Genomic DNA, 57,671 nt, shown 5'->3' on the forward strand with positions numbered 1-57,671 from the left:
TTCCAGTAACAGGAGCAAGATTGAAGCTGTTCTTTATTGATCCTGAATCTACATGTCCTGAGATTCCTCCTATGTTATTTCCTGTAGATATTACATTTCCAGCTGAATAACATTGATCTATTGTTCCACCTAAACAACCTATTAATCCTCCTGTAAAATCTCCTTGAGAACTTACAGTATTTGTTGCATAACTTGTTGTCATATTTCCTCCTAAGACTCCTGCAAGACCTCCAGTATAGGCTCCACTCTTTGAAGTTATATTTCCTGTAGCATACGAATTAGTTATATTTCCTGTAATTTCTCCTACAAGTCCTCCTATTCTATTACCAGAACCTGTTATCACTACTGCTGAATTTGAATTACTCACGTTTAAACTTCCAGTAGCTTGTCCTACAAGTCCTCCAATATAGGAATCTGCTGTACCATTTATACTTGTGTTAATCACTCCATCAACTGAACAATTATCAATTTTACTTGTTCCTGTTACATTTCCAGAAATAGCTCCTATATGTTTTCCACCTATTATATTCACATTGCTTAAAGTTAAATTTTTTACAGTTGCATTACTCATACTGCCAAATAGTCCATTTAGCTCTAAACCAAGTCTATTCATTGAAAGATTTTTTATAGCATGTCCGTTTCCATCTAAAACTCCTACAAAAGGCACACTGTTGTTACCTATTGGTGTCCAATTTAATCCACTTAAGTCTATATCATTTTGAAGTTTATAATGAGCACTTAAATTGTAATTTATATTTTGAAGCTGCTGAACAGTGCTTATTATATAAGGATCTGCTTCAGTTCCACTTCCACTTGTCATCTCTCCTGAAGGAAGACCATCAGTTACTCCACTAGGCTTTTTTAAATCTTTTAAATATGGATAGGACTTTCCTTCATCTATTGCCCACGTGTTTATAAATTCCCAATCGTTAAATGTACTTTGCATTTTCATTGAAGTTGTGGATCTACTTTTGTCATTTGCAGTTTGAGGAATATAACCTGATGCATTTCCATCATAATAGCTACTTGTTACTGTGTTGTTTACACCTGTTATTCCTCCTGCACCAGTTCCAGATGCTGTTATCTTACCAGAAGAATAGCAGTAACTTATGCTGCCATTACCATTTCCTTGTATTCCTCCAACACCTGATGCTCCACTAACTGACGCTAAGTTAAAACTATTTTGTATTGTTCCTGAATATACATTCCCAATAATTCCTCCTATACCACTTCCAGAAGAAGTTACACTTCCTGTTGCATAACACTTATTAACATTTCCATTAATACATCCAGAAACTCCACCTGTATAATCTCCAGCCGAAATTACATTATTGGTTGTATAACTTTGTGTTATATCTCCAGTTATTGCTCCTACAAGTCCTCCTGTATAACTCCCACTTTTAGATACTACATCTGTTATGGCATATGAGGATTTTATATTTCCTACAAGTTGTCCTACAAGTCCACCCACATAATTTCCTTTTCCTGTTACATTTACAGCGGAGTACGAATTGCTTATATTAAGACTATTTGCATTTCCTACTAATCCACCTGTAGTTCCATCAGCTATTATCTTTCCATCAGCTGAGCAGTTGTCAATTGTACTTGTTCCTGTTACGTTAGCTGCTAAAGCTCCAGTATCATTTCCACCTATAATATTTACACTTTTCATATTTAAATTCTTTATAGTTGCAGAATTTATATATGCAAACAATCCATTTTGTCCCAAATCTAACTTGTTTATATAGAGATTTTTTATTGTATGTCCTTTTCCATCTAGTACTCCACTAAATTTAGCTGAACCTGTTCCAATTGGTGTCCATTCAGTTGATTCCAAATCAATATCGCAATTAAGTATATAATTTGCTGTTAAATTATTACTTATTTCTTGAAGTTCAGCTCTTGAAGTTATAACATAAGGATCACTTGTTGTTCCAGTTCCTGAACCTGAAAAAGCATAAACATTTTTAGAATGAGTTACTAACACTAAAGTTAATGCCAGTAAAAACATTAATAAAAAAGAAACTTTTTCACGTTTTCGCTTTAATTTAATTTTCACTATATTCCCCCCTTTTATTTAATTTTATTTTTTTCCTATACGTTTTAGACACCTCCTCATCCTTTATTGAATAAATTTACATATATATAAGTTTATTCAACTACTATTTTAGTTTGTTTAATCGCCTATGTAAACAATACTTTTCATAATATTACTATTTTTAATAAAATTTTATTTTTATATATTCTTTTTAAAAAATATGTAAAATATTATCAATAATATCATTATTCTCATAATATTAACTAAAATGGTGATATATCATATAATATTTTGATTTTGATTGGTAGAAAATATATAATAAAATCATATTTTGATTTTTTTACTTTATATTCATAAGAAAAACACTAAATTATAATTAGTTATTTAAAAATAATATTAGGGAGAGATTATTATGTTACATTATTTACAAGTTGGTAATAAAAACAATTCTAAAACATTGCTTTTTATACATGGAAGCGGTTGTAATTTAAAAGTTTTCGGAGAACTTCAAAAATATTTAGAAGATTATAATTGTATACTTATTGATTTAAATGGTCATGGTGAAAGTGAAGGTCAGTGTTCTTCTACTGTGTATGGTTATATTGATACTGTTACCGACTTTATTGAAAACAATGAAATAACAAAAAATCAAGAAGATATTACTTTGATAGGTTATAGTATGGGGAGTACTATAGCATTAGGTATATCATTAAAAAAATTACCCAATATAAAAAGAATTGTCTCTTTAAGTGGTGGTGCCAAATTCAAGTTAAATTCAGAATTCCTAAAAAAAATTTATCACAATCAAATTGATTTAGATTATCTAATACAATGTACTGGTGACATAACTGATCCGCTGTGTAAAAAATACCTAGGAACACTTGAATCAAACCAGGATATAATGATAAATGACTTAATAGCTTGCGAACTAATTAACTTAGTGCCTGAACTTAAAAATATTAATATTCCTGTATTAGCTATTGTAGCAAAAGATGATAGGGTTGCTTTAGTTGGATATTCAAAAATTATAAATAGAGAAATACCAAATTCAGAATTGAAAGTTTTTCAAAAAGGTAAGCATTTCCTATTAGTAGTAGAAGCTCAAAAAGTAGCAAATGAAATTAAAACATTTATACTTAATAAAAAATAATCAAATATTTTTTGTTGCATATTCTTTTTACCTAATGTACTACTAAATTTAATTAAACCGACTTCAATTAAATTCTATTCACTTGATGATAAATCAATATAATAATTAAACATGTAATTAGATATTAATTTTTGTCTTATCGTACTGGCCCTACGCTTTTGTATAAATTAACAAAAATATAACTTTAAGTAAATAGTATTTTAGTTAATTTACTTGCTGATGCAATCAAAGAACCTTATAATATGATTATTTCTGGTAAATTTTTATTTTTATATAAAATAATCAAAAAAATATACGAAATATTACCTATAAAGTAATTATTAATAATAATTACTTTAATATCAAATAAAATGATTAGTTACTAAATTTAACATTACATTAATACAACACTTTGATTTAGCTTGGCAAAAAGTGTATAATTGAAATATATTTTCATTAAATTACTATATTTATTTACATATCAAAAATATATCATTTTATTAGTCCTTTTTAAAAATATTTCTTTACGTACTTAACAAATAATATTAGGGAGTGAGTATTATGTTACATTATTTACAAGTTGGCAATAAAAATAGTTCTAAAACACTGCTTTTTATACATGGAAGCGGTTGTAATTTAAAAGTTTTTGGAGAACTTCAAAAATACTTAGAAGATTATAATTGTATACTTATTGATTTAAATGGTCATGGCGAAAGTACAGGCCAGTGTTCATCTACTGTATATGGTTATATTGATAATGTCGTTGATTTTATTCAGACCTGTGAAGCAACAAAAAATCAAGAAGATATTACTTTGATAGGTTATAGTATGGGGGGAGCCATAGTTTTAGGTGTAGCATTAAAAAAATTACCTAATGTTAAAAAAGTTATCTCATTAAGTGGTGGGGCTAGATTTAAATTAAATACAGACTTTTCACAAGAGATTTATCACAATCAAATTGACATGAATTACTTAATTAAATGTGTAGGTGGTATAGAAAATCCCCTATCCAAAAAGTACTTTGAAACATTTGAAACTAACAAAGAAATAATGATAAATGATTTAATTGCTTGCGAACTAATTAACTTAGTTCCAGAACTCAAAAATATTGATATACCAGTATTGGCTCTTGTTGCCAAAGATGAAATTCTTACTCTTGTAGAATATTCCGAAATCATAGACAAGGAAGTACCGAACTCTCAATTGAAAATCTTTGAAAGCGGAAAACATTTTTTATTAGTAGTACATGCCGAAGAAGTAGCTAAAGAAATTAAGAGTTTTCTTTAAATTTTAATAATGTCTTACCTTGTTAACAAAGGTATTATGAGGTGATTATAATGAATTCTAACTTATTAAATAAAACAGAAAAAAAAATGAACTTTTATTTGTTTGCAATAGACTTTTCAATGCCCTTTATAGCATTTGCTTTTATTGAATTATTTTTAAATGGTACATCAAAGGATGTTGTTTCTTTTGTTGGTTCTGCCTTTGCATTACTAATAAAAATCTTTGAAAAACCCCTTAATAAATATGCTAAATACCTATATATTTCTGTCGTACCTGTTATGGGTGCAATTGTTATCGCTTATTCAAATGATGGAAAATTTGGTGCTATGACACAAGCTTATTTTCTAACATTAATACTTGCAGTAGCTTACTATAGCAAAAAAGTGGTTATCGTTGAATGTATTGCAACCATAGTTTCAAATTCTATATTAGGATTTATTTTCAAAGATTCATTTTTAAAACTAAATAGTTTTGCTGTATGGATATTCTTACTTTTTGAATTTATAACTGCTGCTGCTATTGCTGCTCTTGTAGCTGATCAAACTTACAAATCATTTATTGATTTAGAAGAAAAAGAAGCTGAAACTAATAAATTATTGACTTATCAAACAAATTTAAGTAACAAAGTAAAAAGTATAGTTGATACCCTTAAAAAATCTTATACTTATATATTTGAATCAATAAATAATTTTAACATAGCTTCTAAACAAATTTCAGAATCTTCTCAGCAAATTGCTTCTGGTTCAATAAATCAAAACAACGAGGTTGAAATTACTTTTAAAATATTCAATGATTTAGCAAATAGTATATCAAACGCTGAAAATGAAATAAACCTAGCTATAAATAGTATGAACAATCTTAAGTCCAACAATAACTCAGGTATGAATGCAATAGATGAACTTTCAAACAAATTTAATGAAAATGTAAAATCTACAATTACTGTATTTGATGAAATCGAAAATTTATCACAAAAATCGACTTCAATAGGAAATATAATACAAACAATAAACGGAATTGCCGAACAAACTAACCTATTAGCTTTAAATGCCGCAATAGAAGCTGCTAGAGCTGGAGAGTCAGGCAAAGGCTTTGCTGTAGTAGCAGAAGAAATACGAACACTTGCCGAACAATCCTCTACATCTACGAAAGAGGTATCTGATATTCTTGGCGAAATAATAAGCATAGTTCACAATGCTCAAAAAACTATGAAATACAATAAAGATGTAATGGGTGAATCTGATAAAAAGTTATCTACAACTATTGATTGTTTTAAATCAATATTAACATCCTCTGATAATATTATTGAATTAATAAATAACTTTGATTTAGAACTTAAGAAAATAAAAGAACAAAAAAATAATTCTCTTAATTCTATGAAAAAATTATCTACAATTTGTGAAGAATCTACTGCAGCTACAGAAGAAGTAAGTGCATCAACTGAAGAACAAGCTGCTTCTATCGAAAGCGTTATGAATTCAATAAATGAGGTTAATTCAAACATTAACGATTTATCAGAAATTTTAAATAAAAAATAATAAGTATAAATTAATTAGTATATGTAAAATATAATAAAAAATTGACTTTTTATCATATATAATGTAAAATAAAGTATGTATTTCTTATATTGTTCATTTTTTCAATATAATATAAATACATACTTATTTTATATATTTACAAAAATTTAATTAATAGAGGTGTAATAAATTGTTAAGTAATAATGCTGTTATTAAAGACATCGCATACTATCACCCTGACAATTTAGTAGGAAATGACTATTTTATCAAACATTTTGATAAACAGGGAATAGACATAAGATCATTGTTGAGCGCTTTTGGCAGAAAATATAGATATATATCTAACGACATAAATGAAACAATTCTTACAATGGGAATTAAGGCTACTGAGAAACTTCTAGAAAAATCAAAAATCGATCCTAATGAAATAAATACAATAATATTCTCTACAAGCACACCCGAATATATTTCTCCATCCAATGCAATAGAGATTCATGAATCGATAAGAGCAAGCTCAAAATCAACAGTCTATGATTTAAACGCTAACTGTGCTGGTATGCTTGTAGCAATTGATCAAGCTAGTAGGTCTATGCGAAATAATCCAAATATAAAATATTCTCTTATTGTCGGTTCTGACCAATTAAACAGATATTCAAGATATGACCAAGCTATTACTTACGCAAATTTTGGAGATTCAGCTTGTGCGATACTCTTGGAAAACATCTCAAATACCGAAAATGGCTTTATAGATTCTGATTTTTATACAAATTCAAGCACTCATGATAAAGTTGTTCTACCTGCTAAGGGTCTATCTTCGGCAATACACGACAAAAGTTTACCTATAAAAGATAAATTGGTAGAGTGGAATGATTTTGACAATAGAGGTACTTTTCTTAGTGCAACAATATCAATAAATATACTATTAGAAAGAAATAACTTAAAAAAAAGTGATATAAAAAAATATTTTATTTCCCAATTTTCAAAGGGAGGTATAGAATATGTATGTGATTTACTAGAAGAAAACCAAAATAAATTCACATTCATAGGCGATAGATTTGGTTATACTGGTACTACAAGTCCATTATTAGCTTTGGCAAACGCAATAGAAAACAACGAATTGAATAAAGGCGATTATGTTATATTTTGGACTGTTGGTGCCGGAAGTACTTGTTCTTGTATACTTTATAGATATTAACAGTAAAAAGGTCTTGATATATTTTCAAGACCCTTTTCTTTTTACAATTCTTCAACCTCCTCAATACATTTCTTAATTAGACTTAAGATCTTATCCATACATTGTATATAAAGTTCACAAACAGCCTTATTTCTAAGTGCATATTTTATTCCTTTAATTTTTGGAGTATCATTTAAACTTTCGACAAACTCTTTATTATTTATAATTTTTTTAAGCGGAACAAGTGCAAGTATATTTATAAGACTATTTATATAAATTTTTCCTTCAGCTGCTTCATCTATTTTTGAGAATTCACTTACTACTTTTTTAATGTCAATTTTAATATTGCCATTATTATAAGCATATATTTCTTTGCATAATTCAACACCATTAATATATTGAGCTTTTATAAACATAATTTCTTCTTCAATTTTCATAATCTCATGAACAATTCTATACTTATCAAATTTTTCAGTTGTAGTATATGCTTTCTTTAATGCAATTTCAGCCATTATTTTATCTTCGCAAAACTTTTCTAGCATTTCTTTAAACCTTGCTACTTTAGTGCCCTTTATTTCTGCACCACCCTCAGTACAATTCACAAAATTAATATGTTTATTTTCAGCTATATACTTTTCTAACCATTCTTTAAAATTTTGAAAGGACATATTAGTTAAAACTTTTTCCTCATAGTTTCCTTTTACATAAAACAAATCACTTCTATTATCTATTTTATTATGTTCATACCTAGCCCCAGAAAAATCATCATGAAACTTATTATCTGTAAATGCAAGATCTTGTCCTATAAACATAATATTTTTACAACCAGAATATACGGCAATAAGACTACACAAATGGGCTACGGATGATATTCCTGGAAACTTATCATATTTATTTTTTGTTATCTTATTTATAAAGTCATTAAACAATACTGTAGCAAATATATTCTTCCCTTCTAACTTCTTTACTGTTTTTGCATTAGCATGTTCTGTACTAACAAAATAAAGCTCCTTATCGAAAGAATTTTTAGTAAAATCATATACTATGTCTAAACTATCCACTGTACATACTATATGTGGTATTATCCCTTCGCTTGCCATATAATCCAAATTCCTTGATCCCGTTATTATAACTACTTTATCATTATATTCCTTAAGGTAATGAATATTTTTACTTAAAGATGGTCCTGATGAAACTATTACAGCAGTCTTATCTTTAAATATATTTTTTAAATTTCTAATAGAATTACTTTTGATAATATATGGTATATTTTCAAAAACACATTCGAGTATATTCTCTGATATTATTGCAAGTGTATTTTTATTGACCACTGCATTATTAAATGCTTTTTTTATATTTTCTACACAGGTTTTCACAAAATCTACATCTATCTCGTTATACCCGGGGCAAATAACAACATTCACTTTGTCAGAAAAAAACATACTTCTTACATTATTTTGGAGCACAAAATCCACATTTTTGTTATTACAAAATTCAATAGTTACTCTTTCATCTTTCAATATGTACGAAACATCTTCTCTTCTTAGTGCAAAATTTAATATATCTTGATTATTTTCAAATATTATTAGTTTACTATTACCTATACAATTCAAAATTTTTTTTGCACATATTCCAATTCCAAAGCCAATTAGTATGTAAACCTTTTTCTCTTCTTCTATATTTTTGACGTATTCATCTATTCTTTTATCCTCATAGTCAAAATATATTCTTTTATCTTTTTCTATAAATACAATTCCATCATTAGTTTCCCCAACACCTTGTACTTCTTTTTTTATATCTATTTTATGTTTATCTCTTAATACTTTTATATTGTTTTCATAAAAATTCATGGTATCATTCCTTTATTAAAAAATATTAGATATAAAGAATTGACCTAATAAAAGGTCAATTCTTATAGCAGCTATTTTGTTTTAAAATAGAACTTATATTGATTTTTATTGCCTTCATCTGTGTTACTTATTAAATTTCCATTTTCATCTGTTATACCCTTTATCACTACATAATATGTTTTATCTTTATTGAGTTTATTTGCACTTGGTTTAATCACTATTTTCTTTTTATCTTGTGACAAGTCTACTGTATAGGAACTCTCATCTAAAGCCTTGTTATTATCCCCTTCATATACCTTAACTGAAGATTTTGATACATTTCTAAATTCCTTAACTCCTTTTTCTGCTTCTACTATAAAACCACTATAGCTTCCATCTGTATCTATATCTGGTATTAAATTTTCCATATTAATTGCTGAACTAGTAGTTATAATTTTAGATTCTTCTTTATTTATTTTGCGCATTGGTGCATCATTTTGTATAATTGATTTACTTTCTTGTACATCACCCTTTTTAGACAATTGAGCCCTACTTTTATTGTCTTTAAAAGTATTTTCTCCTATCTCTGTTTTAAAATAAAATTTATATTGGTTTTGAACATCACTATCTGTATTTAATATTGGATTTCCTGCAATATCTGTAACTCCATTTATTACAGCATAATATATTTTATTTTTCTCTAAACCATTAGCTTTAGGTTTTATTATTATGTCTTCATCATCCCAAGATTCATCAACTGTGTAAGCATCTTTAGAAACTTCAGTACCACTTTCATAATCACATATTTTCACAGTATCCTGCGAAACATTGGTAAGTCCCCCAGTATAGTAATTATTTTCTGCATTTATAACAAAGCCATTATAACTTCCATCTGTTTTTATGTCTGTTATTAAGCTTCCTACATTTATTGATGAACCTGTGTTTTGTAATTCAGAAGCACTTCTATCTAATTGAAGCATTGGTGCAGGTCCTGTTGTAAAGTTTATTGTTTGTGAATTAGTCATTAAATTTCCTGAATTATCTGTTATACTTCCTATGCTTAATTTATATACACTATTAGGCATAAATCCTATAATACCAGAAGCTGTTGTTGGATGTACTATTATTTTATCCTTACCAGTTTCATTATCTATTCTTGTTAACTTTATAAGCTTATTAGGTAGATTTCCTACTCCTGCATATACCGAACTTCCTGCTGAATTCTTCTTTACAACATCCTTATCTTTAAATTCTATAATAAGACTATTAGCATTATTATTTACATTCTTATCTCCATCATTAATTTTAGTTTCTCCATATAAATCTTGTCCATTATTGTAATCATATCCACAGTATACTTAATTCACTGTAGGACCAATTGTATCTTCGGTTGCAAAATAAAATTTATATTGATTGTTTACACCATTATCGGTATTCAATATTGGATTTCCTTCTATATCCGTGACTCCATTTATCACTACAGAATATATTTTGTTATTTTGTAATCTATTGGCTACTGGTTTTATTATTATTTTCTTCTTGTTCCAAGATGTACTTACTGTATAAGAATCAGCTGATACAGGTTTATTTCCATCATTTTCATATAATTTGACAGTACTACTTGATACATTCTTTAAGCCATCATTTTCATCACTACTCCCCGCATCTACAACAAATCCACTATAACTTCCATCTGTTTTTATGTCTGTTATTAAACTTCCTACATTTATTGATGAACCTGTACTATCAACATTTGAAGCTTGTTTATTTACACCAAGACGTGGAGCTGGTCCAGTTGTAAAGCTTAATTCTTGAGGATTACTTAAAATATTTCCCGAAGCATCTGTTATATTTCCTATACTTAAATTGTAAGTACTATTCATAGCAAATCTAACCAAACAAAACGAAGACATACAATTTATAACTATTTTATCCTTTCCATCTCCCATTTGATCCGTATCATCTATAAATTGTATTCCTTTTTCACCATTTACATTTCCTTGTGTTAAATCTACATAAGTTTCTACTCCTGTATTAGGATCCACTCTAGATAGTTTTATGATATTATTGGCAAGTATTCCACCCCCTGCATATACTGAACTTCCTGTTGCATTTTTCTTTACAACATCTTTGCTATTGAATTCTATAACAAGACAATTCGTAAAGTTATCTGCATTCTTTTCTCCATTGTTTAATTTATCTGTAAAATAGGACATATCATCTTTGCTCCATGTATATCCAAGATGAATTCCTGCTACACTTAATTTGGTTTCATTTTGGGTTTGAAAATAAAATTTATACTCATTAATATTTTTACTATCTCTATTTAATATTGGATTTCCTTCTATATCTGTTACTCCATTTATTACAACTGAATATATTTTATTTTTTTCTAGTTTATTTGCTACAGGCTTTATTATTATTTTTTTGTTATCAAAAGATTCACTCACAGTATAATCATCTTTATCTATAGGAACATTGCTTCCATATTCATATATTTTAACTGTATCTTGAGATACATTTATAAGTCCATCGCCTGGATCACTACCTCCTGCATCTACTACAAATCCTCCATAACTTCCATCTGTTTTTATATCTGTTATTAAACTGCCTGCATTTATTGATGAGCCTATATTCATTATGCCCGAATCATTTTCATTAATACTAAGATATGGTGCTGGTCCAGTTGTAAAATTTAATTCTTGAGGATTACTCAATACACTTCCTGATACATCTGTTATATTTCCTATACTTAATTTGTAGGTACTATTAATGTGAAAATTCGTCAAATAAATTCCTGACATTGAATTTATAACAATTTTATCTTTTCCATTTCCGCCTAGATCTGTATCATCTATGAATTGTATACACTTATGCCCATAAAAATCGCTTTGAGATAAATCAATATCTACCTTTTCTCCTGTTATACTATCTACTCTACTTAATTTTATAATATTATTTGCTAATGCTCCCATTCCTGCATATACTGAACTTCCTACTGCATTTTTCTTTATAACATCCTTGCTATTAAATTCTATAACTATTTGATTATCATATGTAGGAATATTAGTATTTTTATTATTAAAATTAAGGTCAGCATCACTATATAAGTTTCCATAGTTCCTACTTGTAGTATATATATTATCTATGACTACTGGTTGTGATGTCTTTTTTACATTTTTATCACTCTTGCTCTTATTTCCAGATAATTCTATAGCCTGCCTAGTTGTCCTAATATTTTTGCTTTTATCCCCTACTGTATATCCCTGATTTACTTTTTCAGCTTTAACTATCTGTCCAAGTGTTGATGTTGTTAAAGCTGTTACTTGAGTGGCAATATATGATGTTGACAGTGCAACTATACCTATGTTTTTCCAAATAGTTTTTGATTTTTTCATTAATCCCATCCCTTTATATGTAAATTTTGGTTTTTTGTATATAGTATTATATTCGTTATAATCTATGTAAAATTAATACTTATTTGCTTTTATAAAAAAATACATTAACCTTGTATAATATTTTAATCATATTCTACAAACAGGTTAATGCATTTTAAAATTTGTTAACTACACTCCAATTTATATTTTTCATTATAAAGCATGCTAGAATAAACTATTAATTTTGAAACTTCCATAGCGGCATTTAATGCATAGTTTATATCTCTACTAACTCCCTTCATTTTAATATTGTACTCTTTTTCTATATTCAATACTATTTCTTCAATACTGTATCCATGAATATGACTGGAGGTATTATCCAATCTTCCATTAAACAATAATACTATAAAATTATACTCAAGCTTTAATTCATAAATAAAGTGTTCCAAAATCCCCTTTTTCTCATTTCCCTCTCTGTGATAAAGACAAAAATAGTCACAAATATAATGACAAATCACCCCTAAGGATATTGAAAACTCTTCAACTGAAATAGAACTCTTAATAACTCCATCAGCATATTGGATTAAACTTTCTAAACTTTCGTTTAAGGTATGCGGACATTCCATTTCTTTATTTGAAAAATCCGGCTTTATATTTCCTAAAGCAAATTTTATTTTGTCTAATTTAAACTTTGTATCTCTTAATATTTCTTTATAAATAATATGTGAAAACAGCAAGTGTGTATCAGTTATCATGTATTACACCTCCTACTTCTATCATATTATATACTTTTGTAAATTCAATTTACTTTGAGTTAAATTTATGTAAAAAAGCTACTTTAAAACAACATAATGTTGGTCCAAAGTAGCTTTATATAAAATTTACTGACTATCTAATTTGATTGTCTACAAACTAATTCCAAAAACTAAAATTCATGTATGAAGGAATTTTATTCTCTCTAAGTTCTTCTCTCATTTTTGATATTGCAGTATTGAATTCAGCTGTTATAGCTGCTTGTTTGCTTGCATCTACAATTGATACAGTTCCACCTTGTGGTTGTTTTAAGCCTTTTACTTTGAAAGCCTGTGCATTAACAAAAGTTCCTGCCTTCATTAAATCAAGAACATAGTCTCCTTTTACATTTCCAAATCCCATTCCGTTAGTAAGATTTATAGTTCCAGCTCCATTATTTTCGTCAAAACCCTTTGACATATTATTTGCTGCAACACAATCTGTTAAGTTTCTAATTCCACTTGTTTGTGCTCCATATTTTGAAGATCCTGATCCCATTTTAAATCCATTACCATTACCACTGCATTTTCCGATTGTTAAATCATTATCTACTGGAAGATTGTTTGCCTTATCATAAGCTCCTGTAAATACTGAAGCATCTCCACAATGATATGCTACACAGTGATCATATGTTACATCAGCTGTATCTACTCCAAAACTATCCCAAGCATCATCTGAATTTTCAGCAGATACGCAGTGTGAAAATACAGTACCTTTTCCTAGATAAAGCTTTGCAGCAAATCCATCAGCATTTCCACCACTTGTTAAGATATCAAAATTTCTATATGATACACAACCTGTTACTTTAGTGTTGTTAGGGCGTACATCTAATCCTGCTTTTTCAAGTCCTTTACTTCCTGAAATTTGAAGACCTGCATCCCCATTGTAACGGAATACACAATCAGTTATTGTATTATTATCTGGTTTTCCAACATTAGTAGTGTCTTTTGGATTAGCGGCATTAAAATTCGGTTTTATTAAAATTCCATTATCATAAGCTTTTTCAATTATAAGTCCTTTTATTGTATAAGCTCCTCCTGTTATTCTAACTCCAACATATCCATCTCCTGTTTGTTTAGGACTAAGCTTTTGTGCTGCTGTTCTAAAAGATGTAAAGTCAAGCACTGGAGTATATCCTGCTGCTGCTTCTATTGTAATGTTTGAATCTATCTTATCAAGAACAAGTTGACTTGTACAATCAAGAGTATTAGCTGCTATTTGTATTGTTTGACCACTTGTTGCTGATGCAACTGCCGCCTTTAATTCATCAAAACTAGAAACTGTAATAACATCTCCAGCCTTAGGTTTAACTGGTTGTTGTTTTGTTTGATTAGAAATTACAGGTTTATTTTTGTGTGAATTAGTTCTATGTGCTGCACTTACATTTATGCTTGATGACATTCCATAAAAAGAAACACTTGATAGAATTAACATTGAAACAACCGCTTTTGATAACATTCCTTTAGTACTCTTTAACATTTTTAAAACTCCCCTTATTATATAGATTTCTATTATAAAAAACTTATAGCATTAGCTAATTTTTTCTATAAGAAATCATTATTATTATAAGCCTTACTGCAAAAACATACAAAAGTTTATATATCTTTTTTACTTTTATCATTTGTAAGAATTATATGTTGTATTACAGTAAAGCCTACAATTAAATATTACTATAAATTGTTACCGTTAACAAGCCCTGTTTAAGCTTGTATTACATGCATGTTTTTATATTTTAAGCTTTACCTTCACATATTTATTTCTTACTAATTTTCTCTTCACATTTTAGTTAAATATTTATTTTTACGTTATGTTTTTCAACTGAAATTTTTATCCTAATAATTTTATACGCAAAAAAACCCTCGGATAATACCCGAGGGTTGAAAACTTCTTTTACTTATGCAAGTGTGATGTTTTCTGCTTGAAGTCCTTTTGGTCCTTTAACTACATCATAGTTAACTTTTTGACCTTCTTCAAGAGTTTTGTATCCTTCTGCATTTATTTGAGAATAATGAGCGAAAACGTCATTTCCATCTTCTCCTGTAATAAATCCAAAACCTTTTTCTCCATTAAACCATTTTACTGTACCAGTCATATACTGTATACCTCCAAAATTTTATTGATCTTAAACTCATTGTAATACCTCACCAATAAAATTCCTTACCTACCAAACTTTATTAAGTATTAATCGGATATATTGTGCTGCATTATTTACTACTAAATTTAAGTCTTTATTAAGCTTAACACAGTTTTAAAAATAAATCAACTTTTTTTATTAATTTTCTTTTCATTACCTAATACAAGAATAATTTTCTTCTAGTATGTAGCTAATAATTGTTAATCTCTTTGAACTATTAGACAAAATTATTTTTCTCCTTTTAACCACTTTTCAGATTCTTCTAAGGCTTTTGGCAAATCATTTTGATCCATAATTACTTCTATAAAATTTAAACATTCTTCGTTTTTATTAATATTGTTTAAAACCACTTCAAGTTCTTCTTCATTTTCAATTTTATACGAATTAAAATTCTTTTCTTTAGTTAAAGCATAAGGTAATTTATTGTATTGCCACATATTAATGTCATTATAACATTCATTTCTTCCATGTATTAATCTTTCTATAGTATATCCATTATTATTAATCACAAAAATTATCGGTTTTATATTTTGTTTTAACATAGTTGATAATTCTTGAGCCGTAAGTTGAAATGAACCATCTCCGATTATCAAAATATTTCTACGATTAATATCCGCCAATTGTGAGCCTAATAATGCAGGTAAGGTGTATCCTATGGAGCCCCATAGCGGTTGATTTATGTAAATTGAATCCTTGGGAAGTGGTATTCGAGAAGAACCAAAAAACGGTGTTCCTTGATCAGCAATTACAATATCTTTTTCTTTTAGAAATTCATAAATACGTTGCCAAAAACGTTTCTGTGTTAGTTTTTTATTAGATTTAGGTATATATTTTTCTTCAGACAAATGATACTGCGATATATTTGACTTAATATTTAATTGATTTGAATTTCTATGGTTAATTATTAACGTTAACTCATCAATAACATCTTTTATAAATATTGCATTATATTGTTTATCCTTAATCCTTGAACTGTGTGGATTTATCTCTATAATTTGAGAATCAGAAAATCCTTGAGAAAAACCTCCTGTGTTAAGATCTGTTAGTTTTATTCCAAGGCTTATAATACAATCAGCCTCATCTACTCTTTTTCTAACATAATCAGAGCTTAAAGCCCCACTATAGATTCCAATGAACTGTGGATCTTTTTCTGGAAAAACTCCCTTTCCCATACTTAAAGAAGCAACAGGAAATCCTGTTTTTTGGGCTAAATTATACAAACTCCCTCTTGAACAATAACGATCTACCTGAAAATCCACTAAAATAACAGGTTGCTTCGAGTTCTCAATTTTCAATTTAGCATCCTTAACAAATTCTGCTAGTATTTCTTTGTTGCTTTTAATTTTTTCTTTTACTAAATCTTCAATTTCGTTACCAACAATTTGATTGCATATAACTGGTTTGTTACATACATCCATAGGCAAATTAATATGAACCGGGCGTTTTTCCTTTAAACATTCCACTAAAACCCTATTTATTTCCTCAACAGCATTCTCTTGAGTTAAAAAAGTTTGAGCAACTGTAACTTCTTTAAACATATTACTAAAATGATTAAAGTCTCCATCACCTAGTGAATGATGTACACATAATTTTTCTTTAATTACATTTGTACTTGGTGTACCTGTAATCTCAACTACTGGTACATTTTCTGCATAAGAACCCGCTATACCATTAATTGCGCTCAATTCTCCAACACCATAAGTTGTAACAAGCGCTGATATTCCATTTATTCTAGCATATCCATCAGCAGCATATGCAGCATTAAGCTCATTACAATTACCAACCCACTCCAAATCATTATGTTTTAATATATCATCTAAAAATGTAAGATTATAATCACCTGGAACACCAAATATATGCTTTACCCCCAATTTATGAAGTTGCTCAAATAAATATTCGCTTACAGTATACATATAAATTCCTCCTAATCGTTAAATGTAAATAGAATTTTTGATAATTTTTCATATGCAATTCAAAACACCTTATTTTATGTTAATACATTAATATTTTACATTTTATTTTTAAAATTGTAAAATATTAATACAAAATTATATATTATATTCTTTTTTTAAACATAAAAGTACCTTGTAAAATAAATATGTGTTTTTCACATCTATTCTACAAGGTACAATTTAAATATTAAATTATTTTATTTTGAAACACTACTTCCATCTGATACTAATGTAGATGCATAACTTTGAATTTTTGCTTGTAATTCTGGATTTATTACATGACTAGCATCATCAGCATCTGTAAATTTAAATATTAAATCTCCACCATCAACTCTTCCTGCATAAGTTGTAACATTACTTTCAACATCTTCTGGAGCGTCTGGTTGATACTTGTACATTACATCACTTGTATCAAAGTTATTGTAAGTATTTCCACCTGCTACAGTTTTATATGAACTTGGAACAGCTTCATTTCTTGTTGTAGCTAAGTAAGCATCAAATTGAACAGGATCTTGATTTGCATAAACAAGTCTTGTAGCACCTTCTATTTTATTATTATATGCTTTAATCATACCACCATCTTCACCTGAGAATGAACCTTCTGGATCTTCAAATATGTCTGTTCCTTGAAGTGAGCTTAGCATTGGATGTTCACAATTTCTAAAGTAGTTAGCTTCTACAAAAGCTGAAGCTCCTTTTGTTACACCTACTCCATATTTTGAATTTCCATCAAAATAGTTGTTGTAAACGTGAACTGATCCAACTCTTATACGAGGATGTCTAGAATCGGAGTGATCAAACCAGTTATGATGATATGATACATAATAGTTTTGTGTATCTTTCATACCGCAAAGTGATGATTTACCTGAATCATGGAAATGATTATATGAAACTGTAACAAAATTTGAACTTTGCTTTATATCACAAGATCCATCTCCCTTTACTTGGTCAGCATCATGACCAGGTGCTCCATAGAAAAGATCGTTATTATGAACCCAAATATTTTCATTATCAGTGTCAAGTGATATTGCATCATCACCAAATAACATAACTCCTACATTTCTAAGCTCTAGGTTACGTGCATCACGAATTAAGAATCCCCAACCATAAGCGGTAGCATCTTTTCCTACTCCTTCAAAAGTAAGATTATAGCAACCTTTTAATTGTATATATGTGTGATCGTTAAGTCCTGTAATATCCGATGCTTTAACCTCTCCTACCATACGAATAATAAAATGTGATTTATCGTATCCTTTTTGGCGTGCTGCTAAAATATTTACAAGACCTGTACAACTAGTTACAGTTCCTTTTGCATTTGTTACAACATTAGCTGTTACAGTGTTTACATTACCAGCTGTAATATATAAAATTTTTGCATCTTGTGGCACTGTACCATCATCATTATATCCACCAGAACCTGTTTTCATTGTTGAAGCAGAAGAGAATGCGAAACCTTCTCTTTTATTTGCTTTTACATTTAATGTTTGCGTAATTGCTTGTTCTCCTGTAACTTCACTTCCATTTACGACAGGAGCTACCTTTACTATATAATTTCCAGCAGCCAAACCTAATACATCCGCTCTAAAAACTGTTGGATATTGTCTTATTAATTGATCGTCTATTTTTTGATAACTAGAATCTGGTGCACCTGCTGATTTATAATAAACATTGTATGATGTAGCACCTTGAACCGGACTCCATTCAACATTTGCAGATTCTAATGAACCTTCACTCTCTGTTATATTTACTGCAGCTGTGGCATTGACTTTTACTGATGAAGCAACAGTATGATTTTTGCTTTTGCTGTAGTTTTTTGCTGCATTAGCACTAAAAGTAGCACTTACAGCCATTGATGATGCTAAAACAGCCACTAATAATCTTTTTGAAAATCTTCTTCCCATTTTTATATCCCCTTTTCACTTTTTGTATTTACACTAAACCGCAATATCTTATTTTGTGTAAAAGAACCTCTTTACTTACTTATGTTTAACGTTAACAATTTCATTATTACAAAAAATATAAATATTGTCAATATATAATTATGCAATTTAAAAATCGACCTATTTTATGTAAATTCATCATAATATTTCTAATTAATTATAATAATTATGCAAAATAAAGTCGTCATTTTTTATTATTAAAATTGAAATAGTATATCTATACTTATATATACGCCTATTTTAGAAGCATATTAGTTATAGCCTTAACATTTATCTTAATATGATAATATTTAATCTATTATCGCTATATTAATAAGTCATATATCATTATAAAAAAGTAAGAAAATGCGCTAACATATGTATAATAAAAGATCGGGTTATAGCAAAATTATTTTGCTGTAACCCGACCTTTTATTATATAATTAACCATTTTCCTATAACTCAAGCTCTAAAAGCACATACCTATATTTTGATTGAATTTTCTTCTTAACATAACTTTCTGTTACTTTACCTTCTCTTATAAAAGCTCCAATGGCTGTAGCTCTTCTTTTCTTTAGTTTTTCAACTACTGGTTTAATCATAGCATTACCTAAACCTAAATGTCCCCTTTGGACACCAACATAAAGCATTACATAATTCTTACTTTTTCTTTTATTCAAAAATACTCTAAACAAAGTAATTAAATTAATTTTCCCATATAAAAAATTTTTATAGTCTGGAAGGCATATAAAAAATCCAACCGTCTCCTTTTTAAAACAAACTAATTTAACCATTGAAAAGTCAAGAATATACTTATAACTTTTAAATAAACTCACAAAATCCTCTTCTTTTAGAGGCTTAAATATAGGGAAATCACTATACAAATTAGTTATAAGTCTGTATATTTCATGAATGACTTTATCATAATCTTCTTTTTTAGGACTAGTTATTTTATACCCCTTATTTATAAAATTCTCGTATCTTTTTTCAATTTTTTCATCTTGAAAGTTCTTAGGCGTGAATTTTTCATACATGTTAGATACGTAATTTTCGCATATTTTATATTTGTTTTGTAAAAATAAATCCAAATAGTAATTCTTATTGTACGGTTCCGATACATAGGGCCTTTTTTCAAATTTATTTACTTTCATTCTATATTTTAACCAAAAGCTTGCATCAACGGGTCCAACAATTTTTTTATAATTATTTTTAATAGTAAAAGCTTTTACTTCTGAGAAAAGTTTTTCAGCACATAAGCTATCCTCAATACATTCAAAAAAACCTATATATGCTGATGAATCACCTTCATAAATAGTAATAACACATCTTGCTGCAACTTCTGAATTTTTATAAACTAAAAACTTATGAAGCACAAAATATTTTGAGAGTATATGCTTTGATAATAATAGCGCTCTTTCCTCACTTTCATTTTGAACCATTTCTTTTTTTGAATAAATAAGCTTTGGCAGCTTTAAAAAGTCATTTATGTATTTATCTTCTTCATTAAACTTAACCACTCTATACATATCAATCACTTATCCTCTCAACTTTTCCTGTACTTCCATTCATTCTAATCTTATCGCCACTTTTTAAAATTTTAGTAATATTGGCAGCTCCAACAATAGACGGTACTTTTAACTCTCTAGAAATAATAGCCGTATGCGAAAGAAGTGATCCTTTTTCAGCTATTATACCCTTTGCCATAGTTAGTAAAAACACCCACCCAGGATCTGTCATTTTAGTAACTAGTATTTTATCCTTTACATCCTTATAAAGCTTAGGATTCTCAATAACTACTACTTCCCCTTCTACTATTCCATTAGAACAAGGTATACCAACTATTTCATTTTTATCAAGCCTTATTTTCACATTATTTATGTTGCTGTGATTTTTATTAAATACAACCTTTGAAAATTCCAATCTTGAATATGCTGGCAGTTTTTCATACATTTCATATTCTTTTTTTCTTTCACAAACAAGCTTCTTAAAATCATATTCTTTTCCCTTTATGTGTTCAAAAACTTCATATGTATGGAGATAAAAAATATCGTCCTTTGCATTTAGCTTATTAGCTTCCACAAAATTTTTCCCTATTGTTAAAAATATACTTCTCACCATTCCATAAACTCTACTTCGATTCAATCTGGAGATTTCCCTATTTTGAATACCTAAAAGAGCTTTCTTACTGAATATTTTAATAAAAAATTTATCTAAAACACTGTATTCTTCAAGTATTTCCTTGGATATATTACTGCAGGATGGTTTGCACAAGTTTTCCCACATATCATTTAATTTATCTTTATGTTCCGTATACTCTAAAATTTTATTTATCAAAAGAATAGGCGAAGATCTGAAAGTTTTACTCTCCAGCTTTAATTCCTCAAGTGATCTATCTCCGTATAAATCAATATACTCCCTTAATTCAACTGAATAATCAGATGCTCTCTTATTTAAATATTCATAAACCATATCATCATTTTTAAGTTTATATAAAGTTTCAACTACATCTTTTCCTTCTACTGCTTTTTTTGAAAGTTCTATAAGCTTTTTAATAGGTTTTAAACTTTCGATGTTACTTACCCCTGAAATATAGTTGTTAATCTCAAGTTCAATATTTTCTATTTTTAACTTTTTCATTCTTCCCTTCAATAAACCCGTAAATACAAATGCATATAAATCATTTAATAAAGTTATATCCCAATTTTTCAAAAGTACTTTTTCTATGTTACCATATAATTCAATCAGACTTTCATTTGTTAATCCATCATTATAATTAATATCAAACTGCTCTTTCACTTTATTAAAATCATAGTTTAGTTTGTCCATTTCTTTTCTTACCCTAAAAGCTTCTACAATAACATTTATGTATATGGACACTCTTCTATAAAACTTAATATCGTTTTTTTCTTTGCTATGAACTTTGTTACTTACTCCCATCATTTCCTGCCATATTGGTATTATCTTTTTACTAAAAGGCAAAAATTTTATTATTGTATACCAGTTACTTATTTTATAGTACATTCTTCCATTTGCACTATCTACCATTTCCTTTAAAACTTCTTCATAGCTTTCAACTAATTTTTCATTCTTAAAGCATCTTAAAGTAAGCCCTCTAAAAACTCCATAGTACGCCCCTCTTATAAATGAAGTAGTTAGTGGTAGTGTTATATTAGGATAGCTTTCAACAATATTGCTATTATCTAGTATTATGGATTTACTAATCATAAGAGTAGTTATTGGTCTAACCTGAAGTATATAGACTATACTATTTTTTATGGCAAACTCTATATCTAAAAGCTTACCAAAAGCCTTCATTATTGTATTAGATATATTCACCATATTCATAAAAACATCATTTTGTAAAATGGGTGAATTTTCTTGATTTTCATAATAATATATTTTATCTGTAGTATTATAATAATATGTGGTTGTAGGTGTTTTATCCTCTACAACCAAATTTCCCGTTCCTTTTCCACATACTAATACCATCTCATTAAGAATTCCTTGTGGATTAGCCGTAAAAATCACTCCAGCTAAATCCGCGGATATCATTTCTTGAATTATTACGTTCATTTTCAAATCATAAATGGAAAGCTTTTTGTCATAGCTATATTTCAAAACATTCTCCGCATACAGCGAGCTCCAGCATCTTACAATACTTTCAAATAAATCTTCCTTTGATACATTAAGAAAGGTTTCAAACTGTCCAGCAAAAGAAAACTCCGTAGAGTCTTCCAATAAAGAAGATGATCTCACTGAAAAAAGTTCTCCAGCTTTAAAATGTTCTTCTATATAATCATATATTTCTTTTTTTATACTTTCCTCTATTTTTATATGTTCAAAAAATCCGATTATCTTTCTCTTAGCATTTTTTATTGATTCTTCATTTTCAAAATTCACATCATCAATAATATTGTTTATTGAAAACCCACTTTCTTTTAAGTGATATTCCATACACTCATAGGATATACAAAAAAAATTCGGCACATTAATATTATTCTTTTTAAGCTTTACTAAATTAGCTGCCTTTGTCCCCATTTGTAGGCACTTATCTTCATCACTACCTAAAATATATTTATTCATACCTTCACCCTACCTAATAAATAGATTAACTATTTCCATGACCAAAACTAAAAGCATTGTAACATATAAATATATTTCTACCCTTTTTCCCAGCTTGAACTTTTTAGGATTTTTTATAAATTCCAAACCATTATAAACTAGCCATAAATATCTGATAGTTAATATTCCAATCATAAGCATAGAAATTAAATAAGCTGAGGTATTTATATAAATTTTATAAACTAATAAATTTGTTGTTATCATTTCACATAATATTACAATAAGTACAAACATAGTTGCTTTTTTATATCCAAATAATATTGAGTAAGTTACATATTGATTTTCATCCTCTGGTGCCTTTATTTTTCTACTTATTTCCCAAGCCAAAGCAGGAAAATATAAAGTTACACAAATCAAAAGTGTTGTTTTTGTAAATACAGGCAAATTATATTTTATGCATGCAAAAGAAATTACATAATAATCTAAAATCAATTCCACTGGATTGTGTGTAATAAGCGCCAATACTAAATTAGGTTGAATATACTTTTTAGCAAAAAACCATAAGGACATTAAAATACCATATATAATAAGTGCTGCAAAATATATTATGTTGTTCATAAATACTAAATTAAGAATTATTATTAGCGCATAATCAATTATTAATAATACCTTTAGGTCCTTTTTAGTTACTCTTCCTGATGGCAAAGCCCTACTAGGAAAATTAATTTTATCTGTTTCATAATCTTTAAATTCATCTGCAATTCTTAAGGCAAGCCAAAAACCAAATACAGTAAATACTCCAACAAACTCTTGAATACCGATAGACTTTGGTACAATATGGTTACTCAATAAGGTAATAAAATATATTTCAAAAAATAAAATCAAACTGAGGCTTCCTCTTAAAAAAGGAGGGTACATTTCCTTCAAATAAATATTTAATCTTTTAATCATTTGCTTCTCCTATCTTTTCACCCATTTTTACTTTCGTTTCAATACCTTCTTTTGAATAGTTTAAAATATCCTCATCAATTTTCACAATATTTTCTTTAAACAATAAAACTATCGTTGAACCTCCAAAACAAAAATATCCCTTTTCTTGTCCTCTTTTAAAGTTCTTAATTGAATGATTTTTTATTTTACCAACTAAAAGAGCTCCTACCTCTATTTGAACTACCTCATCAAAATTTTTTGTATCTAAAATTGAATATTCCCTATGATTTTCACTATAAACCTTATATCTTTTAGCAGATATAGGTCCAACGGTATGCAGTCTACCATGTATAACCCTGTTTCCTTTAATAATGCCCTCATCTATAAAACAATATCTATGATAATCATCTACTGTTAATCTAAAAACCAAACAAGTTCCGTTTTTATACTTTTCTGAAAGTTCATCCCCTTTTAATAATTCTGAGCAGGTATATATACTGTTTTTGATATTCATTTTCAAATCATTATCTATTTTGTAAACTAAAAGTTTAGCATCTGCTACTGATATTAAATCTTTATTTATTTTAGAAAACTTTCTTCTAGCTTGTATTATTTTTCTTGTAAAAAAATCATTAAATGAAGTGTATTCAACTTTAGGATAATCTTTCATATCAATTTCGTATTCTTTAATAAAGGGTTCAATTTTTTTAATTGAGCCCTTACTGTTATTAAAAATCGCACTAACTCTTGAAAACACCCTTTTAGTAATAAAAATTTTCAAAAGTATGCGTCCAATATATGTATTATATAAAAATTCTAGTTGCTTACTTTTATACTGCTTTTCATAATAAATCTTTTCTGTACTTCTATCAAAAATCTTAATCATGCTATTTTATAAATACTATTGCAGCTATCATAATTATAGCAAGTATAACCATAACTCCGTATGCTGCTCCTTTAGGTTTTTTTATTTTAATGTTAGCAACAAATAAGAAAGCAACCAAAGCAATAATTATTGTATAAACTAATAGAAATAAATTTCTATTTAAGTAAAAGGATAATAGCCAAAAAAGCGGAAACACCATTGCTGCTGAGGTTACTGGAAGTCCACTGTAATAATCCACAGGTTTATCCCTATTAGTATCCATAACCTTTATATTAAAAAATCCCAATCGAGTAATTGCTGCTATTGTAAGTAATGTATAAATAATTATATGATACCACTTATTTAATCCCATTCCATAAAATATTGCTATAGGTAATGCTGAGAAACACACTACATCTGCCAACGAATCAAGTTGTATTCCAAATAATTTTTCTTCTTCAGTTCTTTTACACGCTCTAGCAACCTTCCCATCAAAAAGATCACAAACTCCAGCCACAACTAAACACAACATTGCATACCTAATACTGTGCTTTCCCGCTAAATACACTCCAAACATTGCTGATATTATTCCTAAATAAGTTATAATTACTGATCTATTATATATTCCTATAAACATGCTTTTCCCTCCTCTAAAATAGTAACTTCACCTGTTGTACCATTGATTGAAATTTTACTGCCATCCTTGATTAATTTTGTAGCATTATATGCACATACTATGCATGGAATACCATATTCCCTAGAAACAATTGCAGCATGACATAATAGTCCACCATACTCTGTAACAATACCTTTTAACATTGCAAATTTACTTGTCCAACCTGTATCTATAAATTTTGTTATTAATATATCGTCTACCTGCAATCTTTCTATTTCATCTAAACTTTCTACTACTCTAGCAGTTCCTGTAACAATACCATTATTACATCCAACTCCAACAATATCAGTACTGCTGCTTTTCTCTTTTAAATCTATTCCTTCAAACTTACAACCAATCTCATTTTCATTTTCAAAATTTCTAAATGAATTATAGTATTTCCTATTTCTTATGATTATAGACCTTATATCCTTATCACTTTTCTTTCCATCTATAAAATCCCATATATCAAAAATTTTCAAATACCATATGTCCTCTTCTTTGTCTATAATTCCATTTTGTTTGTATAATTCAGCAAGTTTTAAGGTATAAATTCTAACTACATAATAAATTTTTGTAGTTATATCTCTAAATTCCTCACGCCACCACAGCATTTCTCTCATATCTTTAACTTCTGAAATAAACTTAGAATATTTTCTATTAGATACTTTACTTTTAAGTTTTTCAAGCTGCTTAAAATATTTTTTTTGCTGACTTTTTTTATCTTCTTTTGGGTTATAACTATCATCCAAAAGCATAGTATCCTTGAACATTTTTATAACAGTTTCTATATCCTCACAGTAGCATGGATAAGTAACATCTAGTTCTTTTTTAGAATGATACCCATAAGCCTTAATATAATTCTTGAACTGCGGAATAAAGTACTTTTTACATTCTTTTTCATATTGTCTTTTTATTTCAACTATACTTGATTCATTCCAAAATTCAAAGCTCTCTTTATCTTTAAGTATATCCCTAGTCATATCCCACATATCATAAAAAGGACGCAAGTGTGATACGCCATCTAATCCACTAATCAAATCCAAGTATTCACTTTTATCAACATACTTCAATAATTTATCCCTAAAAATTGTCTGATGAACAGTATTTATAAATATTTGCCAAAAATACGTTCCTTGACTTTTTAAATAGTCCTTTTTAATAAGCGTATACCAAATATTTTCAAATTCTTTAAGTGAATATATATTTTCGTCTTTTATGTATTTATCATATTTTTCTAATATATCTTTTCTATACTCTACAATATTATTATTTTGATCTTTTAGGATTTTTCTCTGATTTAGTGCTATTTTAATTACATTTAAAATTGTTTTAGGCGTTATTTTAGTTGTATGTCCATCTCCCGTATAGGTAATCTTAACTCCAAATTCATTATCAAAGTCTATCTCCTTATATCCAGGAATTTTTGCCATTGCCTTCTTTACAACACTCATGTTCCAATAAGGCCGTCCAAAAAACATATCTCCTAACTTTCTCAACTCTTTTTCTTTTAGGATCTTTGATTGTACTATAAATTTTTTTAATACAGTTTCCCAAATATATTCATACAAACTCCACATAGCTGGTGTACATACCGAGGCAGAAACTCCACTATCTTTAAAATTAGCTGTTGTCCACTCATCTTTTATTTTTGAATACTTAATCTTTGTAATAGCTCTAACCTGCAAAATATATAGCTTATTCTTCTCTATTGCAAATTCAATATCTGAAGGGTATCCAAGATATGTTTGTATGTCTAATGCCGTACTTGTAAGTTCTTTGAGTTCTTCCTCATTTAACAAACGATTGGTTTTATTATAATCGTATTTATCCTCAAACCAATTATATATATACCTCTCTGGTATTACTTGTCCACTTACTATTGACTCTCCCAAGCCTTCTGCCGTTTCTATAACTATTTCTTTATCAATTCCGGTTATAGGATTTACAGTAAAAGCTATTCCACTTTTCTCTGCCTCTATCATCTCTTGAATTACAATTGCCATTTGAAGATCTTTTAAATCCAGCTTATTATCTACAAAATAAGACAATACGACTTCTGTGTACATGGATTTATAGCACCCAAGAATAGCTTTTTTTATATCCTTAATTCCTTCTACATTTAAAAAAGTTGAATACTGTCCAGCAAAAGAAAAATCCTCTAAATCTTCTTTTAATCCACTACTTCTAACTGCATATTTTGTTCCTTTTTTTAATTTCTTCTCTATTTCTTTTATTATACTGTCTTGAATTATCAAATTCTCAAAAATTTTAAACAAACTACAACTTTTACTAGCTATATTAGATTTATCTATATCTTTTAATATTTCTTCTATTTCTTCTCTTTTTTCATTATGAGAAATGATTTCTGTATATGTATTACTGTCTATAACAAAGCCATCTGGAACTCTAAAACCTTGTTTTTTCATTTTCATTAGAAACTTAGCTTTATTACCAAACTTTTTAGATAGCTCCCCTTCACCAATATCAAAAATCATGTTTTCCATCTCCTAAATATTTTTCTTTAGTTTTAATATATACAATAAAACATTAAGTACATAATGAGTAACTCCACCTAGGAGTACGCACACCAAATAATAACCTAATGTCATTGGATTAAACAAACTAATTACAAAGGCACAGCCCAATATGGAATCCACTTGATCAATTATTACAAAAATAAATCCATTTACTTTATTAATAGATTCTCCTGGAGCAATTCCCACTCTTCTCTTAAAAAAGCTATTGGGTAGTTCACACAAAGCATACGCAAGTCCAAGAAATATGCCTAACAGAATATTAAACATAAGTGTATTAGAATGAGATTTATAGACTAGATTATTTTCATATAAAACCTTATAATTTCCACAAATAATTCCCCAAATAATAGAAGAAACTGCACCAAAAAAGCACATGCCAATAAATCCCTTCCAGGTTTTATTATTTCCAAACAACCTTTTACCATCTTTTAAAATTATATTGTTATCTATAGGATGTCTTAGAGTTTTAAATACCGGAAATTTCACAAATATCATATTTAGTATTCCTGCTAAAATTACGGGTAATAGTGTTATATACATTTCTAAAATAGATTTCACTTATAATTTCCTTTCAAAATCTTTTTAAATTTCTATATATATACAATTTTTTTATAAAAAACATTATAATTCCACAGTTTGTTTATACTAATACATTTCGCGGTTTTTGTCAAGTTATAGTTCTCTTGTATAAAAAAGTGTAGTAGGCTTAGAATCTTATATCCAGCCTACTACACTTAGATTTACCAATTTATATATTCTTTATTTTTTACAAAAATATTTTTCAAAATATAGTTTTATTCAATTTTTAATAAAATCTTTGTTTTTTATATACACATTTCCAAAATTTTATATACATCATCTTTGTTTAGTGCAACATAGGCTTCATTTAAATTTCCATGTATAACAGCAGCCCTTGCCATTTCTTCAAAATTTGTATTGTCTATTTGGAGCTCACTTAAAGTCATAGGTATACCACACATCTTAAAGAATTCTTCTGTTTTATCTATAGCTTTTCTTGCCAATTCAAATTTGTCCTCTTCTAATTTTAAATTCCATACATTTATTCCGTAATCCACAAACTTATTCACTGTTTTTTCACTTAAGATATATCTCATCCATCTTGGAGTAAGTATTGCAAGTCCTATACCATGTGTAATATCATAAAAAGCACTCAATTCATGTTCAATAGGATGACAAGTCCAAGCTCCACCTTTTCCACTTCCTAAAAGTCCATTAAGTGCCATAGAACTTGCCCACATTATATTAGCTCGTGCCTCATAATTTTCAGGTTCTTTTAAAGCTATTGGACAATACTTTATGCAGGTTTCAAGTAATCCTTCTGCAAACCTGTCTTGTACAAAAGCATCCTTAGTTTTATTAAAATATGCTTCAAATATATGTGACATTATATCTGCACAACCTGCTGCTGTTTGAATTTTGGGTACAGAATATGTGTATTCTGGATCTAAAAACGATGCTTTAGGTATCATTTTTGTAGATGCTGTACCTAACTTTTCTTTTGTCTTCATATTTGAAATAACAGCATTTTTATTCATTTCAGAGCCAGTTGCTGCCATAGTAAGTACTGTTACAATAGGAAGCACTTTATCTATTTTACTTGGTGTAGTTACTATATCCCAAGCATCTTTTTCATAGTAATGAGCTGCTGCTATAACCTTTGAACAATCAATTGTACTTCCTCCACCTACTGCCAATATAACATCTACCTTATTTTCCCTTGAAAGCTCTACACCATGTCTTACTGTTTCAATTCTAGGATTTGGTTCTATACCACTTAATTCTACAACATTAAAGTCCTTTAATAATTCTTTAACCTTACTATAAATACCATTTCTTTTTATACTTCCTCCGCCATAAGTTAGAAGTACACTTTTTCCGTACCTTTTTAAAACTTCCGGAAGTCTTTCTATTTGTCCTTTTCCAAATAACATTTCTGTGTATGCATTAAATATAAAATTATTCACATCTAATCCCCCTTATCATATCTAATCAATTTTATACTAAAACAAAAGAATTTATAAGTAAAGTAATATCACTCATAAATTCTTTCTACTCTTTTTCCTATATTACAAACAAATTCATAGTTAAAGCTTCCTGCCATATAGGCTAATTCTTCAACAGTTATTGTATTTTCACCATCTTTACCTATTAGAGTAACTGTATCTTCTATATTTACATTTTCTATATCAGTAACATCTACCATCATTTGATCCATACATATCCTTCCAACGATATTTGCATATTTACCATGGATTAATACCTTTCCCTTTGACGAAAGAGCTCTCATATATCCATCTGCATATCCAATAGAAACAGTTGCAAGCTTAACCTCACCTTTTGTAATGTAAGTCTTTCCGTAACTTACACCTTCACCTTTATTAACACTTGAAATATTAATTACATGAGCCTTCCACTCTAATGCTGGTTTTAAATTTACAGCCTCTTTATGGACTTCCTCTGAGGGATATAACCCATAAGTTATTATTCCACTTCTAACCATATTAAGATAGTGATCATCAAAATCAACAATTCCTGCACTATTACAAACATGTTTAAGTGGTATCTTTATTTTTTCTTTCTCTAGCATATCTATAAATTTATCATATTTTTTCTTTTGAAGCTTTGTGTAGTTCTTGTCCTTTTCATCTGCACATGAAAAATGAGTAAATACACCTTCAATATCTATATTCTTCATACTCTCAATTTTATTTATATCAGAAATGCTTTTTTCATTCACTTTAAATCCAATCCTATTCATTCCTGTTTCCACTGCTAAATGAACTTTTATTTTTTCTTTGCAGTTTTCTACCATTTCTAAATTATATATAGTTTGAGTAATATTGTATTTTTCTAAGTCTGAAAATTGCTTAGGTGAAGTATAACCTAGAACTAATATAGATGTATTTATTCCTGACTCCCTAAGTTCTATGCCTTCCTCTAATGTAGCAACTGCAAAATAGTCCACCTTATCTTTAAGAAAATTACCTATTTTAAGCGCTCCATGTCCATATCCATCTGCCTTTATTACTGCCATTATTTTAGAAGAATTTTTAATTTTTTTCTTAACTTCATTTATATTATTTTCAATAGCCTTTAAGTTTATTTTTACATATGTTCTTATATATTTCTGCATAAAATATATTATCCTTCTTTCTTAGGCTCATTTAATATTTTAAATCTATATTTTTTATATCCGTTATAAGCATGTGACCTGGACTATGAGTAATAACTATTTTAGGTTTAACATTCATAACAACAGCTTGGGGCGTAACTCCACATGCCCAAAATACAGGTACTTCATTTTCCTTTATAGTAACTGCATCACCAAAATCAGGTCTACTTATATCCTTTATTCCTATAACCTTAGGATCTCCAATATGGATTGGTGCTCCATGTACTTTAGGAATCTCTCCACTTACTAGTACTGCTTTTACTATTTTATCATAAGGAAGCGGCCTCATACTTACAACCATTTTACCGTTAAATATACCTGCTGGTGTACATTCAATATTTGTAACAAACATAGGTACATTTGTGTTCTCTTCAATATGTCTAACTGGAACCTTAGCCTTTATAAGATCAGCTTCAAAAGAAAAACTACACCCTATTAAAAAGCTCACAAAATCATCTCTCCAAAACTTTTCAATATCTGTATACTCTCCTGTTAAAATTCCTTCCTCATAAATCCTATATTTAGGAATATCTTTTGCAATATCAATATCTTCTCCTAAGTACTTAAGCTTTCTTTCTCCAACATCTCCTACCTCAAGCAGGGGACAGGCTTTAGGATTTCTTTGTGTGAAAAGTAGAAAATCATAAGCTAATTCCTTAGGTAAAACAACTAAATTGGCCTGAGCATAACCACTACACATTCCCGCCGTTGGTGTGCTAATTTTACCCTGTCTTATAATTTTTCGAACATCATAAGGTTTCATATTTGAATAATCCATATATTTTCCTCCTTAAACAATATCCTTAAGCCTTTCGTTTTCATAAAAACCAAGTTCAATTACTTTTTCAAACCACGTAGCACAAGTAGTTTCTAATTTTATAGCTGCCTTTATACATTCCCTCATCAGATTAACTATTGACTTATTCATGGATGCACTACAACCATCTATAGCAGGAATCAAATCACCATACATATCTATCATTCCACTTCTTGATGCCGTGATTAAAGCTTCCTCCTCTAGTTCTTCTGTATGCATTATGTCTAAGTCTTTTTTCAAATAAGCTAAGGCTGCAATAAGTCCATAACCTCCCCAATCGGATACTGTTGCAGTTATCACATTATCTGCAGACGTTCTAGCAAGAATTCCTCCATCGCATCCACATCTACAGCTTCCTTTAGCTGCATATGGAACAAATTCTTCTATATGCTCTTTTAAAACACCCATACCAATTTCATTGCCTAAATCTCCAATTGCTATATTTAAAACACCTTTTTCTTTAAGTTTAGTAAACAATATATCCTGTTTTGCTTCAATTTCACTTACATCTAATCCCGTTGCATTATGATATATTCCAAAAGAATTAGCACCAGGACATTCTATACTTATAACTGCAGCTGGAAGTCCCTTTTCTATAAGACTATCAGCCTGCTTCCATGCCTTATCTCTATTCTTGGTAAATGGTATTGCTGCTACTGATAATGGATATTCTTTTACCTCTTCTATAGTTCTATAAAAGTGAAGTCCCATAACGTATGTTAAATTTTTTACCGCTTTCATATTATCTTCTGGACATACAATTACAGGTTTCACCTTAAAGCCTTTTACTAAAGCTCTTGCTAGCAGCATTGAACTTACAATACCATCCATCTCCGCTTTCTTAAATGGGAGTAGCACAAAACCAGTCATTATATAGACTAAATCCCCTTCTTTTAGTGTTCCTACGAGTTTTTTAGCTGCATTCATAGTTAGCGGTTCTTTAGTATATTCCCTTGCTGCACTGTATAAAATCCTACATACTCCGTAGCCTCTTGGATCTAAATTCATTAGATTGTCTAGGTTTTCCCCTATATTTAATATTGTTAACTCCTCTTGATTCATAGCTCTTCACCTTCCCTAATTGGTTTCTTCCAAGAATTCATTAAGTAAGCCCTCTTGAAGTTTTTTTATAATTTCTGGAGCCTTCCCACCTACAGGTTTACCATCTATCTCAGAAGTAGCCATACAAAATTGGCCTGAACTTGTAACTATAACCTCATCTGCTTCCATTAATTCTTTCAAGGTAAAGGCTGTCTCATTTACAGGAATTTCAAATCTTTTACACATTTTTATGAGATGCGCTCTTGCTATACCAGGTAAAATCAGATTATCTGTTGGTGCTGTTTTTAGAATTCCATCCTTTATAATTGATACATTACTGTGTGCACATTCTGTTACCCTGTCACCTCTATGAAATACTGCTTCCTGACATCCTGCTTCTTCAGTTTTTTGAGCTGCTATTACGCTAGGAAGTAAATTTAAAGTTTTTATATTACAGTGTAAAAATCTAGTATCCTCTAATGTAATTAACTTTAATTTCTTTGACATGTCCTTTATTTTTAGTGGCTTTAATATAATCCATAAATTTGCTTTTACATCCTCAGATGGAAAAGCATGATTACGCATTCCTGTTCCCCTTGTAACCTGCCAGTATACAAACTGTTCATCATCATCAACTTTTTTAACCATTTCCTTTAATAGTTCCTTAAGCTCATCCTTTGTATAAGGAATTTTAATTCTTAAAAGTCCTGCACTATTATAAAAGCGGTCGATATGCTCATCTAAAGCGAATATTTTATGATTTTTACTGTAAGTGGCATCATACACTCCATCTCCAAAGTAACATACTCGATCATTCATTGGCACTTTCATATTTTCAACTAAATCATACTCACCATTGTAATACCCTAAATTTTTCATAAAGCTTTCCACCCGTCTATTTTTTATTTAAAAATTTATTCACATGTTTTTTAAAAATTTATCATAAATTTAAATATTTATTTAACAATTCATCATTTTATTTTATGTTATATTATAAATTAACTTTTTTCAATACTATTTTAAATTTATGTATATTTTTTGTTATATATAGACTTATCAGAAAAATTTATGGTTTTATCATATTTACCCCAAAAATTTTTTTAGCTTTTAACATTCCTTAAGATGTAATAAGTTTTTGTTCTAGAAACTCCTTCTAAGCTTTTTATTTGATTATGAATTTTATCTAAATCCTCTGATGATTTACAAAGTATTTTAATCATAAAATCGAAATCTCCAGTTAAATAGTAACAAAAAATTATATTATCATTTTCCGAAATCGCTTTAGTAAATGATTCATAAAATCTAGGATGATCTAAACTTACTTCCATTAATGCACTTGTTGTATTTCCCAGCTTATTTTCATCTAAAACAATTGTATAATTTTTTATAATTTGTGCTTCTTCAAGCTTACGAATGCGTTCAATCACAGCTGAAACTGATAAATGAATTTCCTTACTAATTGCTGAAGCACTCATTCTAGCATTTCTTTTTAAACACTCTAATATTCTATAATCCATATGATCCATAATAATCACTCCAGTTATTATTTTAATATGATGTATATAATTATATCATTATATATATTTATTTCTTTTATTTCCACATTTCAAACAGGATAATATATTTCTTTGAGGGTAATATATAAGTGGGCAAAAATCATTAATTAATGGAGGTGTTTTTACATGGGAATATTAGATGGACTTTTTGGTGGAAACGATGATAATAAAAAACAAGTAGATACTGAGAATGATGCTAAACTTAAACTTCGCAAAGAAGAACTTGATATTAATAAGGATAAAGTTCAAAAAGGTGAAGTAGAACTTGGTAAAGAAATCATAGAGGAACATAAGGTTGTTGATGTCCCTGTAAAACATGAAGAGGTAGTAGTTGAAAGAAAGTCTCTAAATAATGAAACAAGCGATTCACCTATAACTAACGAGCAAAGTATCAAGATTCCTGTAAGTGAAGAAAAAGTTAATGTTGGTAAGCATACAGTATTAACTAGTGAAGTTTCAGCCCATAAAAATGAAATAGAAAATACACAGCATATCGATGAAACATTAAAAAGAGAAGAAGCCAAAATAAATAAAATTGGCGATGCTAATATAGTTGATAGCAATACTGATCAACAATAATAAATATCAAATACACCTCCGATAGATTTTCGTGAGGTGTTTTTTTAAATTAAATGGGAGGTGACTTTACGTGAAATCTTCAGACCAAAATAAAACTCTTAAACTTAAAGCAGAAGAATTAGATATTGCTAAACAATGGATAAAAACAGGTGACGTTAAAATTTACAAAGAAACTTTATCAACTGAAAAAAGCTTCACAATTCCCGTAAAACGTGAAGAACTTGTAATTGAAAAAAAATCCTATGATACTAATTCCTCTGAAGACATTATTAGAATACCACTAAGTGAAGAACAAGTTTCCTTCTCTACTCATAGAGTAACTTTAGAGGATGTATCAATATATAAAAATGAAATAGAAGAAATCAAACATATTGAGAGTACATTAAAAAAAGAAGAGCCTAAAGTAAAAACCTCTGGTGATATTACTGTATTAAAGGATTAATTTTTAAATACAAAAGCTGTAAAACTACAAAAATGTTTTACAGCTCTTTTTATTATCAAATTAAATTATCTTCTCTTCTCTGACCAACCGAATGCAACTATTGCTTTACTATTGTCTCCTAATGATTTTATAACTATTACATAATTTCCATCTGGACCCTCTATAAACTTTCCATCTTCTTCAGATACTAAAGTTGTTTTTGGAGGTACTATTCTTTCATAGACATTAATGCCATTACATGGAAGTTCCGTAGTGAAATCTGTAAATCTAATATCAACTTTATTTCTAGGGAGTGGTTTTAAGGAAGTATTGGTAGGCGAAACCTTATGAGATAACATTCCTTTTTCAGGGAGATTTGTATTAAGCCATACTTCAGCAATTAAATAATCATTAGATAAATTTGTGATAGTAAATACATATGCATACAAATCAACTGCTGAATTATATGGGTTTATAAGTCCTGCCCATGCGCTTATTTTTTTACCAACTCTCAAAATTCCTGTTTGTCCTACAAAATATCTTCCCTTTATCGATTCTTCTTGGGAAATAGGAATACTAACTACTTCTTTTGCCCTAATATTTTTATCTTTAACAAATTGCTTTTCGTTTTCCATAATTACATCCCCTACGTTTTTTCTTATGACATTTATTTAAGTCTTATCAATATATAATATTCCGATTATTTAGGGATGTTCGTAATTTTATCATTCATTACCTCTGCAAAATTATTTATTTTTTCTTCAGAAATTTTCGAAATATCCTTATTACTTTTACTTACTGTTCTCACTATAAATCTCTCAAAAAAATTCATAGTTTTAAATATAAATTCTCCTCCAAAACATTCCCTTATTAAAGCATTTTCTAATAACATTTTAGGAAAAGCATTGTTTATCTCAATTTCAGCACTATTATTCATACCGCAAATAAACAAACCCACTTTTTTCGTACATAGTATATCAATATTTTTATTGGAAAACTCAGTTATTTCCTTCTGAATTTTACCCATATAAATTGAACCACCTATAATTATTTTATCAAATTGTTTTAAATTTATATCGAAATCATTTTTTATATTCACAACCGTTATTTCACCATCTAATCTATCTTTTAAAAAATCCGCACATTTTTTCGTTGAACCATGCTTAGTAGCATAAATTATTAAAGTTTTCATTTTATATACTTCCCCCTATTTTAATATTAATATTTTTCATCAAACTAAATGCTAAATATATGATTGCCAAATTAAATAGTGGGAATACTAAAATTTCTATTATACTTAATTTTATACCTGATATAATTTCGCTTACTATCATTGCCGTTATAGATGTGAACATAGTTACTCCTTTTATAGTTATTATAGAAGATAAAAGATATCCCAAAGACTTTTGTTTTATAATAAATATCCCTGCAATAATTGATAATGGAACTACAAATGCAAGGTCTAATGCTTGAATAGGTAATGTAGTATACTGTTCAAGACTAATAGAAATTGTATTTGTAATCAAAGGTTGTAGAATTCTTTGAAGCCAAAGAAAAGATATTAACACACCTAAAAATATATAAAAAATTCCGAAACCTTTTACAGGAAACTTTTCACTAAAATATTTAGGAAGATTTTTCATATCAACAGTAATAATAGTTAACACAAATGCAAAGAAACTAATAGACATTAACGAAACATAAATTAAAAACAATGAATTGTACATCCATAAAAAAGTGTAAGAGGTGTACGTATATAAAAAATATGCTAAAGTTCCACACAAAAACAAATGGCCTCTTAGTGATTTTTTACGATAAAAAATTAAAGAAACTATTAATAAGGGAATCCCTAAAATTACTGTAACCATATCTTGTGCTATCCCCTGAGTCGCTACAGAAACTGAATCGTTCTTATAAATACCTTTTCCATATAAAATTATTTTTTGTCCATATAATGATATTATTGTATGCAGTCTACCCTCACCAGTTGAAAATATACCTATAATAGATGCAAACAAAGATAAAACCAAAATAAAAATTACTAAAATGGAAACATAATTTTTGTATTTCATACTAACCTCCATTTTTACAAAATTTATTTTAAAAAACAGCTTCCTAATATTATTCCATCTACCATCAGTGTTAAATGATGATTAATAATTTCATTTTTTTGCTCATGAGAAAGACTCTTTTCAACTATAAGTTTTATAATTAATCCAAAAGAGGACGTCCATACAATTTGACATGTTAATTCTATTTCTCTATCATCAATATTTTTATCACTATATATTTGCTTCATATATTTATATAAGACATTTAAAGCCTTTCTTTTAGATGCTGCCCCCTTGAAAAGTAAAGCTGTATGTTCTAGTATATCTTTTGAATTACTAAGCATAATAGAAACATACTCTTCATCCATTTCTAAGGCTAAATTTATATATTCCCGCAATATATATTTTATTGCATTTTCTGGAGTATCATTAATTTCTTTAATTGATGATACTGTATTAATTATCTTTTCATAATTTTGTTTCATAATAGTATTTACTATTTCATCTTTATCTTTAAAATAGTGATAAATTATTGCTGGTGAATATTCAATTTGGGCTGCAATTTTTCTTATTGAAAGTTTTTCTAAACCTTCTTTTAATATAATTTCATTTGCAGTATCAATTATTAACCTTTTTAACTCATCCTTTTCACGTTCCTTACGTTCTTTAATTCCCATTAACCACACATCCTTTAATGTATCATTTTTAAACATAGTCCAGTAATTAAACACTGTTCAATGATATTTTAACATTAAATATCACGTACATCAACTACCGCCTTTTTTATTTTTATACAACAAGCGTAAAATTCAAATAATTATGCATAACATAACCGTTATTAACCACTCTATATAGTAATAGTTCAAACAATATGTTATTATTAACTATGCTAAAGATAAAAATATGTGAATTACTATTTTTAATATAATTTCTTTATAGAAAGGTAGAAAATAATGAACTTTAAAAAATTAGGTATTAGCGAAGCCCTTGTAAAGGTGCTAAAAAAGAATGGTATTACTGAGCCAACACCTGTTCAAGCTGAAAGTATAAACCATATTAAAGGTGGAAGAGATGCTATTTGTGAAGCCCAAACGGGTACAGGAAAAACTCTAGCATTTTTACTTCCTATTTTTGAAAATATATCACCTGATGCACATTATGTTCAGGCTTTAATTGTTACTCCTACAAGAGAACTTGCCCTTCAAATAACTGAAGAAGCAAAAAAGCTTAAGGAAGCTAAAGATGTAAATATATTAGCTGCATATGGTGGTAAGGATATATCTTCTCAATTAAAGAAGCTAAAAGGCAATACTCATCTTATCATTGCCACACCAGGAAGACTTTTAGATCATATTCAAAGAAAAACTATAAATTTAAGTAAGCTAAAAACTTTTGTACTTGATGAAGCTGATCAAATGCTTTTAATGGGCTTTAAAAATGATATTGAAACTATTTTAAAATGCACACCTAAGAAGCTTCAAACTCTTTGTTTTTCAGCAACTATAAGTCCTGACGTTAAAAAATTAGCATATAGATATATGAAAGATCCGCTTACTATATCCACAAAAAAGCAAGAACTAACCTTGGAAACTATTAAGCAATTTGTTGTTGAAACTACAGACAGGAAAAAATTAGATGCTTTGTGTACTGTGCTAAAACAAGATAATCCTTTTATGGCAATTATCTTTGGTAGAACTAAAAGAAGAGTAGATGAACTTGAAGTAGATCTTTATAAGCGAGGTTTTGATTGCCAAAAAATTCACAGTGATTTAACTCAAACAAAACGTGAAAAAATAATGAAATCTTTTAGAAATGGTGATTTTCAGTATCTTTTGGCTACTGATGTGGCATCACGAGGTCTTGATATAAGTGGAGTAAGCCATATATACAATTACGATATGCCAGAAAATCCAGAAAGCTACATACATCGTATAGGAAGAACTGGTAGAGCTGGTGAGGATGGTTACACTTGCTTATTTGCTACTGAAAGGGATAAGAAAAAATTAGCAGATGTTGAAAGCACTATTAAATCAAAATTACCTAGAAGAGAGTTATAATTTATTGTAAAATAAAAGAACTGCTATTATGCTTCTAGTGTTGCATTAATACAATAAAATACTATTGACATTTAAAAAGGTAGTTATTGGATTATAATAAAATCCGATAACTACCTTTAATATTGGGTTATTATATTTTAAAAAGAAAAAAATACCATTTAGTAGTTGTAATTATCCCATTATCCACATCATTAAATTTTAAATATTTGCAACTGCTTATTAGCCTGTCCTGAAATACTCACAAATATCTTCGTCATAAAATTCCAATAAGTTGCTTCTCACAAATCGTGTTAACAATAGCATGGAGTACTTAGCTTTAGTAACCTTACAGCATAAATATATAAGCATATAAGATATAAGAGCAGAAAATATCTGAATTCTCACTGCATTTTCATTATAACCTATAAATTTCTTTATCCTTAAGTTTTGTTTTATCCACTTAAAAAATAGCTCTATTTCCCACCTATGTTTATATATTTTTATTATATCTTCTGCAGGAAGATCAAAGATATTAGTTACAAAAGTAACAGGTTCTCCTTCATCATCAAAAGTCATTATTTCTCTATAATTTTTAAAAGTTAAATTGCCTCCTAGAGTAGAGCCTAAGATAACTTCAGTATCATAAATATTTTCGCTAAGATTTGATCTTAGCATTCTTTCCTCCATAATGATTGCATTTTTTATTCCTCTTGTAACAAATTGTATTCCTTGTTCTGTTAATTTATCATACCAACGATAATCATAATATCCTCTGTCAAATACATGGATAGCATTCTTGTTCTCAAATAAACCATCAATACATTTTCTATCATTAACTTGCCCTTTAACAATATTTATCTTCTCTGGAAACTCTCCATTAAAAAGAGTACTGATTTTAATAGCTGCTCTTTTATCATCTATCTTTAGATGAGGTGCTAGATTTAAAGCAACTAATATTACAGTAGAATCTATTATTTTTATTGGTGGAATATCTTTGAAAATCCTAACGTCTCCAAATCTTCTCTTAGCTTTATCAACTAAATGATAGAAAATATCTTCAAAAATTCTATAATCACGCGCAGCGTTTTTGCGTGAAAACTGTGAAACACTTGGTACATTGATAAGTTTTTTTAGTTTCTTATTTGCAGATATTTCACCTTCAGCCTCTCTTAAACTCCTGCAGCCTTTTATATTAAGGTAAATCATCGAATTTATGTGAGATCTTGTGTCAAAGTGATGGCTCCTATAATCACCATTATATTTATTTATAGTTTTAGTAATAAAACTTCCTCCAATTTCCTCTATTAATTTATGAAAAACTAATTTACTATTAATCTTGAACATAAAAATAGACCTCCTTGTGTTTGGTTTCTCGTCAAAACCATTAAAACACAAATTGGTCTATTTTTTTATCATTAATTTTTTCCAATAATATTTGTCAACAAGTATTATTTACTTTAATGCAACACTAGAAGCTATTATGCAGTCCTTTTATTTTTACGCTAATTCTATAAACTTTTCAATATCTTTTTCAATAAGCTTTATAGATGCTCTAAAAAACTCTATTGAATTGATATCTACTTCTAAAAGTTTTGCAGCATCAACCATATTCATACTACTGGTTTGTTCTAAAAATTTATCATACTTTTCAGCAAAACTTTTTTTATTGCTAACATATTTTGCATACAAACCTTTTGAAAACAATACTCCAAAAGAATATGGAAAATTTAAAAACTCATTTTCAGGCATAAAATATCCTGCTTTATTAAGCCACATATATGGATGAATAGTTTTTTGATCTATAGCTTTTCCATAAGATTTTTTCATGCACTTAAACATCATTTCATTTAATTCTTCAATAGTAAGTATACCTGACCTTCTTCTTTCATATAATTCTTTTTCAAATAGATATCTTCCATAAAAATCAACAATAAAATATGCTGTATTAGAAATATCTTTTTCTAAAATATCTACAGCTTCTTTCTTTGGCAATTTATTTACTAACTCATTACTTAATATAGTTTCACAAAAAATCGAAGCAGTTTCAGCCATTGGTACTGGATACTCTGTATTTAAAATACTCTTACTGTATAACTTAGAATCATGATATGCATGTCCAATCTCATGAGCTAATATACTTACATCATTATAACTTTCATTAAAATTAACAATTATTCTACTTTCTTTTATTGGAAATACACATATCGATAAACCAAAATTAACTTTACCTTTTCTAGTCTCTGCATCAATCCATCTATTTTTAAATACTTTTCCTGCAAAATCAGAAAGCTTAGAACTAAAATTTTTAAAACTGGATATTATTAAACTTTCAGCTTCATCATAAGATACTTTAATATCACTATCAATAATAGGCGCATATATATCATAAAAAGGAAGATTAGATTTATACCCAAGTACTTTAGCTTTTTTAGCAAAATATTTTTGAAATATAGGCAAACTTTCCTTTATTGCCTCCATCATAACCTCTAAAGTTTTAACATTCATTCTAGACTTCATTAGCACCTTTTCTAGTGGTGAGTAAAAACCTCTAAGGCTGCAAACATTAATTGCCTCTCCGCTAATTCCGTTTATACAGCTAGCGGAAACTCTTGCTAAGTTCCTACATAAATCAATTTCTTTGTAATATGCCTTTTTTCTAGTTATTGCATCTTTTGAATACATCATTTCATGAAGCTCAGGAAGCGTTAATTTGTAATTTTTTCCATCAACACTAATTTCCTCTACTTCACTTCCCACGGTCTCCATATAAAGTCTTTCAAGATTTCTTGCTCCTGTACTTTGCATTTTGCTAATAATAAATTCTTCCCTACCATCAAGTAAATATTTGGCTTTTAGTACAAGTTCCTTTAAGTATACTTTATGTTCTAAAAGATACATTGAACCATTAATTATTTCATCCAAATCATTGAATTTATATAGACATTTTGAAAATTTTATAAAACTCTTATTGGATTCTAATTTTTTATTTTCAATGTCATCCAAAACTTGCATCGCTTTAATATTTTCAGTATTCGCACTTATTATAAGATAAGCATAAGAATATATCTTATAATATAATCTTTGATACTCACTTATACACTTCAAAAAATCTTCTATTTTAAGTTTAGTGATATCTTTTTCTAACATATTAAAATTAAAATTGTTTATACGAGCTGTAATTTTTTCAAACTCTCTACTATCTTCTTTAAACTTCTCAGACTCAAATGAAGTATAAATATTATCTAAGTTCCACGTTAAATCCATTAATAAACACTCCTTTGTAGGATTTTAAATTATCCTCAAAACTTAATTACATCTGAATTTATCTTTAACTTGTAACTACATATTTATATCCCTCCAGCTTGTCTTTTATTAATGGATTTATTTCATAATAACTACATAATATCACAAACATTATAATATTTATTCAGCTTATCCTGGTATATCTGCAAAATCAAAACCTCTATTTAAGTTACCTGAAACTAAAATAGAATGCCCCCAAAATAAATCTCCATCATTGTGCCAAAACTCAAAATCTCCATTTGGATTTACTGTAATTGCTTCAAGTTTCATACGACTCTTAAATTCATTTGCCGTTAATTCTTCTTCTCCTTCTTGAAGCCATACTTCATTTTTTAGCGAAAGAAGCTGCTCTACTGCATAATCTGAAACTTTTCCCTGCCATTTTAGTTGATTTTCAAACAGAACCTTTGCAACCTCTAAACTTGAATTTATATCTTCTCTATCGTCTATCAATAAACTCAAAGAAATATTCTCATCATTCCACTCAATTGTTCTGCCATACCAATTAACCATTCTGTCAAAGGTAAGAGTTCCAAAATAGCTATCCTCATACGTAATTGGTTCCTTAAGCTTTTCTAAACATTCATTTAGTTCAATATCATCTGAAACTTCTTCAACAAATTCTTCAAAAATTGCATCAGCTCTGTCACCTGTACTCTTATAGTCTATACTTAATTTTATTTTTACTATAGTTTCTGCTTTTATTGTATTTTGTATATCTTTTAGCTGTTCATCTGTAACCTTCTTCATAACATTAAGTTTACTATTTTTTAAGCCTTCACCTAAATATCTCCATTCATCTAATTCAAATCTAAGTGTCCACAGTTTTTCTTTTCTTGCTCTTCCTGCTGAAACTCCATTTATAGAGACAATTCCTACTACCTCTTTGACTAAAGCACCCGTATTATCCTCTAACAAATTTTTTTCTGTTTTCAAAACTTTTTTAAAAATATTTGACATTATTTTATCTCCTCTATATTTTATAGATTACTGTTTTCATAAGAACTTAAAAGATTTATTACCTTACTTCTAATTTTCTTAGATTTACTTTCTAAATAACCTATTAATAATTTTCTATACTTTTCCTTATCATTGATAAAAAGTATTTCCAGTATATTTGCCTTTACCGTAACACTTAAAGCATCTATGGTTCTCTCATCGTTAATACACAATTTCAATATATATTTTTGAAGCTTGTCTACCGAATTAAACTTACTATTATTTAAAGCTTTATCTGCTGCAACTAAAAAACTTGACTCACTTACCCCAAAATTCCTAAGTTCTTTTATTAACTCATCATAACTTACTGATTCCTTTTTTAGCACTGAATCTATAATAAGACTTACTATGTTATACCTTTCTAGCTTAAACTGTAACTCTAAAAATCTATATAAAATATTTCTTATTTCGTTAATTGAATAAATCAATCTAAAAGAAAATTCATCAAAGAAGCTAATATAACTTTCTCCCCTACCTTTTAATTTTCCTATTAGTTTGTCTACTATTCCTTTATATTTACCTTCCACTATATAAAGTTGAAGCTTTTCCTTTTCAATTTCTTTAATATCTTTAAAATTTTTAGATTTGCAGATAAATTTTTCAAAAACACTTTTAACAGCTTTTTTCATTATGTCTAAATCTTCTATTCTTTTAGATTTAGAATATATCAAATAAGAAAGCATAAGTCTCTCAACATTATTAAGAACATTTCCTTTAATCTTCTTACTATTATCAATAAACTCCAAGCTTTCTCTAAATAGCTTTGGCATCTTTTCAATTTTTTCATTTATCTCGTAAAGAATATCTTCCTCTTCTTCTCTTATATATAAATTTATTAGCCTTAGGATATACAATCTTTTATCAATTTTAAAGCTTTCTACCAAGTCATATTCCTTCATCTTAATAGTTTCACCTAAATTTCTCTCTAAATGGCTATAAAGCTTTCTACAGCTTGTACTTTTATTTATTATATTTCCCAAAATCTTCTTTACTTCTTCACTTTTACAAGCAGCATAAGCTAAAAAATCTACCAAAATTATCTGCTTATACTCTAAGTAATTGTTTATATTTCTTTCATTCTCAAAATGCTGTATAAATTCCTCTGGATTCACAGGTAATTCATATGAATTTTTAATTGCTAAAGCTGCCAAATTTAATTTTACAAACTCATCCTCAGTTTTTAAAAAAGTTCTTAAAAGTAAACTTTTATCTTCATTTATCATTTTCTGTACAAACATAATGCATTCTCTCTCTTTAGTTGTGCAGCTGTTTATAGTCCATATTAATAGATCACTTTTATCCTCCATAATTCTTAAATAATTAAGCACCTTAGGTACTGAATGAAATCTACCATATACAGCCTTAAAAAAACTTTCATTTCCTATATTAAGGAATACCTTTAAAATTCTTTTAAAAACCTCTTTGTTTTTTTTAATTCCATCCATTAACCTCCAAAACTTCTCTCTAAGCTCAATATTATAGTAATTAACAAGAACAATTTCCATATTACATTTCTTTATTTTTTTTAAATCTACACCTTCTAATCCGCTTTCTATATATGCTTTAAGTTTTGAAGCTTCTTCTTCCACTAAAGATTCCCCTAATAACTCAAATTTTATTATATCTAATAATTCCTCCATTTATACTCTCCAATGTATAGCTCCCAATTTAATATAATTAAATTATATTATGAAATTATACCATAATTTTATGAATAATAAACTAAGAATAAAAATAAAGCCTATACTAACTCAGTAAATTAATTGTCAATCTCCAATTATATTTTATGGATGTTTATATTACAACCAATAATTGTAACATTACATAGCAAAATTAATATATTAACTAGTGTAGAATATAATTTTATTTTACTAATAAATTAGATTAAATGGAAGTAAATGTAAATGGCTCGTACTATTCCTAATACAGCTATTGCTAACGGTACAAATACTAATGCCGCTACTGATACTTTTAGTATTACAGCTGGAAATCCTATTACTAATTTATCTCTTACTAAAACTGGTCCTACTACCGTTGTTGTAGGCGTACCTTTTGATTATACAATATCCGTTACAAACAACGATGCAACAGAAACAGCCTTAAGTGTAGCCTTTACGGATAATCATCCTAATGGAGTTGTTTTTAACAATGTATCATCAAGTGCAGGTTCAGTTTCAATTAATGGAACTGGAGATGCTGTAGGTAATCTTGGAGATATTGCTCCCGGCATAACAGTTACAGTTACAATAAATGCAACTGTTACACCTTAATAAGATAACAATAAGGGAGTGTCGCAAAATGATTAAAATTAATCATGAGCGATGCTCTTTTTTTGTTTAAGCTATAAAATTGCCTAATATTTTAAATACTATATTAATTATTTGAATTTCCATGAGATTTTGACGCACTAAAATAAACCTAACTATATTATTCCATAATTAGGAAATAGTTTTTAATTCGTGAAGATACTTTTGAGTTCTTTCATTTTGGATTTTTAAATGTAATTTGTTAATGTTATATCCAAAACAAAGCAAAATAAATTCAGTTTTTACACTATTTTTTCCACGTGTTAAAAATCTTTTGAATTCATAGTCGCTTTTTAAAATTCCAAACGCACCTTCAACTTGAATAGATCTGTTCATTCTCAATTTAGTTCCCAATTCAGTTTTGATATTGTTGTATGAAATTTGACGCTTTTTAATAAAAGTCTTTGAAACCTGCATTTTTCGGTTATTCTTTGCTTTTGTGCACTTTGATTTCAAAGTGCAGTTATCGCAATTTTCACATTCATAAACAGTAACCTCAGACGTATACCCACTTGCAGATTTTTTATGAATAATATATGATGGGAATAATTTTCTATTATTATGACAAATATATGTATCTGTTTTAACATCATATTTCATATTTTCACGCTTACTGATGTCGTTTTTAAAACTTCTTTTTTTCCATTTCTCATAAGTTTGAGGTTTTATATATGGTATTTGATTATTAGACTCTAAAAACAAATAGTTTTCTTCACTTTCGTAACCAGAATCTGCAATCACATTAGTATATTTATGACCAATTTTTTCTTGCATATTAGTAATCATTGGTATTAATGTTGCTATATCATTTCTATCATCAAATACTCCAACACCAGTTACATATTCACTATCAACTGCTATTTGTACATTATAGGCAGGTTTTAATTGACCATTTCTCATATGATCATCTTTCATATGCATGAAAGTTGCATCAGTATCAGTTTTAGAATAGCTATTTCTTTTTGAAAATATTTTCTTACTTAAATTATATTTTTCTTGTCTTTCTTTATATTGTGATAGTTGTTCTATCCACTTTTGAATTGCAGTTTTTCTTTTACCGATTCCATGAACAAACTCTATATTTCTTTTTTCTTTTTCAAATAAAAGCCATTGAAGAATTTTGTTTATATCATCAATCAAAGTTTCTCTCTCAATAGTGAATTTCATTAATCTTTCAAGATTAATGGTTTTAACAAGAGCAATAATTTTATCAAACATCTTACCTTCATTTTTATAAATAGCTTTCTTCCAAACAAAAGTATATCGGTTGGCATTTGCCTCAATTTTAGTACCATCGATAAATACATTTTCAAATAATAATTCTTTTTCTTTAGCTAAATAGTTAACTTGTTGATAAAATAAATCTTCAATCACTTCATTTGAAAGATATTTTTTTCGAAATCTACTTATAGTAGCGTGATCAGGTGCTTTAAAGCCTTGAAGTAGCCATTTGAAATTTATATCTCTTTTGCATGCTTTTTCTATCTTTCTACTTGAATAAATATTTTGAGAATAAGCATAAGATATTATTTTGAACATGATTTTGGGTTCAACTGCTGATTTTCTTCCTACGGAAGAATACGCCTTGTACAATTTTTTATAATTTAATCCCTCCAACAAATAGCTTAGCAAACGAACCGAATCATCTTCTGGTATTAAGTTTTCTAAATTTAATGGTAATATAAGTTGCAAATTATCATTAAATTGATTATAATTTTTTGTGTATAATTTAGTTACGTTCATAATTTAATTATACAATCAATGTGAGTTCTTCGGAACTCACATTTTTTATATACAACAAAGGAGCTATTGCAAAACTATTTTTTAGTTTTGCAACAGCCCCTTTCTATATTAATAAAGGTAGGTATTTATTATGATGTATTCAAATTGTAATTTACCATTATCATTGATAAAAAATTACTCAACAGTTAAAGCTTTTAATAGTAATTCTCATAGTGCTTCATGTTCAACACTTGTGGTTAACCCTGTATGTTTAATACTTACTCAATATGCTACTAAGTGTAAGTTAAAATTAGGCGATACTTTGATATATTGTATCTATGTTATAAATAACACAAAGAATAGCGTTACAAATATAAAATTAAAGGATACTTTACCAAAGGAAGTTAAGCTTATACGTACATTTGTTGAAGATGGATACTACAACTATAACAATAATAGTATCCTATATAAAATTCGTAATATAAAACCACATTCCTTTTGTAAAATCACTATAGTCTTACGTCCTACGACCTTAGGAAAAAAGATTAACTCAATAGAAGTTATATGTAAAAAATCTAAATGTACTCTTAACAATCCTTGTGAAATATGTAGTATTGTAAAACTAAATACTAATGAAGATTTGTAATAAAATAAGCATATACCTATTATTTTATAAAAATTCAAAAATATCCTACAAAGAAAACAGTTCTTGAAATCACATACATTTCAAGAACTGTTTTTTATAGATTATATTCTTTAGGTGGATTGCCAGAAAAATCAGCAATAACAGCTTTTGCATTTTCTAAACAAAACACCTCAAAAATTGGATTTGATGCTTCTTTATATTGTCCTTTTACTATTGGATTAGCCATACAAGCTTCCTTAACAGCCATATTATTTTCAAATACAGCTTCTCCACTTAAACGAAGCCATTCATATTCAGGAGTTGAAACACAAATTTCTATCCCTGGATTCTCTTTCATATCTTTATAAACATTCTTGGTATTGTTTGTGCAAAACCATAGTTTTCCTTCTCGTTCAGTGCAGAACATAAAAGGACGACATTTTGCCTTTCCATCACGACCTACTGTTGCTAAATATTGAACTGGATTTGCTTTTAAAAATTCAACTACTTCTTTCATTTTGCTATCTCCTTTTTATAAAAACCTTTCTTAAGCTAAATAGCTTTTATGAAGTGGCCACTTCCTATGTTTTTATTATAGAAGCTTAGCTTAATTATGTGAAGTAAGCACTTTAAAGTGGTATAGTTTCTTATGAGATACTATTAAGATGTACTATACCATTTTACTTAAATAATACTCTTGATAAACAAATTAACTTTTTATACAACCATAGTTAAATACTGTGTATTACCATAACCTTTTAATATAATTATCACATTCTAATTAATATATCATTTATGTCTTCACTTACTTTTATTCTCTCACTATAAACCCAATCCACATCAAACTCTAAATTAAATATTTTAGAAAATGAATAATACATATTTATCTTCTGATAGTAGGTTTCCAAATCATCTAAACTTCCTCTAAAACATTCAGGTTTAAATATGCTCTCCTGCTTATTAATAAATATTTGTACTACATATGATGAAAAAGCATCCATTAATTCTTCCTTAGCTACATCAAATGGAACCTTTAACAAATCCCACTCTATTCCTTCGGTCAATTTATATTTCTTTATTCTATCCAAAATAATCATGTACTCACTAATATCCATTTTAGTATAATAATCTAATTTTTCTTCCCTAGTACTCCATAGCGCTAACTTTTCATTTAGAGGTAATCCTTTAATTCTAAGTATAGCTTCGGATGGTCCAATAACTGCTCTTTCTATACTCTTATCCGAAGCTTCCAATTTATCCTTAATAAAGTCTTGAGTATCTCCTATACTAGCCACATACCCTACATCATAAATACCAATTCTTCCTGCTCTCCCACTTATCTGTTTTACCTCCTGTGAGGTCAATTCTCTTATTTTATCACCATCAAATTTCTTTATATTAACAAATATAATTCTTCTAATAGGTAAATTAACCCCCATACCTATTGCATCTGTAGTCACTAATACTTTTGTCTTCTTATTTATAAAATCCTGATATTGAAGTTTTCTCACCTCTGGTGGTAAGTCTCCATATATAATACTTGCCTTAATGCCTTTTGCTGAGTAACTTTGGGCTATCTCAAGCACTCTTTTTTTTGAAAATACAACCACTGCATCTCCTTCTTTTATATCCTTATAATTAAAGCTTTTTTCCTCAACTTCTAAAGGAATAGATCTTTTATATTCTTTTATTTCATAATCATCTTCACAATCCTTTATCATTTTCTCTAATATACCCTTAGCATTTAAAGCTCCACAAATATGAATTTCATCACATTTTAGTCCTAATACCGCCTTACTCCAAGCTATACCTCTTTGATAATCGCTTATCATTTGAATTTCATCAATAACCGCTATATCATAATGCTCTTTTAAATTAACCTTCTCTATTGTAGAAGAGGTGTGAGTTGAATTTGGTTTAAGTATTTCTTCTTCTCCTGTTAATAAATCACATATAACTCCTTCACTATTTAATTTTTCAAAGTTCTCTAACGCCAAAATTCTTAATGGTGATAAATAAACTCCCTTTCGTGCTGTCTTTAAACGTTCGATAGCATTATGAGTTTTACCTGTATTTGTGTCACCTAAATGAATGATAAATTTTCTTTTTAGTCTTCTAGCTTCAAGATATTCGTCTTTAGGATTATCTGGAAACTTTTCCTCGAACTCTTTAGCTATAAGCTTAGGTATATGATGTTTAGTAAGTACTGTCATTAAACCTGAATTATAAAAAGCATTATAATTTTCTTCTAAAATTTCATAGAAATCAAAGCTAGTTCCATTCTTTTGATTGTAATTTTGAAGCATCCTTTTACCTATTTCATCCAAAAGCTCTTTATATCTATTAAAAATATCTTCAAAATCCCTAAAACCTTCTTTTTCAAATTCCTTTAGTTCCCTCAACTTTTTTCTTACAGCTGCTTCATGTTCTATAAGAACTCCTGGTTTTGAATGATACACAATTTCCTCAATTTGATTTATTTGGCTTTTTAATTTTTTAAATTCCCTCTGAGCACCGTTTTTTTTCATAGATATCCTCCACATTTATTTACTTACTTATTATTATATCTATTTTGTGTTAAATATAAAAACAAAACTCCTATATTTCCATTGGATATTATTTAAATTGCAAAAAATAAAAATTATTGTTTTTTTCACATATATTGAAATAATTTAATATTTCTTGTAATATAGTAATAAAAGTAAAATTATTTTTTTACCCTTGTATTTTCAATAGTCTTAGCATTTTACTTTTTTAATATCAATAAAGAGGGGGAGTTAATATATTTAAATAACTAACTTTACTTATAATAAAATTTACATTTTAGGGGGATTTTATATGAATATTAAAAAAAATATTCTTAAACTTGTTATTAGTTCCGCAGCACTACTGCTCTTTTGCATTCCTATTGGAGTAAGTGCCGCAGAACCTGACTATTCTAATTTAGTTGTTAGTCCTGCTGAAAAACCTTCTATAGGTGGATCTCTACAAATTCTTCAGCAACAAGATGGAACTAAAACTCTATGTGATAAGGGTGGAAAACCTATACAATTAAGAGGAATGAATACACACGGATTACAATGGTTTCCCGCAATACTAAATAATAATGCCTTTGCAGCTGTGTCTAATGATTGGGGAGCTAATGTAATACGTCTTGATATATACGTAACTGAAAACGGATACGATACTGACCCCGAAGGTATGACAGCTAAAGTAATCAAAGCTATCGATCTTTCAATAGCAAATAATATGTATGTTATTGTAGATTGGCATATTAACATACCTGGTGATCCGAATGCTTCTGTATATTCCGGTGCAAAAGACTTCTTTAAAAAAATCTCTTCAAAGTATCCTAACAATCCAAACATAATTTATGAACTTTGTAATGAACCTAGCAATGTTGATCCTGGAATAAGTGATGATTCAGATGGATGGAAAAAAGTAAAATCTTATGCAGAACCAATCATAAAAATGCTTCGTGAAACTGGAAATAATAATCTTATTATTTGCGGAACTCCAAGTTGGAGTCATCGCCCTGATTTAGCAGCAGATGATCCAATTGTAGACAGCGCTAATAACACCATATACTCAGCGCATTTTTCTGCTGGAAGTGAAGATCCTTCCCCAAAAGACGCTACTGACAGAACAAATGTTGTGAACAGTATTAAATATGCATTAAAACACGGTGTTGCAGTATTTGCATCTGAATGGACACCTGCCGAAGCTACGGGTCTTATTGAAAAAGGAGGAATATATAAAGATTCTTCAGATTGCTGGTTAAATTTCTTAAATAAAAATAATATAAGTTGGTGTTCTTGGTCACTTGCTAATAATAACGATGCCTCAGCAGCCTTTATCCCTTATGAAATGGGAAAAAGTAAAGAAACAAGCCTTGATCCAGGTGATGATCAAGTATGGTCACCTTATGAATTAACTATTGCAGGCGAATATGATCGTGCACGTATTAAAGGAATTAACTACGAGCCAATCGATCGTACAAAACAGCCTTTTACTACAACTCTTTTTGATTTCAATAACGGAAATACTGAAGGTTTTGGAGTGAATCGTGACAGTCAAGTAAAAACTATAGGCCTTTCCAATGAAAATAGCGCTTTAAAAATTAGCGGTTTAAACAAAAGCTCTAACCTATCCACTGATAATTTTTGGGGCAATGCTCGCATTTCTACTGAAGCTTCAAACTTACATGAAGATATAAAAGATGCAGATAGCTTAACTATGGATGTTATTGCAGCTTCTCCTACAACTGTATCAATTGCAGCTGTACCTCAAAGTAATACCCACAGCTGGGCTGATCCTAAAAAAGCTGTGCAATTACTTCCACAAGATTTTAAATTACAAAAGGATGGATCATATAAAGCAACTCTAACGATTTCATCAGAAGATTGTCCAAATATAAAAAACATTTCTTCTGATCCAAATGACAGTGTACTTACAGATATGGTTTTATTTATTGGAGCAAGTACAGATTCTATTTCATTAGACAACATATCCTTTTCAGGATTTCATTCTATAGATAATAAACCTGTTGTAAATGCTCCTGTAGGTAAAGGAATACTCCCCTCTACCTTTGAAGATTCAACACGTAATGGTTGGGATTGGGATCCTAGCTCAGGTGTTAGCAGTCAACTAAACTTAGAAGAAGCTAATAACTCTAAGTCTATGTCTTTTTATGTTCAATATCCAGAGAAAAAACCTACTGATGAATGGACTGCCTCACCACGTCTGACCCTATCTGAAATAAATGCTACCCGTGGAGATAATAACTATTTCACCTTTGATTTATATTTAAAACCAGATGTAGCAACTAAGGGAACAATCTCTTTCTACTTAGCATTTATACCACCAGAGCTTGGATATTGGGCGCTAGCTTCAGAACAGTTTAATGTTGAACTGGCTAACCTCAGTCAAGCAGAAAAAACACCTGATGGTTTATATCACTTTAAAGTTAAATTTGATTTGAACAAAATAGATGATGAAAAAGTTATTGCACCAGATACAATTTTACGCGACATAACTATTGTTGCTTATGATAAAGGCTGTGATTTTGCTGGTAAAATGTATATAGATAATATTGGGTTCGAAAAATAAATACACTGAAATAGGCACATATTAGGTATGTGCCTATTTCAAATTTTAAGTATTTCAAGCTGCGTAAGTGTCTTTTCTTCATTATTCTCATCTAACTTAGGAAAAATATATAATTCATGAAAATCTCCTCTTACTTTAATATTATTTTCATTTATATATTTTATAATTTTATTGTAGTACTTCTTACTTTCAAACCACTTACCTTCAAAATATATTGTTACATATTCACCCTCTGGTAAAGTAATTATATTATCATTATTCAGTGGTGACTTTTCGTTTGTAGTTAGCATTATATTTTTATACAAAATTTTATCTCTTTTATCATCATATACTGCACTAGCTGCAAGATCATACCTCAAATTCTCTCCAAATTTTTCAATATTAAGCACAGCTTTTCTATAATTTATTTCTATTTCATCACTATCTTTTGAAGCATAAGCAAAACTTATATATTTTCGTTCTCTATTATATTTAATAAAAACCTTATTATTTTCGTTCTCAATAATTGAGGCTAATTTACTATTTATTCTATCCAAGTAGTTTTTTATATCATTCATTTCTTTCAATCTATCTTCAATTATTTTTTTCTGAACCTTTATCATTTCAAATAATTCTTTAGTTGATATATTAGTTCCCATTATATTTTTTATTTGCTCTAAGGGTAGACCTATCCCCTTACAGTATTTGATTATATCAAGCTGAAGAAATTGTTCTATACTATAATATCTATAGTTACTTTTTTCATCTATAATTTTAGGCTTTAAAAGCCCTATTTTATCATAGTATCTTAAAGTTTGAACTGATACATTATGAAGTTTTGAAATCTCACCAATAGAAAAATTATTCATTTGTACCACCTTGCTTTTTTAATTTATAAAGGCTACAGCTTTCTTAGTGTTTGATTTTATATTAGTAACAATATTTATAACCACAAAGGATAATATTTCTGAAAATATCATACTAGCCCATATTCCATTTATACCACAAAAATAGGCAAGTAAAAATAGAACCAGTGGTAAAAATATAAATGATCTAAAGGAGCAAATCAAACTAGAAAATCTAGGCATTTCTATAGCTTGATAGTAAATAGACGTATTAAGATTTAATCCTATAAAAATATAAGCCAAATTGGTTATATTAAGACCTAAATAAGTCATATTAATAAGTTTTACATCTGAAGTAAATAAACTAACAAAACTCATTCCAAATACAAAGCATACTACTGTAAAAATAACTCCTATAAACGTAGAGACCATTAATGAAAATTTATACATCTCAAGCATTACTTTAGAATCTTTATTTCCAAAATAATAGCTTATTAATGGCTGTGCTCCAAAACTAACTCCAATTAACATCATATATATATTGGTAGTAACATAATTTATTATACTATAGGATGCAACTCCAGTTTCTCCGATGGTTTTATTTAACACTATATTGTAAAAGAATATTATTATAGAAAATGCAACTTCTGCAAAAAAAGACGGAAAACCTATAGAAAATATATTTTTTATAACATCAATTTTAAGCTTTGCATTTCCAAAGGTTAACTGTCCTTTCTTTCTTAAAAAATGTGGCAAAATTATTATAACCGTAGCTATTTGTCCTAATCCCGTAGCTATAGCAGGACCTTTAAGCCCCATATGAAAAGAAAATATAAATATATAATCTAATATTACATTTAAAATTGCTCCACTTATTGTAGCTATCATCGCTAGCCTTGGACTTCCATCATTTCTAACAAAACCATTTAATGCTATTCCAAGTAAATTAGGTATACAAAATAAAGAATAATATCTTAAAAATTCTGTTGCCTCAGCTTTAATTGATTTACCAGCTCCTAGCATTGTCACCATAGGCTCTGCAAAAATCACAAATAAAATACTAATAATAAGACTTAATATTATTACAGTTTTAACCGCTTGATTAAAAATATCAACTGCCTTTTTTCTATTTCCAGCTCCAAAATTTTTAGACACTAACGCTCCTCCACCAGCTGCAAACATCGTTGCTAAACCTGTGAGAAATATTATAGCTGGAAAAGCTATCGATACTGCTGCTAAGCCAGACTTTCCTACTCCCTGTCCCACAAATATTCCATCTATAACAGTGTATAAGGATGAAACACACATAGCTATTGCCGATGGCACCGAATATTTTAAAAACTTTTTAAACATGACTCTACCTTCCTTTATAGTAATCTATAATTGATAATTATAAAGTCTATAGTTACTATAGAGTCAATATACTTTTACAATTTATATCTTAGTTCTTCTATATTATTTTTCTTTTCCATAAGTTTATTATCCTAAAAAATATATAGTCTGTGCTCTTTTATATATTAAAAGTTTACACAGACTATATATTTTTTTAATTCTTATAATTTATTAATCATGCTTGCATTATAGGCTGCTCCAAAGCCGTTATCTATATTAACTACACTTACACCACTAGCACAACTATTTAACATTGATAACAGTGCTGATATTCCTCCTAAATTTGCTCCATAACCAACACTTGTTGGCACTGCTATAATCGGTTTGTCCACAAGTCCTCCTACAACACTAGCTAATGCTCCTTCCATTCCTGCAACCACTATAACAACCTTTGCACCTCTAATAATATCAAGCTTTGCAAAAAGCCTATGGATTCCTGCTACCCCTACATCAATCACCTTAACCACCTTATTCCCTAGTATACTTGCAGTTTCATATGCCTCTTCCACTACTGGCAAATCAGAAGTCCCTGCTGCTACAATTGCTATGTAACTATCAGTGGTCTTTTGCTCCTTCTTTCTAATTGTTATAGTCTTCCCAAGCTTATTATATTCCGCTTCAGCACATATCTCTTTTACTGCTTTATACATCTCTTCAGTAGCTCTAGTTCCTAATATATTATTGTTTTTGGCACACATAAATTTTACAATATCCTTGACTTGCTCTACTGTTTTTCCCGCACAGTATATTACCTCAGGATATCCAACTCTAAGTTCTCTATGATTATCTATCTTAGCAAAACCTAAATCTTTAAAAGGTAAATCCTCTAATTCTTCTAGTGCTTTTTCTACATTTACTGTATTATCTTTTACTTTTTCTAATAAAACTTTAATTTCCTCTTTATCCATTATGGTCACCACCATTATATATTAGTTCTATTTATTTATATTTTCGTTAAAGCTTCCTACTCTATAGCCTTGTAAATCCAATGCTACATACTTAAATCCGCATTTCTTTATGTTTTCTGATATAGTATCTAAGAGTTTCTCATCAAATAATTTACTTCTATCAGCTCTATTAACCTCAATTCTTGCCAAATCACCATGACACCTTACTCTCATAGCCCTAAAGCCTATACTCATCATATATTTTTCTGCATTTTCAATCTTCTCAAAATCTTCCACCTTAAGCTCGTTACCATAAGGTATTCTTGTTAAAAGGCAAGCATATGATGGTTTGTCCCAAGTTTTAAGTCCTAATTCCTTTGAGAAAGTTCTTATTTCTTGTTTTGTTAACTTACATTCTAAAAGTGGACTTTTTACCTCTAATTCTTTTAATGCCTTAAGGCCTGGTCTATAATCCTTTATGTCGTCAAAATTAGTTCCATCAATTACACAGCTATACCCTCCTTCTTTTGCCACTTTAAGTATCATGCTAAATACTGCTGTCTTACACAAGTAGCATCTATTTTCAGGATTGAATTTAATAGAATCAATGATA

48 protein-coding genes (2 of these 48 cut by a window edge) are annotated in these 57,671 nt (G+C 28.7%); 11 read left to right on the forward strand and 37 right to left on the reverse strand.

Features of this window, described 5'->3' with window-relative positions:
* On the reverse strand, positions 1-2,059 hold the beginning of the coding sequence (locus tag CLFE_RS17350) for a fibronectin type III domain-containing protein (protein WP_077894143.1). Its footprint begins 11,012 nt before the window's first position; 2,059 of the gene's 13,071 nt are visible here — the first part of the coding sequence; the start codon lies at positions 2,057-2,059; its stop codon lies off the left edge, out of view.
* A 391-nt stretch (positions 2,060-2,450) separates the two neighbouring features.
* Here CLFE_RS17350 and CLFE_RS17355 point away from each other — a divergent pair, with 391 nt between their 5' ends.
* The 4 genes from CLFE_RS17355 to CLFE_RS17370 all read left to right on the forward strand — a co-directional run bounded on the left by CLFE_RS17355 (position 2,451) and on the right by CLFE_RS17370 (position 7,163).
* Positions 2,451-3,188 (forward strand): alpha/beta fold hydrolase, encoded by a 738-nt coding sequence (locus CLFE_RS17355; protein ID WP_077894144.1) that lies wholly within the window; start codon positions 2,451-2,453, stop codon positions 3,186-3,188.
* A 540-nt stretch (positions 3,189-3,728) separates the two neighbouring features.
* Entirely contained in the window at positions 3,729-4,454 is a 726-nt protein-coding gene (locus CLFE_RS17360) for an alpha/beta fold hydrolase (protein WP_077894145.1), read from the forward strand.
* A gap of 50 nt (positions 4,455-4,504) precedes the next feature.
* A complete protein-coding gene (locus CLFE_RS17365; protein ID WP_207651395.1) occupies positions 4,505-5,989 on the forward strand; it encodes a methyl-accepting chemotaxis protein in 1,485 nt (494 codons plus the stop codon).
* A gap of 169 nt (positions 5,990-6,158) precedes the next feature.
* The gene (locus CLFE_RS17370; RefSeq protein WP_077833939.1) at positions 6,159-7,163 is read left to right on the forward strand and encodes a ketoacyl-ACP synthase III; all 1,005 of its coding nucleotides are present in this window, start codon (positions 6,159-6,161) and stop codon (positions 7,161-7,163) included.
* A 41-nt stretch (positions 7,164-7,204) separates the two neighbouring features.
* On the opposite strand, the gene CLFE_RS17375 is transcribed toward CLFE_RS17370, so the two are convergent.
* Entirely contained in the window at positions 7,205-8,992 is a 1,788-nt protein-coding gene (locus tag CLFE_RS17375) for a motility associated factor glycosyltransferase family protein (RefSeq protein WP_077894146.1), read from the reverse strand.
* A gap of 71 nt (positions 8,993-9,063) precedes the next feature.
* Positions 9,064-10,056 (reverse strand): Ig-like domain-containing protein, encoded by a 993-nt coding sequence (locus CLFE_RS17380; protein ID WP_077894147.1) that lies wholly within the window; start codon positions 10,054-10,056, stop codon positions 9,064-9,066.
* On the opposite strand from CLFE_RS17380, the gene CLFE_RS17385 reads away from it, so the two are divergent.
* Positions 10,028-10,312, forward strand: coding sequence for a hypothetical protein (locus tag CLFE_RS17385; RefSeq protein WP_139356187.1), 285 nt, complete (start codon positions 10,028-10,030; stop codon positions 10,310-10,312). The two genes, CLFE_RS17380 and CLFE_RS17385, sit on opposite strands and share 29 nt — an antisense overlap.
* Before the next feature lie 17 nt (positions 10,313-10,329).
* On the opposite strand, the gene CLFE_RS17390 is transcribed toward CLFE_RS17385, so the two are convergent.
* The 19 genes from CLFE_RS17390 to CLFE_RS17480 all read right to left on the reverse strand — a co-directional run bounded on the left by CLFE_RS17390 (position 10,330) and on the right by CLFE_RS17480 (position 34,774).
* Positions 10,330-12,369 (reverse strand): Ig-like domain-containing protein, encoded by a 2,040-nt coding sequence (locus tag CLFE_RS17390; RefSeq protein ID WP_077894148.1) that lies wholly within the window; start codon positions 12,367-12,369, stop codon positions 10,330-10,332.
* 164 nt (positions 12,370-12,533) lie between these two features.
* Positions 12,534-13,103: a zinc dependent phospholipase C family protein gene (locus tag CLFE_RS17395; protein WP_077894149.1), complete on the reverse strand. Its 570-nt coding sequence runs from the start codon at positions 13,101-13,103 to the stop codon at positions 12,534-12,536.
* A 157-nt stretch (positions 13,104-13,260) separates the two neighbouring features.
* Positions 13,261-14,619: a right-handed parallel beta-helix repeat-containing protein gene (locus tag CLFE_RS17400; RefSeq protein ID WP_077833935.1), complete on the reverse strand. Its 1,359-nt coding sequence runs from the start codon at positions 14,617-14,619 to the stop codon at positions 13,261-13,263.
* 415 nt (positions 14,620-15,034) lie between these two features.
* Positions 15,035-15,232 (reverse strand): cold-shock protein, encoded by a 198-nt coding sequence (locus CLFE_RS17405; protein WP_077833934.1) that lies wholly within the window; start codon positions 15,230-15,232, stop codon positions 15,035-15,037.
* Between the two features lie 269 nt (positions 15,233-15,501).
* Positions 15,502-17,187 carry an alpha-keto acid decarboxylase family protein gene (locus tag CLFE_RS17410; protein WP_077833933.1) on the reverse strand — a complete coding sequence of 562 codons (1,686 nt, stop codon included), beginning with the start codon at positions 17,185-17,187 and terminating at the stop codon, positions 15,502-15,504.
* 236 nt (positions 17,188-17,423) lie between these two features.
* The gene (locus CLFE_RS17415; RefSeq protein ID WP_077894150.1) at positions 17,424-19,127 is read right to left on the reverse strand and encodes a pectate lyase family protein; all 1,704 of its coding nucleotides are present in this window, start codon (positions 19,125-19,127) and stop codon (positions 17,424-17,426) included.
* A 473-nt stretch (positions 19,128-19,600) separates the two neighbouring features.
* The gene (locus CLFE_RS17420; RefSeq protein WP_077894166.1) at positions 19,601-20,671 is read right to left on the reverse strand and encodes a hypothetical protein; all 1,071 of its coding nucleotides are present in this window, start codon (positions 20,669-20,671) and stop codon (positions 19,601-19,603) included.
* A gap of 1 nt (position 20,672) precedes the next feature.
* A complete protein-coding gene (locus tag CLFE_RS17425; RefSeq protein WP_077894151.1) occupies positions 20,673-23,228 on the reverse strand; it encodes a phosphoenolpyruvate synthase in 2,556 nt (851 codons plus the stop codon).
* A 9-nt stretch (positions 23,229-23,237) separates the two neighbouring features.
* Complete coding sequence (locus CLFE_RS17430) at positions 23,238-24,158, reverse strand: UbiA family prenyltransferase (RefSeq protein ID WP_077894152.1); 921 nt, start codon at positions 24,156-24,158, stop codon at positions 23,238-23,240.
* Positions 24,151-25,023 (reverse strand): phosphatidylserine decarboxylase, encoded by an 873-nt coding sequence (locus tag CLFE_RS17435; RefSeq protein WP_077894153.1) that lies wholly within the window; start codon positions 25,021-25,023, stop codon positions 24,151-24,153. Before CLFE_RS17435 ends, CLFE_RS17430 begins: the two co-directional genes overlap by 8 nt.
* A gap of 1 nt (position 25,024) precedes the next feature.
* Positions 25,025-25,639, reverse strand: coding sequence for a CDP-alcohol phosphatidyltransferase family protein (locus CLFE_RS17440; protein ID WP_077894154.1), 615 nt, complete (start codon positions 25,637-25,639; stop codon positions 25,025-25,027).
* A complete protein-coding gene (locus tag CLFE_RS17445) occupies positions 25,630-28,155 on the reverse strand; it encodes a PEP/pyruvate-binding domain-containing protein (RefSeq protein WP_077894155.1) in 2,526 nt (841 codons plus the stop codon). The genes CLFE_RS17440 and CLFE_RS17445 overlap by 10 nt, the downstream gene beginning before the upstream one ends.
* 12 nt (positions 28,156-28,167) lie before the next feature.
* Positions 28,168-28,755 (reverse strand): CDP-archaeol synthase, encoded by a 588-nt coding sequence (locus CLFE_RS17450; RefSeq protein WP_077833926.1) that lies wholly within the window; start codon positions 28,753-28,755, stop codon positions 28,168-28,170.
* 266 nt (positions 28,756-29,021) lie between these two features.
* Positions 29,022-30,182 (reverse strand): iron-containing alcohol dehydrogenase, encoded by a 1,161-nt coding sequence (locus CLFE_RS17455; protein WP_077894156.1) that lies wholly within the window; start codon positions 30,180-30,182, stop codon positions 29,022-29,024.
* A 68-nt stretch (positions 30,183-30,250) separates the two neighbouring features.
* A complete protein-coding gene (alr, locus tag CLFE_RS17460; protein ID WP_077894157.1) occupies positions 30,251-31,351 on the reverse strand; it encodes an alanine racemase in 1,101 nt (366 codons plus the stop codon).
* 31 nt (positions 31,352-31,382) lie between these two features.
* Positions 31,383-32,168: a putative hydro-lyase gene (locus CLFE_RS17465; RefSeq protein WP_077894158.1), complete on the reverse strand. Its 786-nt coding sequence runs from the start codon at positions 32,166-32,168 to the stop codon at positions 31,383-31,385.
* 12 nt (positions 32,169-32,180) lie between these two features.
* Positions 32,181-33,269 (reverse strand): DUF4392 domain-containing protein, encoded by a 1,089-nt coding sequence (locus tag CLFE_RS17470; RefSeq protein WP_077833922.1) that lies wholly within the window; start codon positions 33,267-33,269, stop codon positions 32,181-32,183.
* A 15-nt stretch (positions 33,270-33,284) separates the two neighbouring features.
* Positions 33,285-34,127 (reverse strand): D-amino acid aminotransferase, encoded by an 843-nt coding sequence (locus CLFE_RS17475; RefSeq protein WP_077833921.1) that lies wholly within the window; start codon positions 34,125-34,127, stop codon positions 33,285-33,287.
* 221 nt (positions 34,128-34,348) lie between these two features.
* Entirely contained in the window at positions 34,349-34,774 is a 426-nt protein-coding gene (locus tag CLFE_RS17480; RefSeq protein ID WP_077894159.1) for an Lrp/AsnC family transcriptional regulator, read from the reverse strand.
* A gap of 156 nt (positions 34,775-34,930) precedes the next feature.
* Here CLFE_RS17480 and CLFE_RS17485 point away from each other — a divergent pair, with 156 nt between their 5' ends.
* Together CLFE_RS17485 and CLFE_RS17490 are read left to right on the forward strand one after the other, a co-directional pair.
* The gene (locus CLFE_RS17485) at positions 34,931-35,383 is read left to right on the forward strand and encodes a YsnF/AvaK domain-containing protein (protein WP_077894160.1); all 453 of its coding nucleotides are present in this window, start codon (positions 34,931-34,933) and stop codon (positions 35,381-35,383) included.
* A gap of 70 nt (positions 35,384-35,453) precedes the next feature.
* Positions 35,454-35,825 carry a YsnF/AvaK domain-containing protein gene (locus CLFE_RS17490; RefSeq protein ID WP_077894161.1) on the forward strand — a complete coding sequence of 124 codons (372 nt, stop codon included), beginning with the start codon at positions 35,454-35,456 and terminating at the stop codon, positions 35,823-35,825.
* Positions 35,826-35,890: 65 nt separating this feature from the next.
* On the opposite strand, the gene CLFE_RS17495 is transcribed toward CLFE_RS17490, so the two are convergent.
* The 4 genes from CLFE_RS17495 to CLFE_RS17510 form a co-directional block, all read right to left on the reverse strand.
* The gene (locus CLFE_RS17495) at positions 35,891-36,439 is read right to left on the reverse strand and encodes a DUF6143 family protein (RefSeq protein ID WP_077833917.1); all 549 of its coding nucleotides are present in this window, start codon (positions 36,437-36,439) and stop codon (positions 35,891-35,893) included.
* A gap of 65 nt (positions 36,440-36,504) precedes the next feature.
* Entirely contained in the window at positions 36,505-36,996 is a 492-nt protein-coding gene (locus tag CLFE_RS17500) for a flavodoxin domain-containing protein (protein WP_077894162.1), read from the reverse strand.
* 1 nt (position 36,997) lies between these two features.
* On the reverse strand, positions 36,998-37,876 hold the full coding sequence (locus CLFE_RS17505) for a hypothetical protein (RefSeq protein ID WP_207651396.1): 879 nt from the start codon (positions 37,874-37,876) through the stop codon (positions 36,998-37,000).
* A 23-nt stretch (positions 37,877-37,899) separates the two neighbouring features.
* Entirely contained in the window at positions 37,900-38,532 is a 633-nt protein-coding gene (locus CLFE_RS17510; RefSeq protein WP_077894163.1) for a TetR/AcrR family transcriptional regulator, read from the reverse strand.
* 276 nt (positions 38,533-38,808) lie between these two features.
* Here CLFE_RS17510 and CLFE_RS17515 point away from each other — a divergent pair, with 276 nt between their 5' ends.
* Positions 38,809-39,912, forward strand: coding sequence for a DEAD/DEAH box helicase (locus tag CLFE_RS17515; protein ID WP_077833914.1), 1,104 nt, complete (start codon positions 38,809-38,811; stop codon positions 39,910-39,912).
* Positions 39,913-40,131: 219 nt separating this feature from the next.
* Here CLFE_RS17515 and CLFE_RS17520 read toward each other — a convergent pair whose 3' ends face one another.
* The 4 genes from CLFE_RS17520 to CLFE_RS17535 form a co-directional block, all read right to left on the reverse strand.
* A complete protein-coding gene (locus tag CLFE_RS17520; RefSeq protein ID WP_077895578.1) occupies positions 40,132-41,235 on the reverse strand; it encodes an IS4 family transposase in 1,104 nt (367 codons plus the stop codon).
* A gap of 153 nt (positions 41,236-41,388) precedes the next feature.
* Entirely contained in the window at positions 41,389-43,155 is a 1,767-nt protein-coding gene (locus CLFE_RS17525; protein ID WP_077895572.1) for a M3 family oligoendopeptidase, read from the reverse strand.
* Between the two features lie 168 nt (positions 43,156-43,323).
* On the reverse strand, positions 43,324-44,154 hold the full coding sequence (locus tag CLFE_RS17530; RefSeq protein ID WP_077895571.1) for a DUF2262 domain-containing protein: 831 nt from the start codon (positions 44,152-44,154) through the stop codon (positions 43,324-43,326).
* A 20-nt stretch (positions 44,155-44,174) separates the two neighbouring features.
* Positions 44,175-45,833 (reverse strand): hypothetical protein, encoded by a 1,659-nt coding sequence (locus CLFE_RS17535; RefSeq protein ID WP_077895570.1) that lies wholly within the window; start codon positions 45,831-45,833, stop codon positions 44,175-44,177.
* Between the two features lie 264 nt (positions 45,834-46,097).
* Between CLFE_RS17535 and CLFE_RS17540 the strand changes: the two genes are divergently transcribed.
* A complete protein-coding gene (locus CLFE_RS17540) occupies positions 46,098-46,463 on the forward strand; it encodes a DUF11 domain-containing protein (protein WP_077895569.1) in 366 nt (121 codons plus the stop codon).
* Positions 46,464-46,631: 168 nt separating this feature from the next.
* On the opposite strand, the gene CLFE_RS17545 is transcribed toward CLFE_RS17540, so the two are convergent.
* Positions 46,632-48,242: an IS1182 family transposase gene (locus tag CLFE_RS17545; RefSeq protein WP_250944600.1), complete on the reverse strand. Its 1,611-nt coding sequence runs from the start codon at positions 48,240-48,242 to the stop codon at positions 46,632-46,634.
* A 130-nt stretch (positions 48,243-48,372) separates the two neighbouring features.
* Here CLFE_RS17545 and CLFE_RS17550 point away from each other — a divergent pair, with 130 nt between their 5' ends.
* On the forward strand, positions 48,373-48,867 hold the full coding sequence (locus CLFE_RS17550; protein WP_077835540.1) for a DUF11 domain-containing protein: 495 nt from the start codon (positions 48,373-48,375) through the stop codon (positions 48,865-48,867).
* A gap of 94 nt (positions 48,868-48,961) precedes the next feature.
* Here the strand turns inward: CLFE_RS17550 and CLFE_RS17555 are convergent, their stop codons facing one another.
* Positions 48,962-49,363, reverse strand: coding sequence for a pyridoxamine 5'-phosphate oxidase family protein (locus tag CLFE_RS17555; protein WP_077835539.1), 402 nt, complete (start codon positions 49,361-49,363; stop codon positions 48,962-48,964).
* Between the two features lie 253 nt (positions 49,364-49,616).
* Positions 49,617-51,374, reverse strand: coding sequence for a helicase-related protein (locus CLFE_RS17560; protein WP_077895047.1), 1,758 nt, complete (start codon positions 51,372-51,374; stop codon positions 49,617-49,619).
* Positions 51,375-51,684: 310 nt separating this feature from the next.
* Here CLFE_RS17560 and CLFE_RS17565 point away from each other — a divergent pair, with 310 nt between their 5' ends.
* Positions 51,685-53,955, forward strand: a complete 2,271-nt coding sequence (locus tag CLFE_RS17565; protein WP_077895048.1) for a carbohydrate-binding domain-containing protein — start codon at positions 51,685-51,687, stop codon at positions 53,953-53,955.
* Positions 53,956-53,993: 38 nt separating this feature from the next.
* Here CLFE_RS17565 and CLFE_RS17570 read toward each other — a convergent pair whose 3' ends face one another.
* The 4 genes from CLFE_RS17570 to larE form a co-directional block, all read right to left on the reverse strand.
* A complete protein-coding gene (locus CLFE_RS17570) occupies positions 53,994-54,803 on the reverse strand; it encodes a MerR family transcriptional regulator (RefSeq protein ID WP_077895049.1) in 810 nt (269 codons plus the stop codon).
* Between the two features lie 18 nt (positions 54,804-54,821).
* Complete coding sequence (locus CLFE_RS17575) at positions 54,822-56,132, reverse strand: MATE family efflux transporter (RefSeq protein ID WP_077895050.1); 1,311 nt, start codon at positions 56,130-56,132, stop codon at positions 54,822-54,824.
* A gap of 200 nt (positions 56,133-56,332) precedes the next feature.
* Positions 56,333-57,079 carry a nickel pincer cofactor biosynthesis protein LarB gene (larB, locus tag CLFE_RS17580; protein ID WP_077835534.1) on the reverse strand — a complete coding sequence of 249 codons (747 nt, stop codon included), beginning with the start codon at positions 57,077-57,079 and terminating at the stop codon, positions 56,333-56,335.
* A gap of 27 nt (positions 57,080-57,106) precedes the next feature.
* Positions 57,107-57,671, reverse strand: partial view of an ATP-dependent sacrificial sulfur transferase LarE gene (larE, locus tag CLFE_RS17585; protein WP_077895051.1) — the 3' portion only. 239 nt of this gene lie beyond the right edge of the window; 565 of the gene's 804 nt are visible here — the last part of the coding sequence; its start codon lies beyond the right edge, outside the window — the gene reads right to left on this strand; the stop codon is at positions 57,107-57,109.

Origin of the sequence: Clostridium felsineum DSM 794 (genome assembly GCF_002006355.2) — a bacterium.
GTDB lineage: Bacteria > Bacillota > Clostridia > Clostridiales > Clostridiaceae > Clostridium_S > Clostridium_S felsineum.

Excerpts from the sequence above, each read along its gene's own strand:
- CLFE_RS17560 (WP_077895047.1), bottom strand. The coding sequence starts at position 51,374 with ATGAAAAAAAACGGTGCTCAGAGGGAATTTAAAAAATTAAAAAGCCAA.
- CLFE_RS17360 (WP_077894145.1), top strand. The coding sequence starts at position 3,729 with ATGTTACATTATTTACAAGTTGGCAATAAAAATAGTTCTAAAACACTG.
- CLFE_RS17520 (WP_077895578.1), bottom strand. The coding sequence starts at position 41,235 with ATGTTCAAGATTAATAGTAAATTAGTTTTTCATAAATTAATAGAGGAA.
- CLFE_RS17365 (WP_207651395.1), top strand. The coding sequence starts at position 4,505 with ATGAATTCTAACTTATTAAATAAAACAGAAAAAAAAATGAACTTTTAT.
- CLFE_RS17375 (WP_077894146.1), bottom strand. The coding sequence starts at position 8,992 with ATGAATTTTTATGAAAACAATATAAAAGTATTAAGAGATAAACATAAA.
- CLFE_RS17505 (WP_207651396.1), bottom strand. The coding sequence starts at position 37,876 with ATGAAATACAAAAATTATGTTTCCATTTTAGTAATTTTTATTTTGGTT.
- CLFE_RS17545 (WP_250944600.1), bottom strand. The coding sequence starts at position 48,242 with ATGAACGTAACTAAATTATACACAAAAAATTATAATCAATTTAATGAT.
- CLFE_RS17425 (WP_077894151.1), bottom strand. The coding sequence starts at position 23,228 with ATGAATAAATATATTTTAGGTAGTGATGAAGATAAGTGCCTACAAATG.
- CLFE_RS17500 (WP_077894162.1), bottom strand. The coding sequence starts at position 36,996 with ATGAAAACTTTAATAATTTATGCTACTAAGCATGGTTCAACGAAAAAA.
- CLFE_RS17440 (WP_077894154.1), bottom strand. The coding sequence starts at position 25,639 with ATGTTTATAGGAATATATAATAGATCAGTAATTATAACTTATTTAGGA.
- CLFE_RS17510 (WP_077894163.1), bottom strand. The coding sequence starts at position 38,532 with ATGGGAATTAAAGAACGTAAGGAACGTGAAAAGGATGAGTTAAAAAGG.
- CLFE_RS17430 (WP_077894152.1), bottom strand. The coding sequence starts at position 24,158 with ATGATTAAAAGATTAAATATTTATTTGAAGGAAATGTACCCTCCTTTT.
- CLFE_RS17355 (WP_077894144.1), top strand. The coding sequence starts at position 2,451 with ATGTTACATTATTTACAAGTTGGTAATAAAAACAATTCTAAAACATTG.
- CLFE_RS17540 (WP_077895569.1), top strand. The coding sequence starts at position 46,098 with ATGGCTCGTACTATTCCTAATACAGCTATTGCTAACGGTACAAATACT.
- CLFE_RS17380 (WP_077894147.1), bottom strand. The coding sequence starts at position 10,056 with ATGCCTAATAGTGTATATAAATTAAGCATAGGAAGTATAACAGATAAT.
- CLFE_RS17485 (WP_077894160.1), top strand. The coding sequence starts at position 34,931 with ATGGGAATATTAGATGGACTTTTTGGTGGAAACGATGATAATAAAAAA.
- CLFE_RS17385 (WP_139356187.1), top strand. The coding sequence starts at position 10,028 with ATGCTTAATTTATATACACTATTAGGCATAAATCCTATAATACCAGAA.
- CLFE_RS17475 (WP_077833921.1), bottom strand. The coding sequence starts at position 34,127 with ATGAAAAATTTAGGGTATTACAATGGTGAGTATGATTTAGTTGAAAAT.
- CLFE_RS17465 (WP_077894158.1), bottom strand. The coding sequence starts at position 32,168 with ATGGATTATTCAAATATGAAACCTTATGATGTTCGAAAAATTATAAGA.
- CLFE_RS17530 (WP_077895571.1), bottom strand. The coding sequence starts at position 44,154 with ATGTCAAATATTTTTAAAAAAGTTTTGAAAACAGAAAAAAATTTGTTA.
- CLFE_RS17420 (WP_077894166.1), bottom strand. The coding sequence starts at position 20,671 with ATGTATAGAGTGGTTAAGTTTAATGAAGAAGATAAATACATAAATGAC.
- CLFE_RS17445 (WP_077894155.1), bottom strand. The coding sequence starts at position 28,155 with ATGATTTTTGATATTGGTGAAGGGGAGCTATCTAAAAAGTTTGGTAAT.
- CLFE_RS17480 (WP_077894159.1), bottom strand. The coding sequence starts at position 34,774 with ATGGATCATATGGATTATAGAATATTAGAGTGTTTAAAAAGAAATGCT.
- CLFE_RS17495 (WP_077833917.1), bottom strand. The coding sequence starts at position 36,439 with ATGGAAAACGAAAAGCAATTTGTTAAAGATAAAAATATTAGGGCAAAA.
- CLFE_RS17550 (WP_077835540.1), top strand. The coding sequence starts at position 48,373 with ATGATGTATTCAAATTGTAATTTACCATTATCATTGATAAAAAATTAC.
- CLFE_RS17390 (WP_077894148.1), bottom strand. The coding sequence starts at position 12,369 with ATGAAAAAATCAAAAACTATTTGGAAAAACATAGGTATAGTTGCACTG.
- CLFE_RS17435 (WP_077894153.1), bottom strand. The coding sequence starts at position 25,023 with ATGATTAAGATTTTTGATAGAAGTACAGAAAAGATTTATTATGAAAAG.
- CLFE_RS17395 (WP_077894149.1), bottom strand. The coding sequence starts at position 13,103 with ATGATAACTGATACACACTTGCTGTTTTCACATATTATTTATAAAGAA.
- CLFE_RS17415 (WP_077894150.1), bottom strand. The coding sequence starts at position 19,127 with ATGGGAAGAAGATTTTCAAAAAGATTATTAGTGGCTGTTTTAGCATCA.
- larB (WP_077835534.1), bottom strand. The coding sequence starts at position 57,079 with ATGGATAAAGAGGAAATTAAAGTTTTATTAGAAAAAGTAAAAGATAAT.
- CLFE_RS17515 (WP_077833914.1), top strand. The coding sequence starts at position 38,809 with ATGAACTTTAAAAAATTAGGTATTAGCGAAGCCCTTGTAAAGGTGCTA.
- CLFE_RS17570 (WP_077895049.1), bottom strand. The coding sequence starts at position 54,803 with ATGAATAATTTTTCTATTGGTGAGATTTCAAAACTTCATAATGTATCA.
- CLFE_RS17410 (WP_077833933.1), bottom strand. The coding sequence starts at position 17,187 with ATGTATACTGTAAGCGAATATTTATTTGAGCAACTTCATAAATTGGGG.
- CLFE_RS17535 (WP_077895570.1), bottom strand. The coding sequence starts at position 45,833 with ATGGAGGAATTATTAGATATAATAAAATTTGAGTTATTAGGGGAATCT.
- CLFE_RS17575 (WP_077895050.1), bottom strand. The coding sequence starts at position 56,132 with ATGTTTAAAAAGTTTTTAAAATATTCGGTGCCATCGGCAATAGCTATG.
- CLFE_RS17470 (WP_077833922.1), bottom strand. The coding sequence starts at position 33,269 with ATGAATCAAGAGGAGTTAACAATATTAAATATAGGGGAAAACCTAGAC.
- CLFE_RS17405 (WP_077833934.1), bottom strand. The coding sequence starts at position 15,232 with ATGACTGGTACAGTAAAATGGTTTAATGGAGAAAAAGGTTTTGGATTT.
- alr (WP_077894157.1), bottom strand. The coding sequence starts at position 31,351 with ATGCAGAAATATATAAGAACATATGTAAAAATAAACTTAAAGGCTATT.
- CLFE_RS17555 (WP_077835539.1), bottom strand. The coding sequence starts at position 49,363 with ATGAAAGAAGTAGTTGAATTTTTAAAAGCAAATCCAGTTCAATATTTA.
- CLFE_RS17525 (WP_077895572.1), bottom strand. The coding sequence starts at position 43,155 with ATGGATTTAACGTGGAACTTAGATAATATTTATACTTCATTTGAGTCT.
- CLFE_RS17400 (WP_077833935.1), bottom strand. The coding sequence starts at position 14,619 with ATGTTAAAGAGTACTAAAGGAATGTTATCAAAAGCGGTTGTTTCAATG.
- CLFE_RS17565 (WP_077895048.1), top strand. The coding sequence starts at position 51,685 with ATGAATATTAAAAAAAATATTCTTAAACTTGTTATTAGTTCCGCAGCA.